Below are 56,505 nucleotides of genomic sequence, written 5' to 3' on the forward strand. Positions count from 1 at the left end.
GGTTCGCGTACCCGGATGGCACCGCGGCACTGCATGGGGTAGATCTCGAGGTCGCCCAAGGTGAACGTGTCGCGGTGCTCGGACCCAACGGTGCGGGGAAGTCGACGCTGATGCTGCACCTCAACGGCGTGCTCCTCGCGGCATCTGGTGAAGTTCACATCGGCGGAACACGTTTGGGCCGCGAGACCGTGCGCACCATCCGGGAACGGGTGGGCGTGGTCTTCCAGGATCCGGACGACCAGCTGTTCATGCCGACCGTCGCGCAGGATATCGCCTTCGGACCGGCCAATTTCGGCGTGCGCGGGGCGGCGCTCGCCGAGCGGGTCCGGGACGCGCTCGTGGCGGTCGGGATGACCGATCAGGCGCAGCGTTCACCGGCGCGGCTCTCCCTGGGCGAACGCCGTCGCGCCGCCTTGGCCACCGTATTGGCATGCCGTCCTGACGTTCTCGTCCTCGATGAGCCCGCCGCCAACCTCGACCCGGTCGCGCGCCGCGAACTCGCCGAGATCCTGCTCAACCTGCCCACCACGCTGCTCATGGTCACCCACGACCTGCCTTACGCCCACCGCGTCTGCGACCGCGCCGTGATCCTCGACGGGGGCCGGATCGTCGCCGACGGTCCGATCGACAGTGTTCTCGCCGACGCGGAACTCCTTGCCGCCCACCGCCTCAGCTGACGCGGACGGTGCCCGCGCCGCCGCGGTCAGGCTGTCTGTGGGGCGGCAGCCCGGCGGATGTGGTCGGCGAGTGCGGTCAGGGCGGGAGAGGAGGGGTCGGCCTTACTGCCCCAGGCGATCAAGTGGTGGCGGTGGGACCAGGCGTCGGACAGCTCGCACACGTCGAGGGTGCGGTCGGCGTGGATCGCGTTGCGCGGCACGATGGCCAGGCCGACGCCCGCGGCGACCAGCGTGATGACGGTGGTGAGGTTGGCGACGCGGGTGCGGTAGCGGGGCAGCGGACCGCCCTGCACCCCGACGTGCTGTTCGATCCACTGCTGCAGCGACGAGCCGGTATCCAGACCGACCAGGGGATGCTCGGCGACCTCCCGGAAAGTCAGCATCGTTCTGCCCGTGAGGATTCCGCCCGCCTGTCCGATCGCCACGAGCGAACCGTCGCAGAGCGGTTCGACCGTCAGCCCGCAATCGCCTGCCTCGTTGCCGATCACGATGCCGAGATCGGCCGCGCCGTCGGTGAGCATCCGGACCATCTGCGGGGTACGACGTTCCGCGACAACGACATCGATGCCGGGCTGCGCGCGCAGGAACGAGATCAAGGCCCGCGGCACGATCTGATGCATCGCGCCGCCGCCACTCAACAGGGTGAGCGCGACTTCGGGTGAACTCGTGTAACCGGCCAGAGCGCTGTCCAGCCGCGCGGTCTGCCGCAGCACCTCCCGCGCATGCCTTGCCAGCGTGCTACCCGCCGGAGTCGGGCGGACGCCGCGACGGCCACGGATCAGCAGCGGTAACCCGGCCTGATGTTCCAGCGCGCGGATCCGCGCGCTGGCCGATGGCAGGCTCAGATGCATCCGCTGCGCGCCCGCCGTGATGGACCCTTCCGAGACGACGTCGAGGAACAGCCGCAAATCGACCAGGTCGTAGTGCACCACTTCAGCCTAAGGCGCTGCCTGAGGCTGCATGCGTGGATTGCGCATTGTGGGTGATCAGCCCGGTGGGCGACGCTAGGTGTCTGGCGTGCTGATTTCACGCCGCAGACGGATGCGAGACGGAATCGAGTTGGCGTGGTGACTAAACCTGTTGCGAACCCTGGCGAACTGGGGCATGCGCCGGACGAGCTCGATACCGACGTCGTGCGACTACTCCGGGTCTTCGGCCGCCGTGCCTTGTTCTCGGCCGCGCTCGCATTGCTGGCTGGGCAGCAGCTGCTGGCGGTGTTGCTCTTGCTTGCCGGTCTCGGGCTCTTGGTGATACCTGGATCGGGCTGGTCGGAGGGTGAGTCGCCGGACCAGTAGACGCACGGGTCCGGCGACTCAGCTGCGGGCGAACCGATCAGGCGGCGGCGCCGAACCAGTGCGTCAACGCCTCGTGCAGGCTCGGTGCGGCGGTGTCGGCGGGTTCGCCAACCCCCGCGGCCCAGGCGATGTGGCCGTCCGGGCGGATCAGTAGCGCGTCGGCCGGCTGCCGGTCCGTTTTGGCGGCCTGAATCTCGATGCGGTGCAGCCACTTCCGGCCGATCTCGGCGAACTCGGGCCGCTCCGCCAGGACGAGCAGTACCGGCCGCCCGCCGGGCATCAGCCCGGCGACGCTCGTCGCGCCGCGGTCGGTGTGCAGGGCGAGATCGGGGACGAAGGTGCCGGTCAGGACATGGTCGCCGGGCATCGGGTAGCGAATGTCGGTGCCGCCGACCATGGCTCCGATGCGGCGCAGGGCCGGTTCGTCGCCGAGTATTTCCTGGAACACCGAGCGCAGCGCCTCTGCGGCCTCGTCCTGACCGCGGCGCAGCGCGACCTGTGCCCGGGTCTGCAACCGAGCCCGCGCCCCGGCGAAATGACGTTCCTCGTGGTAGGTGTCCAGCAGTCCGGCCGGCGCCCAGCCCTGCACGTCGGCGGCCAGTTTCCAGGCCAGGTTGACCGCGTCGATCATGCCGACGTTGAGCGCGGTGCCGGTGGCGGGCAGCAGGTGTGCCGCGTCACCGGCCAGCAGAACGCGCCCGGCACGGTAGGTTTCGGCCTGCCGATCCTTGAAGGTGAAGCGGGACAGGCGCTTCGGATCCGACATCGGCAGGTCGACGCCGAGCACCCGCCGCACACTGTCGGCGAGTTCGGCGAGGGTCAGCGGCTCGTCGTCGTCATAGTCGGTGGTGTCGTCCTCGACGGTCTGCAGGAACAGTCCGCCCGGATTGGGCGCGAACGCGAACATGCCGCGGTCGGTCCGGTTGAACCCGAAGGGCAACCGGCCGAGTCCGGGGACCTCGATATCGCCGTTGTCGTGCACCGTGACCGAATCCCCTACGGACACTTGGGCAACGCGATTCACCTCCGGGTAGGTGGTGCCGGGGAACCCGATACCGGCGAGCTCGCGGATGCCGCTGCGGCCGCCGTCGCAACCCACCAGGTATCGCGCGGTCAGCTCGTACGGCCCGTCCGGGCCACGCACTTCCACGGTGACCGCGGCCTCGTCCTGGCGCAGTCCGACCACCTGGTGGCCGCGACGGATCTCGGCGCCGAGCTCACCGGCGCGCTCGGCGAGCAGGCGCTCGATCTCCATCTGCGGCAGCGGCACCGCGCGCAGCGGTGGATCGGACAGCTCGGTGAAGTCCAAATGGGTTCCGCCGAAGGGGAACCGGGCGGCGATATGCGGGTTGCCGCTCGCGGCCTCGAAACGGTCGAGGATGCCGCGGTAGCGCAGCACGTCCAGGATCTGGCCGGCGATGCCGCTGGCCTTGGGGACGTCTCGGGGTGCCAGGTGCTTCTCCAGCACCAGCGGCCGGATACCGGCCAGGCTCGATTCGGCGGCCAGCGTCAGGCCGGTCGGCCCGGCGCCCACGATGATCACGTCGATGTCGGTCACGCATTACTCCCAAAAGTCCGCAGTTGATGATTGAGCTCGGCAATTCTGCGGCACACCCCGGGTCTTGCCGCAAGGGCCCCGGTGAGCTATATGTTGAGAAGGGAAGGGATCGACTACTCTCCGTTTTCCCGCAAAATCCTCCACACGGTACGCGAGGCCGCGTTGTGTCCCGTCCTGGCCCCCTGTTGTCCAGTGAGTAGCTGGCGGCATCCGTGGCCAGCGCTCGGTGCCAGATCTCGGCAGTGGGTTCCGGCGTGGAACCGTCGGGAAGTACCAGTATGAGCCGTAAAAAGCTATGATCGGCGTGGATACGGTGTTGTTTGCGACGGTAACGGGCGCGCGCGCCGTCGGTGGTTTCCAACATCGGAGTAGAAGCTCATGGCCGCAGAACCGATCCGCATCGGCGTCGATTCCAGTGTCGCCGAACGCGGTCCGACGGCTCTGCGGATCGCAGTGGGCGGTCAACTGCGCAAATTGCGCGAAGCCCGAGGCATCACGCCGCAGGTCGCGGCGGATCACATCCGTGGCTCGTACGCCAAGATCAGCCGGCTCGAGCTCGGCCGGACCGGCTTCAAAGAACGCGACATCGTCGACCTGCTGGGCCTGTACGGGGTCACCGACACCGAGCAGCGTGACAAGTTCGTCGATCTGGCGCGCAAAGCGAACCAGCCGGGCTGGTGGCACCGGTACAGCGATCTGCTGCCGCAATGGTTCGAGACCTACATCGGCCTCGAGGGCGCGGCTCGCACGATCAGAACCTTTGAGGGACAACTGGTTCCGGGCCTGCTGCAAACCGAGGACTACGCCGCGGCCGTCGTCGCGGTAGGCCACCAGAACAGCGAAGCCGTGCGGCGCGCCGAACGGCGCGGCTCTGGCCAGCGCATCGATGTACAGGCGGCGCGCCGGGTGGAGCTGCGCACGAAACGCCAGGAGATCCTCGACGTGCCCGGCGGGCCGATGCTGTGGGCGGTGCTGGACGAGGCCGTGCTGCACCGCCCGGTCGGCGGTAGGCACGTGCAGCGCGCGCAGCTCGAGCACCTCATCGAGATGTCGGCCAAGCCGAGTGTGACGATCCAGGTGCTGTCCTACCGGACCGGCGCGAACGCGGCGGCGGGCAGCTCGTTCACGATGCTGCGTTTCGCCGAGCGTGAGCTGCCCGACATCGTCTATCTGGAACAGCTCACCACCGCCCTCTATCTGGATCGCCCGGAAGAGGTCCGGCTCTACCGCGAAGTGATGGACCGGCTCGCCGTGCAAGCCGAAACCCCGCAGCGATCTCGGGACCTCATGATCGCCGCGGCGGCCGAACTCTGAGTCCTGTCCGCGGCTGCGCCGCCTAGGCGGCCTCGGCGAGGAAGGCGGGCTGACCATCCCTCCCGGGAACGTCCACAACGCGCGCCGGTGACCGGTGGGTGAAATTGTGGAGACGAGGTGGGGCGGGGGGTAGTGGTGGGGGTGCGGTGTGCGTCATCGTGGACTGCGGCGGCCCGGCTGACTGCTTGCTTGTGTAGGTGAGCGGTCAGATGTGCTGGGGCGCTGTGGGTTTGATGGTCGCAGCGTGGACGGGGCGGAGCGGGTCTGATGAGTTTGTATCTCCCGGAGGAACTCCGCTGGCTCGGCTGGATCGCCGGATCGAGCTGGCCCGACGGTGACGAGGATGCCATGTGGGCGATCGCCGCGGCCTGGAAAACCGCGAGCGAGGAACTACAGGCCCAACTTTCGCAGATCGATGCGGCCGAGAAGGACACGATGCTCGCCTATCCACAGGGCGCGGCGAGCGAGGCGATGGGGCGGCTCTTCGACGGGCTCCGCAGTGGCGACCAGTCCTTGGAGTCGCTGGCGCAACTGCTACAGCAGATCTCGGACTCGACCTTCGATCTGGGCACCCAGCTGCAGGCGACCAAATTGACCATCATCATCTCGCTGTGCTGGCTGGCCATGGAAATCCTGTGGGCCTGGCTGTTTCCGCCGACCGCGCCCGCGGTCGAGGCCGCGGCGGTCAGTTACACCCGCTCGTTCCTGCGGGTGTTCGAGGACATGGTGCAGAACGCGATCACCAGATTGGCGCGCAAATTGGGCGCCTCGGCCGAGAAGCGGTACTTCTGGAAGTCGTTGGCGGGTGGGCGTTTCGTGCTGCCGACCGCGAAGGGCTGGGGCGTCTACACGGTGAAGGTCGGCGAAAGCGCCCTCACTTCAGGGGGACTGAACGCGGCCGTACAGCTCGGTCAGATGGCGGACGGGAAGCGGCGGCACTTCGACGGCAAGGAATTCGGCGTATCGGTGTTCGCCTCGGTGGCGAGTACCCTGCCCTCGCGCGAGTTCGCGCGCTACCTCGGCCGGGGGATCGACAAGTTCGGGGCGCGCTCGCTGGACAACGTGTGGGGCCGCACCGGACGGGGTGCGTTCATCGGCGCGGCGTCCGGCGTGGTGGGCTCGGCGACGGGCAATCTCGCGGTGGGGGTGGCGACCGGGGACTGGTCGTCGTTCGCGTCCCCGAACGGGTGGGTCGGCGGTATCGCGCGTGGCGGGCTCGTCGGCGGTGCGCGCGGCGCTTTCGCCAAGTCGAGCCCGATCTCGTCGTCGGATGTGCGGTACCCGCTGTGGATGCACAAGCCCGGCGCTCCGCGCAGCCCGGCGTCCGACGCGGCGAGTCGCGGGGGTTCGTCGGTGCACGACGGCTCGAGCCGCGGGTCCGGCGGATCGTCCATTCCGTTGCGGTCCTTGAACGGAAACGGCGGTAGCCGTGCCGGTTCGACCACGGAGGGGTCGTCGGTGTCGGGCGGTCAAGGGACACACGGGGGTTCGCAGCGCAACGGTACCGGGGGGAGCCACGCCACATCGGTCACCGGTGGGCCGGTGGGCACCAGTGGTCAAGGGACACAAGGCGGTTCGCACAACGGTGGCAGCAGCGGCGGCTCGCGGGCGGCCGGTTCGTCCGGTGCCGGCGGCAGTTCGCACGGCACGGATCCGGCGCGCTCGGTGACCGAAAGCGCAGTCGGATCGCAGCATTCGCAGCCGTCGGTGCGCGGCTCGCAGGGCGGACCGCCCGCGGTCCATCCGGCCGACGGCACGTCGGTGCGGGGCGAGACGAACAGTCGCGCGAGCGCGGACGGTGACGGCCGGTCCGTGCACAGCGACGGCCGCGGCACCCTCGACAGCGACGGACGGCCTTTTCACACCGGTCACACCGGCCGGGCGACGGTCGACAGCGAAGGGCAGTCGTTCCACACCGCGCGGGATCCCATCCATTCGGCGCGGGAGTCCCTCGGCAGTGGCCCGGCATCCGTGCACGGGTCCACCGGTGGTGGTTCCGTGGTTTCTGGTGGCGGTAGTCAGGCGTCGGTGCACGGGTCCAACGGTGGCGGGTCCGTGGTCTCAGGCGGTAGCGGTCAGTCGTCCGTGCAGGGGTCAACAGGGGGTGGCTCTGCGGTCTCAGGTGGTAATGGTCAGCCGTCCGTGCACGGGTCTGCCGGTGGCGGTTCTGCGGGCACGGGCGGTGGCGGTCAGTCGTCGGTGCATGGATCCAACAGCACCGCAGGGTCTTCGGGGCGTAATGGTTTTGTGCCACCCACCTCGTGGCAGTCCTCGGTCGACGGCGGTTGGCGGCCGCCGAGCAGTCACGGCTCGGTAGTGGACGGGAGTGCACCGGCGTCACCCGGGCGCGCCGCCACGGCGGGCACCGGATCGCCTGCGGGCAGCCCTGTTCCGGGCGGTTCGGTGCAGGGCGGATCCGTGCAGGGTGGTTCGGTGCAGGGCGGATCGGCCGGTCAGCATTCGAACGGTTCCGATGGGTCGTCCAATGCGGGCTCCTCGATCACCGGCCCGCCGTCCGGCCGGAGTGGTGCCACGCCGGGTGGTGGCACGAACAACCCCGGCACGCAGGGCAACCCGGGCAGTGCAGCACAGGAGCCGTTCCTCGGACCCGGCAAGGACATGAAGAGCAAGACCCGGCCGAAACAGCTGCCGCATTGGGCTCCGCTGCCGCGGCCGTTCCACGGCCCCGAGGCGCCGGACAGCTCGGTGTGGGTGCTCGAACAGACCGCGCCCGACGACGCAGTACCCGGCACAGACGACGAAAAACCGCCGGTGGACGTGCCTTTCAAGCTCTGAACGAACTCGTGATCACATGGAGAGGGATCAATGGTGGCCGACAAGGTCGAGGTCGACACGAACCAGTTGCGCCGGGCCGCAGGCGACTGCGATCGGATCCACGACAGCATCTCGCGGACGCTGGGCACCCTTCGCGCCACGGTGGCCGGTTCCGGTACCCCGTGGGGCAAGGACAGTTTCGGCAACAAGTTCGCCCAGGGGGACAAGGGCTACCTCGCCGCCAGAGCGAACCTGCTCGCGGCGATCGATCAGATGTCCACCACCTTCGCCGATTACGCCACCGGCCAGCGGAACGCCGCCGACCAGATGGACGCGATGGACGCGGCGAACGCGGGCCGCTGACCGGGCCGGAACGCACAGTGCATCGGTAGGCGCTGTTCTCCGGGCGGACCGATGTCATTGCGGCGGCGTGGTATCCGCGCTGCAGCTAGGGTGACGGTGTGGAGCAGGACGTGCGGAGGGTGCATGCCTCGTCGTTCGGCGCGGCCGCGCAGGCGTACGCGGCGCACCGCCCGGACTACGCGCCCGCCGCGGTGCGTTGGGCGCTGGAACACGCGCCCGGGCTGCGGGTGCTGGACCTCGGAGCCGGAACCGGCAAGCTGACCGGCACTTTGACAACCTTGGACGCCGATGTCGTCGCGGTGGAACCCGATCCGGCGATGCTGGCCGAATTGCGCCGTGCCCTGCCCTCCGTCCGTGCGCTGCCGGGCAGCGCCGAGTCGATTCCGCTGCCGGACTCCTCCGTCGACGCGGTGCTGGCCGGTAATGCCATGCATTGGTTCGATATGGGTGTCGCGGGTCCCGAAATAGCCAGGGTCCTCGTGCCCGGCGGCATTCTGGCCGGACTGTGGAACGTCATGGACGACCGGGTCGATTGGGTGGCCGGACTCGAAAAGGTCGGTGGCGCCGCCGCGATCGGCCCGCGGGACACCCGCACCAGCTGGCGGGCCGCCACCGCGACCTTGCATCTGCCCGGCCCGGCCCTGCCCGCGCGATTCGGTGCGCCGGAGCAGTCCGAGTTTCCGCACGGCCAGCGGCGCACGGCCGACGCCCTCGTCGCGACGCTGGCGACGCGCGCGGGCATGCTCGTCATGCCGGAACCGGAACGCGCGGACGCCCTCGGCCGCATCCGCGCGTTCCTCGCGAGCACACCGGAGACGAGCAGTGCCGAGTTCGTCCTTCCGCTGCTGACGGGCGTGCTACGCGTCCGGCAGCTGTGCACGTGACCGAGACCGCTCCGGAAAGCGGATCCTGAACGAGCGCAGAGCGTTTCACCGAACCAGTGCGATGTTGCTCATATGTCGCAACACCCGTCCCAGCACCGCGGGAGCGAGGAGCGTGTCCGGGGTTGCGGTCAGTTGGAGCACGCTGACGACGGCCGCTGCCACCAGGTCGTCGGTCGCGGCCGCCCGCGCCATGCGTGCGATATAACGGTCGAGCACTCTGCTCTCGAGGGTCGGTGCGACACCCGACGCCGGGAACCGCGAATCCATCCTGGTCGCGAATGTCCAAGCGGCCTCGACGGGGTCGGCGACCGCGCGAAAGAACTGCTGTGCCAGATCGTTCGGGCCCGCTTCGAGTAGCTCACGCAGGATCACGGCCGACCTGGCGGCCATCGACATGCCTTGCCCGTGCACCGGATTGAAGCTGCACACCGCGTCGCCGAGGACCAGATATCCGGCCGGGAACTCGTCGAGTTCTTCGTAGTGGCGGCGGACACTGGCCGGGTAACGCATCTTGACCGGATCGCTGATACGCGTCGCGGTGCGCAGGAAGTCCGCGAAATCGTCGGTGGGCAGCGACTGCGCGAAAGCCAGGAGGGCGTCGTCGTCCAGCGGCGGTTGTGCGCCGAAGAGGCCGCCGATGGTGAAGATGAATTCGTCGTTCTCCTGGGCGAGCAGGAACACGCCGCGTGGTGACCCGGGAAACGGGCTGACAATGGTGCCGGGCCGGCCGTTCAAGTGCTGTGGCTCGCGTCGGTACGAGCGTGTCACATAGGTCGTGTCGACGGTCATCTTGGATTCCCGCGGCGGCTGGAAGCCGAGCTCCGCCAACCAGATGGCGGACCGACCGCCCCGGCCGCTCGCGTCCACCACGAGATCGGCCGGCAGCAGGGTGGGCGTGCCGCCGCGTGCCTGCGATGCCAGCAGCACACCGGTCACGCGGCGTCGGTCCGTCGTCGTGACCGGATTCAGCACGGCACAGTTGTCCACGAACGTGACGTTCGGCAGGACGGCAACCCGGTCGCGCACGATCGATTCGAGCAGGGCACGGCTCGACACCACACCACGTCCACGTTGCGGTGGCGCCTGGATGCGGTGTCCGTCGAGGTACCAGTGGACACCGGACCAGAACGGAACGGCGCCGGCGCGCACCATATCGTCGCCGAAGCCGGGAAACAGGTGCTCGAGGGCGATCGCGCCGCCGGCGAGCAGGGAATGGACGTGCTTGTCCTGCGGCACGGCCCGCCGGTGCCCGGCACCGGCTGGGAGCACATCCCGCTCTACGACCGTGACTTCCGCGAAGGTGTCCGAAAGTGCCTGCGCGGCAGCCAGTCCGGCGATGCTCGCGCCGATCACCACGGCGCGGTCGGTGTTTTCGATCGTTGCTGTCGCACTGCTCATTCGAGCTGGTTTCCGTTCCGTTCGTCTCGGCGGCCAGCAGCCTGTCGATAAGGGCGTCTGGCGTGACGCCGGGGTCTCGTGTGCCGGGGGATGGCCGCACGAAACCCGCTGGTCGTAGGCAACGGTATTGCGGGACAAGGGGTTCGGGGCCGGGCCGAGCGGCTGAATGAGTCATCCGATCGGCCGGAACATCCCGGCGGGTGGTGCGCGTGCCACTGATGCGGCCGGGTGCCGGAGGTGTCCGGACGGGGTGGGGGATGGACCGGTGGGTTGATGCGTGCGGCGGGCACCGGTGCCCGGTGGGCTCCGCGGCGACATGGCGTCGGCTAGATTCTCTCCGGGGTCGTGGCACGGATTCGGGTGCCCGGTCCGTCAGGTGTCCGGGGAGGAACGTCGTGGTTTTGCAGCCGGGAACTCGGTTCGCCGGGTTCACCATCGAGCGGGTGCTCGGTGCGGGCGGAATGGGCACCGTGTATCTGGCCCGGCACCCGCGGATGCCGCGGCGGGTGGCGCTGAAGGTGCTCACCGACAGTCTCCACGCCGACCGGAAGACGCGCTCGGCCTTCGATCGGGAGGCGCGCCTGGCCGCGGGGCTGGAGCACCCCAACATCGTCTCGGTCTACGACCGCAGTGCCGCCGACGATCCGGCGCTGTGGCTGGCGATGCGCTACATCGACGGCGGCGACGCGGCGGGCCTGCTCGGCGGTCATCCGGACGGGCTCGCGCCGGAGCGAGTCGTGCGGTTGCTCACCGACGCCGCGCACGCGCTGGACTACGCGCACGCACAAGGGGTCCTGCACCGCGACGTGAAGCCGGCCAACCTGCTCATCGAGCACGACGCCCGGCACGGGGAACGGGCGGTGCTCACCGATTTCGGGATCGCACGCACGCTCGACGACACGGTGACGTTGTCCGGCATCGCCGCCACCTTCGCGTACGCGGCGCCGGAACGTTTCAGTGACGCGGTCGCCGATCATCGCGCCGACGTGTATTCGCTGGGTTGCACCCTCTTTCAGCTGTTGACCGGACAGCATCCGTTCCCGCGCAAGGACCAGGCGGCCGTGATCGGCGCGCACCTGGCCGCCCCACCGCCCACCCCGCGCGAGCGCCGGCCCGAACTTCCCGCCGCTCTCGACACCGTCATCGCCACGGCCATGGCGAAGTCCCCTCGGGACCGCTACGACAGCTGCACCGCTCTCGCCGAAGCAACCGCCCAAGCCCTCGCCCCGACCTCGCAGCCCGTGGAAACCCCACGGCCGGGGCCTTTTTCCGGCAGCGCTCGCCACGAACCGGCACCGGCAACCTTCGTGTCCGGCTCGAATGCGGTCCCTCTCGCAGCGGGCGACGGCGCGCAGGTTACGCGCCCCGCGAACGCGGAGCCGCGAACCGGCGACAACGGATCGGCTCGATCGACCCCGACGGTCGCCAACCGCTTCGGCGGGGCGGCCGCCGATGACGGCCTGGCTCGGACTACCCCGACCGTGATCGGAAACGCGGCGGTGGCGCCTCCGCTGGACGGAACCGATGCGCTGGTGGCGGAGCCCGTCGATCACGGTGCCGCAGCGTCGGTTTCACCCGACCGCGATGGTGCGGCGCGGTCGGCACCGACTGTTGCCAATGGCGCCGCCCAGGTGGTATCCGCGCCGAGCGGTGAGGTGGTGACGTCTGTTCGGCATGGGGCCGGTCGAGCGGCAGCGGCTCAGCTGCCGGAGGGGACACGCTCCGCGACGCCCGGAGGTGCGAAATCCCTGTCGGGGGAGCGGGGTTCGGGGAAGCGGCGGCGGATCGCGGTGGGGCCGGGGTGCTGGTGACCGGGGTGGGCGTGGTCGTCGGGGCGGTGTTCGCGGTGCGCGGCGACGACGCCTCACCTGGACAGGGGGCGACGACCTCTGTTGTGCGGCAACAGGCTACGTCGAACCCGCCCACTCCGGCAACAACGCTCACACCGACTACCGTCGCTGTGACATCGGCACCGTTGCCCGCGGATGCCCCGCCGCCGGACGATGTCGCGCCGTCCGGCGACACTCTGTCACCCGCGCAACCGGCGCCGCCGGTGCTGGCGCCGCCGGTCCAGCAGCGGCCGCAGCCGCAGCAACAGCAGGCGCCGCCGGTGGTGCCGCAGACCCGAGTTCACCAGTGGCCCGGGTGAACTCGGGGCGGCGTCAGCCCGCGTTCGAGGTGCAGATGGTGTCGAGAATGAAGGCGGGTTTCACGATTTCCAGCAACGGCGTGCCGACGTTCGGGCCGGCGAGCCGTAGCGCGTTACCCTCCGCCTCGGCCGCCGTGCGGCCCGTGCCCGCGAAGTACATGGGCGAGGTGCCGAGCGGGGTGCGCCCGTCGACTTCGGCGACCGCGCCGCATTCGTTGTGGATCCGGGCCACGATGTGGCACACCCCGTCACCGCAGGCCGCCAGGGCCGCCTGGTCCGCCTCGAATTGGGTCGGATAGTCGGTGGCCTCACCGACTTTCATGGGTGCGACGGCGATGGATCCGTACAGATCTCCGGCCGCGGTAGCGGTGCCCGCACCGCTGCCGAGGATGGCCCAGGTGACGGCGGACACGGCCATGACCGCGGCGAATTTGCTCGAGACCGTCATGCGCTCGCCCTCATCCCGCGTTCGACGTACAGACGGTGGCCCGGATGAACGGGTCCAGGTGCATCGAACTACCCAGGGCCAGGCCCATCATGGTGCCGAACGGGGTATGGGGCACCTGCGCGAGGGCCATGCGCTCGGCATCGGCGGCCGTCGCGCCCGTGCCGTAGTAAAACGTGGTCACCGGCCCCCACAGCCCGCGTGAATCGAATTGGGCCGCAGCGCCGCAACTGTTCTTGATCTGCAATTTGATCGTGCAGTACGCGACACCGCAGGCGTCCTTGGCGGCCTGGTCCGCGGCCGCCTGGGTCGGATAGTCGGTGACGTAGCCGATCTGATGTGTGCCGACGGCGATCGCGCCGTAGAGATTTCCCGCCGCGTGCGCGGGCCCGGCCGCGGCGCCGGCGATCGCGCCAGCCATCGGAATCACCATGGCCAGCGCGGATTTTCGTATCGAAGACATGCAAACAACCCCCGAGGTCGGACAGCAAGTACCGAGCGATCATTGCGGTAATCGCGCCGACTGTCCAGCCCGAGCGCGTGCATCGAATCGCAGGCCCCGCACCGGAGCCTGCGATTCGACCGGTGTCACATCGGATACACGGCGTGCTTGCGAGGGTTGAATTCCGGCTTGACCGTGGGCTTTTCGCGCAACAGGCGCAGTGCGTGCCGGATTTCCAGGCGGGTGCGGGAAGGTTCGATGACGGCGTCGATGTACCCGCGTTCGGCGGCGATCCACGGTGTCGCGATCGTCTCGTTGTAGTGGTTGACCATGAATTCGCGCGCGGCGGCCCGCTGTTCTTCCGGCACCGCCGCCAGTTGCCGCTTGCCGATGAGATCGACCGCGCTCTCCGCGCCGATCACGGCGATCCGGGCCGTCGGCCAGGCGAAGCTGATATCGGCGCCCACCTGCCGGGCCGCCATCATGCCGTAGGCCCCGCCGTAGGACTTGCGCACCACGAGATTGATGATCGGCACCGTGGCCTCGATGATCGCGCGCGGGACGCGTCCGCCGCGGATGATCACGCCGTTGGCCTCCTGTTCGAGGCCGGGCAGCACGCCGGGAGTGTCGACGACGAACACCAGCGGAATGTTGAACGCGTCGCACAGCCGGATGAAGTAGGTCGACTTGTCCGAGCAGGCGGCATCGATCGAACCACCCAGTACCAGAGGCTGATTGGCGATCACGCCGACCGGCACGCCGTCGACCCGGGCGAAGCCGGTGATCAGGTTCGGCGCGAACGCCGCACGGATCTCGTGGAATTCGCCGTCGTCGAAGATCCGCAGCAGGATCTCGTGCATGTCGTACCCGGTCCGGTCGGAGTCGGGGATGATCGTGTCGAGTTCCCGGTCGGTGGCGGTGATCTCGGGCTCCAGGCCGGGATTCACGATCAGCGGCTGTTCGAGGCAACTCGTCGGCATATAGCTCAGGTACTGCCGGGCCCACTCGTAGGCCTGCTCTTCGGTTTCGGTCACGTGATGCAGGGTGCCGCGTTCGGCCTGCACCTTCGCCCCGCCGAGCGCTTCGGCGGTGATGTCCTCGCCGTTGACGGCTTTGATCACCTCCGGGCCGGTGACGAACATGTAGGAATCCTGGGTGCCGATCAGTACGTCGGTGTTGATCGGCCCGTACACCGAGCCTGCCGCGCACTTGCCGAGGATGATCGAGACCTGCGGGACATAGCCGGACAGTTTCTCCAGCACCCGGGAGATGTCGCCGAACGAGGCGATCGAGCCCACCGCGTCCTGGATCCGCGCGCCGCCGGAGTCGTTGATGGTCACCACCGGGCAGGCGTTGTCGAACGCGAACTGCAACGCACGCATGAACTTTCGCGCGGAGGTGATGCCGACCGAGCCGCCGTATACGGTCTGGTCGTGCGCGATCACCACCACCGGCCGCCCGCCGATCAACCCCCGTCCGGTGACCAATCCGTCGCCGTAGAGCGCGTCCTTCTGATCGGGTTGCCGAGCCAAGGCGCTGGTCTCGATGAACGTTCCGGGGTCGAGCAGCATGTGCACTCGCTGCCGGACGCTGGGAATACTTTTCTTCTCCCGCTTGGCGATACCGGCCTCGCCCGCCGGCTCCGCAGCGATCGCCAGGATCTTGACCAACTCATCCAGCTTCGCCTGGGTATCCACCACGCTCGCCGCCACCTTCCTCACCAACTGTCGTGCTGTCGTGCAGACGCGACGTTAAGCGGTGTGGACACCGGCACGGACCATCGGCCCCCATATGCGGGACAGGTCACAGTCGCGACCCGATTCCTATGGCCTCGCGAACAGTCGGAACGCGGTGTTGTCGGTGGTTATGGGTAGCGTCTGGTGCTGTGGAAACTGGGGAACGTATCCAAGAGCTCGCGGACCGCATCGTGGCGCTGCGCGACGCTTATTACCAAGGCGCGCCGCTGGTCGCGGATGCCGACTACGACGCGATCGAGGACGAGTTGCGGGCGCTGCTCGAGGCGCACCCCGACCTGGCTCCCGATCCGAACCCGCTGGAGCAGGTCGGCGCACCCGCGGTGCTGCACGCCCCGATCCGGCATGCGCGGCCGATGCTCTCACTGGAGAAGGCGACCAAACCCGAACAGGTCGCGGCGTTCTTCAACCGGTTCCCCGGCCAAGCGGTGGTGGTGATGCCGAAGCTCGACGGGTTGTCCCTGTCGCTGGTCTATACGGACGGGCGGCTGCAGCGTGCCGTGACCCGCGGCGACGGCACCACCGGTGACGACGTGACGATGCTGGTGCGCGCGCTGGTCGACGGCGTGCCCGAGCGGATCGAGGTGCCCGGGCGGGTGGAGGTGCGTGGCGAGGCGGTGATGCTGCGCTCGACCTTCCTCGCCTACAACACGGCCCATCCGGACAAGCCACTGATCAATCCGCGCAACGCGGCGGCGGGCACGCTGCGGGCCAAGGATCCGGCCACCGTCGCCGAACGACGCTTGCAATTCTTCGGATTCGATCTGGACACCTCCGAGGGCGGCGCCGCGGACGATCTGGGGGAGGGCCTGCGCGCGCTGGGCGTCGCCGGAGCGCAGATGCGCCTGTGCGCCGACGCCGAGCAGGCGCAGGCCGCGATCACCGCGATCGAACAGGGCCGCAACGAACTGGACTACGACCTCGACGGCGCGGTGCTGCGACTGGCCGATCGCGAGGCCTACGCGGCGGCCGGTACCCGGTCCAACTCGCCGCGCGGCGCGCTGGCGTTCAAGTTCGCCGCGGAGGAGAAGACCACGTTGCTGCGCGAGGTGATCTGGGACGTCGGCAAGACGGGCAAGATCGTCCCGGTCGCGTGGCTGGAGCCGGTGTTCGTCGGCGGCACCACGGTCACCAAGGCCACGCTGGCCAACCAGGAGGTGATCCGGGCCCGCGACATCAAGGTCGGCGACACCGTGCTGGTGCGGCGCGCCGGCGATGTGATCCCGTTCGTCGCGGGCGTGCTCGACGCCGCGGCACGCACGGGCGAGGAGCTCGAGATCGTGCCGCCCACCCGCTGCCCGTCCTGCGGGCAGCCGGTGACCGAGCAGGGCAACAGCCGGGAGTTGTTCTGCACCAACGTTTCCTGTCCGGCACAGACGGTGCGCAGGCTGATCCACTGGGCCTCGCGGGCGGCTGCCGACATCGACGCGATCGGGCAGGTGTGGATCGAGCGTCTCGCCGAGGCGGGCATGCTGGAGAATCCGTCGGATTTCTACACCCTCACCAAGGAGCGGCTGCTCGAATTCGATCGCGTCGGCGAGGTCTCGGCCCAGCGCATGATCGACTCGATCGAGACCAGCAGACAGGTCGGCCTGCGCCGTGCGCTCATCGGGCTGGCCATCCCGATGGCGTCCGACGGCACCGCCGCGCGGTTGGCGCGCGCGGGATTCGGTTCGCTGGAAGAGGTGGCCGACGCGGGCGAGGAACGCCTCGTCGCGGTGGAGGACATCGGGCCGAAGGTCGCCGCGTCGCTGGTCGCGCACCTGACCCGGCTGCGGCCCGAACTGGAGCGGTTGCGCGCGGCGGGCGTCTCCCTGGACGTGCGCGCCGAGGACCTGCCGCCGGTGATCGCGGCGGGCGCACCGCTGGCGGGCAAGACCGTGGTGATCACCGGCGCGATCAGCGACCCGCGCTCGGGGGAGAAGGTCGCCCGGCCGACGTTCCAACGCCTATGTGAACAGGCGGGCGCGACGGCGGCCTCCTCGGTCTCGGCGAACACGGACCTGCTGATCACGGGGGCCGGCGTGGGCGACAGCAAACTGACCAAGGCGGAGAAGCTCGGGGTCGAGGTGGTCGATCAGGGGAAGATTTGGACCCTGCTGATCGACGCCAAGATCGTCTGACGCCGCGCCCGGCGGCGGTCCCCGGGCGCGAATGTTCCATCCATCCGGGGTCGTGCTACCCGGCCCGTCGAGCCGAGCTCATTGGCGCCGGTCGGCAGCTTCATCTCCAATGGGCACGCGCGGTTACCGGTCGCCCTCGGCTCCGCAGCGATCCGGTTCATCGGCTCGGATAGTGTTGTGACGCATTCGGATTGAGCGCGTCACTGCGGGAATTCACCGGCTCGCGCCCATACTCGGTGCTCCGGCAAGAGTCCGGTGAGCGCGTCGAAGGCCGAGCCGATGGTGTCCGCCGCCGCCACACCGGCTGAATCCTCGGCGATGCCCGCCGAGCGGATCGCGTCGGTGCCCGCCGAGGTGTAGGCGATGGCCTTCAGGTGGCGGTGTGCTTCTTGCAGCAGCAGCGGCAAGCGCAGATCCGCGGCGGTGCCCGCGATGAGGAGGGCGTCGAATTCGATGGACCGTGCGGTATCCAGGGTGCGTGAAATGGGGACCTGCCGTGCGCCCTTGCCGAGTTCGCCGCCGTGCGGGGCGATGACCAAGGGCGTCATCGACTGGTCCGCGATCGCGGCGACGGTGCGGGCGAGCTCCGCCGGGTCGGTCGTGTCGTCGGCGAAGACGCCGATGATCCGCCCGTCCGTCGGCCACTTGCCGCCGAGTTGTGAGAGTGCGGGCGACACAGCGACTTTGACCTTCTTGCTCGGTTTGCCGTCCAGCGGCAGGCCGAGTCCCTGCGCAACCGTCGCGGCCAACTGCTCGTCGATCTGGCGCAGCACCGTCACGGCGCGCTGTTTGATCGCCTTCTCGTAGCATTTGCCGAGTTCGAAGGTGTAGGCCTTGGCGACGTGCGCCTGCTCGATCGGGGTGAGACTGGCGTAGAAGAGCCGAGCCGAGCTGAAGTGATCGTCGAAGCTCCGGGGTGCCTCCCGGACCTTCTTTCCCGCAACGGCTTCGGGATATTCGATCAAGGCGGCGTCCTTGTTCCCGGCGAGGAACGGGCAGCCACCGTCGAGACTGTTGGGCCGGTACGGCGCGACCCCGGAATGTATTGCGGTCTGGTGCATTCCGTCGCGGAACATATCGTTCGTGCCGACATGCGGCCGATTGATCGGCAGCTGCGCGAAATTGGGACCGCCGAGGCGGGAGATCTGGGTGTCCAGATACGAGAACAGGCGGCCCTGCAGCAGCGGGTCGTCGGTGTGGTCGATACCGCGCACGAGGTGGCCCGGGTGGAACGCGACCTGCTCGGTCTGCGCGAAGTAGTTGGTCGGGTTGGCAGTGAGCGTCATCGTGCCGATGATCTGCACCGGCGCCAGCTCTTCGGGCACCAGCTTGGTGGGGTCGAGCAGATCGATGCCCTCGAAGGTCTGTTCCTCGGTGTCCGGAAAGACCTGCACCCCGAGATCCCAGCGCGGGTAGGCGCCGGACTCGATGGCGTCGGCGAGATCGCGCCGGTGCATGTCCGGATCGACACCGGCGGCGATCTGGGCTTCTTCCCAGAGCAGCGAGTGCACGCCGAGTGCGGGCTTCCAGTGGAACTTCACCAGCACCGTCTTGCCGCGCGCGTTGACGAGCCGGAACGTGTGGACGCCGAAGCCCTCCATCATCCGGTACGAACGAGGGATGCCACGGTCGGACATGTTCCAGAGGGTGTGCGCGGTGGCTTCGGTGTGCAGGGTGACGAAGTCCCAGAAGGTGTCGTGGGCGCTCTGCGCCTGCGGGATCTCCCGGTCCGGATGCGGTTTGCCCGCGTGGATGATGTCGGGGAACTTGATGCCGTCCTGGATGAAGAACACCGGGATGTTGTTGCCGACCAGGTCGAACACGCCCTCGTCGGTGTAGAACTTGGTGGCGAAACCGCGGGTGTCGCGCACCGTGTCGGCCGAGCCGCGCGAGCCGAGCACCGTCGAGAAACGCACGAAAACCGGTGTCTGCTTGTCCTTTTCGAAAACCGACGCACTGCAGATCTTGGTGGCGGCGCCGTTGGCGGTGAACACACCGTGCGCGGCCGCGCCCCGGGCGTGCACAACCCGCTCCGGAATCCGCTCGTGGTCGAAATGGGTGATCTTCTCGCGCAGATGGTGGTCTTGCAGGAGTACGGGTCCGCGGGGTCCCGCCTTCAGGGAGTGGTCCGTGTCGGTGAGCCGGGCGCCCTGCGCGGTGGTCAGGAAGGCGCCCTGCTGGCCCGCGGCGCGGACCGGCTCGTCGACCGCCGCTCCGGTCGGCGTGCTGGGCCGCGGCGCCGCCTGGTCGGGCTTCGGCGGGAGCGGCTCGCGGGGCTGGGTGGGTTCGGCCACCGTGGGGGCGGCACTGGCCGGCGCGCCCGGTACGACAGGCTGCGATTTCGGCTTCGAACGTCGGGTGGATCCGGGCATTCGTGGACACCTCCTACAGTCGGGCGGGCAAGATCTCTCGCGACCGCTATGCCCGGCTGATGAGGAAGCAAACAGTCTCGTTGCGGTGGGGAAGATCGCGCTGGTTTGTCGGTCGGCGGCGCTAACCTGGTCTCATGACCGGAATCGGCCGATTCCGCATCCCCGCACGTGATCTCGCGGCCGAGACGGCACGGCGGACATCGATACCATCCAGGACACGACGACATGAGCCAGTGCCATTCCACCGCGGTGATCGCCCTGCAGGCGGCGATCATCGGGTACGACACCGACCGAACTCCGACGAGCCTGTACGAGCTGAAGCGCGCGGTCGCGGGGGCCCGGGCGGCGGGCGTCGACGTGTCGGCGGTGCTGGCGGCCACGGTCACCGTGCTGTGCACCGAGGAGGAGCTGCGCCGGATCGCCGACGCGGCGTGAGCGTGGCCGCGCGGCGTCACTCGCGCGCAGCCAGCGGCTGGGTCGCGGGTCCTTCGAGCACCCTTCCGTCCGGGGCGAATCGGGAGCCGTGCAGCGGGCAGTCCCAAGACTTTTCGGCGTCGTTCCACTGCACGATCCCGTACAGGTGCGGGCAGACCGCCGAGACCGCGGTGGTCTTGCCGTCCACCGTGCAGGTGCCCACCGGCCGCAGACCCGCGCGGCGTACCTGACCGTGGCCCTCGGCGGGTTTCTCGCCGTCGCCGTGCAACTCCGCGCGGGCCCAGCCGCTCGTCATGGCCAGGCCGACGCCGCCGTTGGTCTTGAGCGCCGTGGCCAGCCCGTTGAGTTCCCGCGGCCGCCACGCTTCGAGGGTGCGCGCCCACTCCGGCGGCGTGCCCGACGCCCGGCCGGCGATCGCGAGCGCCGCGGCCACGCCGTTGGTCATGCCCCACTTCGAGTAACCGGTGGCCACGAGAATGTGCTCGTTGCCCGGCACCAGGGGGCCGACGTAGGGCAGCCCGTCCATCGGCGAGTAGTCCTGCGCCGACCAGCTGTGCGTCAATTCCGCTGCAGGCCAATAGGTTCGCGTCCATTCGACGAGATCGTCGACCTGGGCCCGGGTGTGCTTCTCCCGCCCGACGACGTGCCCGTTGCCGCCGACCAGCAGCAGCTCGCCCTCGGGGCGCGGCGCGTAGCGCAGCGAACGGGTCGGTGCGTCCGCGGACAGATACATGCCGTGCGGGATCGGCTCCGGCACCCGGAAGGCCAACGCGTAGGACCGATTCGGTTCCAGCCGGGCGAAGAACCCGCCGCGGTCGAGGATCGGGGTACCGGTCGCGAGAACGATTGTCCCGGCACGGATCTCACCGTGCTCGGTCCGGACGGTGTCGCCGTTGACGGTCAGCACCCGGGTGTTCTCCACGATCACCGCGCCCTGCCGCTCGGCCTCGTCGGCCAGTCCGCGCAGCACCGCCATCGGATCGAACTGGGCTTGGTCGTCCACGCGGACCGCGCCGTAGGTAGGGAACGGCAAATCCAGTTCCTCGGCCCAGTGTGCGTCGAGTCCCGCGGTGCGGCACGCCGCGAGCTCCGCCTCGATCTGCGCGGTGCTCGCGCGGGTGCTCGCATAGGTGAAAGCGGGCGCATGCTGGGTGGCTATGCCATGGTCGGCGCAGAAATCCAGCAGCCAGCGCTGGCCCTGCCGATTGGCCTCGACGTAGGCGCGCAGCGTGTCGGCGGCATGCTTCTTCGCGATGCTGGAGAGGTGGGTGCCCTGCAGCAGACTCAGTTTGGCGGTGGTGTTGCCGGTCGCGGCCGCACCGAGCGTGCGGGCCTCCAGCAAGGCGACCGAGTCACCGCCGCGAGCGAGCAGCAGTGCGGTGCTGACGCCGGTGAGACCGCCACCGACCACCACATGATCGAACCACCGTCCCGGTTCGAACGGCGCATACGTTCTGGCGGGCACGTTGTCTAGCCATAAGGAGGTCACGACGGCCGATTGCCCGGACCACGCCCGTCGAAACGCCCGCCCGCGGACCGGTGTTCATGAGGTGCCGCGCAACCGTTTACGGTGGCTGGTATCGCAGAGCGGGTAGTTCTTCGAGCGCTTGCACAGACACAGGGCGACCTGGAAGCGGTCGCACTCGATGCGGGTGCCGTCGGTCGTGACGATCTCCACCGGGCCCTCGATCAATGCCGGGCCGTCGTCGGTGAAAGTTATTCGCCGCCGGTCACTTTCGGGTCTTGTCGGCACGGATCACCACCAATTCCTCGTCCTGCTGTCCCGGCTGGATCATGCCCTGCTCGACGAGGTGTCCGGCGCATCGGTGCATCACCGGTCCGAACGGGATCGTCGTGCGGGCGACCACGGCCGCCTTCAGGCCGCCGTGGCGCAATTGGGTGATGGTCAGGTCCGGGTCGGCGACCACCGAGTGCACGATCAACGCGGTGCCGTGCAAGGCGAGCAGGTCCGGGGCGCGGGCGCAGAGCCGGTCGAGGAACGAACGACCGTCCGTGCCAGCGTTCCAGGCCCGCGCCCGGCCGCGGACCGGCCGCTCGCACGGGGCCGGGACATACGGGGGATTGGCCAGCAGCAGATCGAATTCCCGGTTCGCCAAGGCGGTCTCGAAATCGCCGCGCAGTATCTCGACGTCGATACCGTGCAACCGGCAATTGAGCCAGGTGGACATGCTCGCCGCGCGGGAGATATCGATAGCGGTGACCGCGGCCGCGCCGGCCAGACCCGCGCGGACGGCCAGCGCGCCGGTGCCGCTACAGACGTCCACCACCCGGCCGCCCGGTGGCAGCGCGGCATCGGCCAGCGCGGTGGCGAGAAGCCAGGTATCGGTCTGTGGCCGGTAGACACCGGGGGTGCGTATCAACATCACCTGTAGGCGATGCCCGCTCGTCGGCGAGTCAATCATGATCACCGCGAGGAAAGCGGCTCACGTAACGAAGTGCGGTCCTGCCGCCACGCGCCGAGCACGTGCTCGCCGAAGCGATCCTCGAGCAAGTTGGTCACCTGGATGCCGAGGACCACCGATTCCCGAAGCTCCGGTTCCTGGGCGAGCAGGTCGGTGATCGCCTCGCGCATCACCTGCTCGTGCACGGCGTCGGCTTCGACGTGCTCGTTGTAGAACAGCGCGCAGGCGGGATCGGAATCCCAGCGGCCCAGCGCCTGCGCCATGCGCCGGGCGCCGGGCGGGGAAGTGATCTCGACGGTGGCGAAGTGCCCCATCAGCGCGCCGCGCCAGGCGCGATGCAGACCGAACAGCGACATCATGTCGACCAGTGCGAGCATCGGGGCAGGCACGATGTCGAAGTAGTGCAGGTAGCGCGGATCGAGTCCGGCGCCGGCCAGCAGGTCGGCGTAGAGCTGGGCGTGCACCCGTTCGCCGCGACCGCCGCCGAATTCGTCGAACTCCACCGCGACCAGCGACGCTTTGGCTTGACCACGCAGCCGGGGGATCGCCCACGCGTACGGGTCGGCCTCTTTGTGGTGGTAGATCGAGCGATGCACGAAGTATTCGCGCAACTGCCACGGTTCGCCTTCGTCCCGCAGGAACGCGCTGACACCGGTCTCCTCGGCCGGGACGGCCAGCAAGTTCTCCAGCTCGGCCGCCAGATCGGTGCCGCCGGGTACATCGTCGCGCAGCGCATGCAGATACCGCTGTTCCAGCGCCGCGCGCAGCGTGAGCAGCCCGGGGTCCCATTCCCACCCGGTGTCGACCGCGCCGAAGCCCTGGTAGTGCAGCTCGTAGCAGGTGTGCAGGGCCAGCTGGAAGTCCTCGCCGTACGGATCGAGATCGGGCACGGCGGGGACAGCGCTGCCCGGTTCCCGCGACAACGTCTCGATGACGGCGGCGGACAACTCGCCCCTGGGTGCGGGCAGCGCGCTGACCTCGGTGACAGAAGAGGAAGTCATGCGCTGGACGTACCCAGGATCCGGTTTCCGACGCACGCAACATCCCGGCGAACCCTTGCCCCCCGGCAGTCGTGCCGGGTGTAAGGAGGTTCGGACCCGGTCGACGCCCGAGGGGCGAGGGCTAGTCGCCGGCCGATTCGTCGGGGGTCGCTTCGTGGGCCGCCTGCCCGTCGGTGCGGCGCTGTCGTTTGAGTTCGGCCTCGTGCAGGTGGCGCTGCCCGCCGGTGAAGCGACGCGCTTGTTCTTCCCAATCACGGAAGTGGTGGTAGCAGGTTTCGTCGTACTCCTCGACCACCTGGAAGGTCCAGCGGCCGGGAATCACGTTGCGGCCCACCAGATCACGCAGGAGACGGTCGGCGAAGTCCGCGTGGCCCGCTCGCGCAACATCGTCGCGGCGCTCTCGACGGCGAAATCGGCGGTGCCGGTGAGGCGGTGGAAGCTGTAGAGATGGCCGCGCGCGACCGTGCCGCTGCTACGGCAGCGCCTTGCGAAGCCACTGCAGCGCGGTGTCGGCGACGGTGTGCCAGCCGCTGTCGACTACCAGGGAGTGGCCGCGGTCGTCGAAGCGCTGGTAGTCGGTGACCGCCCCGGCGTGCCGGTAACGCTTGAAGGTGGCGCGGGTGAGGACGTCGGGGATGGTGTGGTCGAGTTTGCCGGAGAGCAACAGCAACGGTCCGCGGGTGTTGTTACGGACATCCACGGCGGCGGGGGAGTTCGGGACGAAGTTCGCGTAGGCGAGCTGGAACAGCGGCCGGGCCGGGCTGGGAATGGACCACTTCTCGTGCAGGGCGTCCGACTCCGCCGCAGACACGGCGTTGCCGAAGCAGAAGCGGAACTGCTTGACGGACAAGGAGACCGCACGCTTGACGTTGTCCGGGTTGCCCAGAACCGGCAGCACGGCCCGGCCCTGAGTAAGGCTGACGGCTTTGACGCCGCGGATCTGCCCGGGCGAGATGGCGACTGCCGCGGCCCCCAAGCCCTGGCTCAGCAGATGCTGCACGACCCAGCCGCCCATCGAATGGCCGACGAGGACGGGCGGGCGCGGCAACCCGCGAATGACCTCGGCGTAGGCCGCGGAGATCTCGGCGACGCCGACGCCGGCCTGGCGTTCGGGTACCGCGCGGGCCGCCGAGACGGTATCGGGCACACCCGGCCACTCCGGCATGATCGGGTCGAAGCCGGCGTCGGCGAAGCATTGCGCCCAGTCCTGCCAGCTCGTCGCGTGCAGCCACAACCCGTGCACGAAAACGACCGGTGTGTGCTCTGTCATCTCGTCTACCTCCGTCGATTCGGGATCCGGCCCCATCGAGCCAATCTGGTAATTCAGATATTCCAATTACAGCAAACATTTGGTAAATCGGCCAGTGCGGTGTGTTTCAGGGTTGTCCCGGATGGCAGGGGCTACCGGGCGCGACATACTCGATTAGTCGATATCGACTATATGAGTAAGCGGAGACGCCCTATGTCAGTCCGAACATCTTCCAAACCCGCGCTTGCCCAGCGGCATTCGCTGCGACCCGCGCGAAACATGCTGGTGGCCTTCCTGATCGTCGCGTTCGCCGCAATGGTGTTACCCCCGGTCTTTCCCGCGACGCTGACGGCGGCACGCGTCCCGATGTGGTGGCTGCTCATCGCGGTGGCCGGTGGTCTCGTCGGGCTGGTGACCGTGGGACGTGCCGTGCCGCGCCGCATCCTGCTCGGCGGCGGCTGGCTGCTGGTCGTCGCCGTGGTACTGCAAGCCTTTGTCGTCGGCGACCTGGTCGCGATGTTCGCCACCTGGCTCGCGGTGCCGATCCTGGCCGCGCTGGCCGGGCAACTGCGCCCGAAACCGCGCAAAGCCCTGGTCGCGGCGCATATCGTCGCGGCGTGCTGCTGGGTCGGCATCGCGGTGACCATCTCCGCCATGGCGGTGGTCGCGATGACGACGCGCGACATCCACACCAGCCGGGTCACCTATGAACTGATGGCCGTCTTCGACCTGACCCTGCTGCCGTGGGCGAATTTCGCCACCTTTCTCACCGGCCTGGCGGTGGGCCTGACGACGAGCTGGGGCCTGTTCCGGTACTACTGGGTGGCGGCCAAACTGGCCATCGCGGTGGGAATCCTGTTCGTGGCGTTCGGGTTTCTGCACGATGCGCTGGAACACGCGGCGGCCCGCGCGGCTCAGCTGGCCGAAACCGGCGGCAGCTCGGCGGAACTCGGTGCGGCTGCAATGGTGGCGTTCTGGGGATTCGGTGGTTCGACGCTGAGTCTGATTGCGGCAGTGCTGCTGTCGCTGTACAAGCCCGGCGGCAAGACCCGCCGCGGCCGCCGGGTCCTGACCGAGCGCACGCAGCCGACAACTCCGGCGGTGCTCGCCGACCGACGCGAAATCGCCGACGGCACAATCGCGCTGACGGTAACCGGCGAGGGGCAGATACTGCCGAAGTGGGCACCGGGCGCGCACATCGATCTCGTGTTGCCGTCCGGCCGGGTCCGCCAATACTCGCTCTACGGCGATCCGGCCGATTCGGCCGGTTACCGAGTAGCCGTCTTGCGTGAGCCCGGCGGGCGCGGCGGATCGGTGGAGATCCACGACCTCCCGGTGGGCGCGCGCATCGGTATTCGCGGACCGCGCAACAACTTTGCGCTGATCGACGCGCCCGCGTATCTGTTCGTCGCCGGTGGTATCGGCATCACGCCGTTGCTGCCGATGATCCGGCAGCTGCACGGAGCCCAATGCGAATGGCGACTGGTCTATCGCGGACGATCAGCCCCGACGATGGCGTTCGGCAACGCGCTGCTGCGCCAGTACCCCGACCGGGTGACGCTCTTGCCCGCCGATACGCACGCTCGCCCGGATCTCGACGAGCTGCTCCGGCGTACGCCCGCGGGGGCCGCGGTCTACTGCTGTGGTCCCGAAGAGCTGCTCGCCGCAATGGAATCCGCCGCTGCCCGGCAACCGCACATCACGCTGCATACCGAGCGCTTCGCCGCGAGCAATCGAGGCGACGACCGGACGAACACGGCGTTCGAGGCCGAGCTGCGCCGCTCGGGCGTGGTGGTGCCGGTGCCTGCCGACCGCACCCTGCTCGCGGCGATCCAGGCCGTCGATCCCACCGTCGATCTGTCCTGTGCGGAGGGTGTGTGTGGCAGCTGCGCGACGCGGGTACTGGCCGGTGTCCCCGACCATCGCGACGACGTCCTGCAAGCCGAGGAGCGCGACCGGGTCGATATCATCTACCCGTGCGTGTCCCGCGCGCGAGGGGATCGACTCGTGCTCGACGTCTAGGAGGAGGGTCCCGTGGCAATCCGGCGGGACCCACTGCACAACCCGCTCGCGCTGGTCGTGCTCGCCTACCTGATGGAACGGCCGATGCACCCTTACGAGGTCGGCAAACTGCTGAAGGGGCGCAACGCGGACCGCAGCATCGACTTCAAGCACGCCTCGCTGTACATGGTGTTCGACCAGCTCACCCGGGCCGGTTACCTGACCGCCGAGCACACCGAGCGGGCCGGGCAGCGCCCCGAACGCACGATCTACCGGCCCACCGAGGCCGGGCAGGAGCGCCTGCACGCGCGGATGCGGGAGATGGTCTCGGTGCCCGCCAAGGAGTTCCGGCAGTTCGAGGCGACCCTGTCGCTGATCGTGGTGCTGCCCCCGGCCGACGTCGCCGCCCTGCTGGACCAACGGGAGCGCGCGCTGGCGGAACAGGCGGAGCAGCAACGGGCGGTCTTGGCCTCGGCCGGCGACGTCGACCAAGTTTTCGTGATCGAGTACCACTACCGGCTCGAGCAGATCGAAGCCGAACAGCGCTTCGTGGCACGCTTTCGCGCTCTCATCGAGCACGACCCCGCCGCGCTGGGCGAATTCTGGCCGCGGCTGCACGCCCGGTAACGACATGACCGTGGCCGAGGCTGCGGTTACTGTCGGGGGATGAGTCCGCAGCCGCTTGCCCTGCCGTCCGCCGAATGGTCCGAGTGGCTCGCCGACTACGTCGACGACGGCCTCACGACGGTGGCGCAGACGCTGACACGCTTGAAGGACGGGGCCTCGCGTGACACCGCCGAGGTGCTCGGCCTGTGGAACGACGCGGATATCGCCCTGCGTGGTGTCGACGCGGCCGCCGGTTTATTCGTCGAAATCCATCCCGAGCGCGAAGTGCGCGGTCTCGCCGAGGAACTCGTGCAGCGGATCGACCGTGCCCGGACCGATCGCGGGCTGGATCGCGCGCTCTACGACGTCGTCGCGGCCACCGACGCGGCGGGGCTGGACGCGGTCGCGCGTCGCATGCGCGAACACGTGCTGCGCGACTTCCGCCGCACCGGCGTGGACCGGGACGAGCCGACGCGGGCACGGCTGCGCGCCATCGCCGAGCGGCTCACCGTGCTCACGCAGGACTTCGGGCGGGCGATCCGCGACGACGTCCGCTCGATCCGGCTGACGCCCGAGCGGCTCCACGGCCTGCCCGCCGATTTCGTCGCCGCGCATCCGGTCGACGCGGACGGACTGGTCACCGTCACCACCGACTACCCGGACTATCGGCCGTTCCGGTCGTTCGCCGGCGACGCCGCCGCGCGGCGCGAGCTGACGGTCGAATTCGAAAGCCGCGGTTGGCCGGTCAACGACGAGGTGCTGCACGAGATGCTCGAGCTGCGCGACGAACAGGCCCGCCTGCTCGGCTTCGACAGCTGGCCCGATTACGACGCCGACGTCAAGATGATCGGCACCGGCGCGGCCATCGCGGATTTCATCGAGCGGATCTCCGCGGCGGCCGCGGCCGCGGGCCGGCGCGACCTCGCGACGTTGCTGGCGCGCCGCCGCCAGGACGATCCGGCGGCGACCATCGACCGGTCCGAGGTCGGTTACTACACCGAGTTGATCCGTCGCGAGCAGTACGACGTGGACGCCCGCGAGGTCCGCCGCTACTTCGATTTCACCCGGGTGCGCGACGGTCTGCTCGACGTCACCGGTCAGCTGTTCGGCCTGGAGTATCGGCCGGTCGACGTAGCGTCCTGGCACGCGGACGTCACCGCGTACGACGTCTACTCCGACGGTGCGCGCTGCGGACGGATCTACCTCGACCTGCACCCGCGCGCCGGAAAGTACAAGCACGCGGCGCAATTCGAGCTCGTCGGCGGCATCGCCGGCCGGCTGCTGCCCGAAGGCGTGCTGGTGTGCAACTTCTCCCGCGGGTTGATGGAACACCACGAGGTTGTCACGCTGTTCCACGAATTCGGGCACCTCCTGCATCATGTGCTTGCCGGACAACAGGATTGGGCGCGGTTCGCCGGCGTGGCCACCGAGTGGGACTTCGTCGAGGCGCCGTCCCAGATGCTCGAGGAATGGGCTTGGGACCCAACGATTCTGGGCCGGTTCGCGGTCGACGAGGACGGGGCCGCGATCCCCGCCGAGCTGGTGCGGCGGATGCGCGCCGCGACCGATTTCGGCAAGGGCATCCAGATCCAGACCCAGGTCGGCTACACCGCGGTGTCGTATCTGCTGCACCGCGATCGGCCCGCCGACCACACCGCGGCGGTCCGGAACGCGATGGAACGCCACGGCCTGATCGCCGTGCTGCCCGGTACCCACTTCCAAGCGTCGTTCGGTCATCTCGCGGGTTACACGTCCGCGTATTACACCTATCTCTGGAGCCTGGTCATCGCCAAGGACCTGTTCTCCGAATTCGACCCCGCCGACTTACTCGATCCCGCGGTGGCTCGCCGCTACCGCGACCGCGTACTCGCCCCCGGCGGGTCGAAGGACGCCGCCGATCTGGTCGCCGACTTCCTCGGCCGCCCCTTCACCTTCGACGCCTTCGCGGCCTGGCTCGACCACGTCCCCGACACGCCCCCGCCCGCCCCCCGAGTCACCTAGTCTCTGGAAGGTGGCCACCGCGGACTGAAGGTGGTGTTCAGAGCGAGTCGAGCGCGGTGGCGGGGACGCCGTAGGGCAGGAAGCGGACGCGGCGGCGTTCGTCGGTGTTGTCGCGGTGGGCGCGCAAAGCCTCGAGTTCACTCGGGAACACCTGCTCGACCCGGGCCTCGCCCGCGTCGTTGATGCTGTAGATGACCCAGACGCCGCTGCCGGTCTCGCCGGTGGTCTCGCTCTCCGGCTTCGCCGCGCGCGGGCGCTCCGGCTGGACGAACTGACCGAGCAGCGACGCCAGCGTGTTCACTCCGGCGCGGTCGACGTAGTTGCCTGCCTTGCCGAGTAGGTCGCGGATCTCGATCCCGGCCTCCCGCAGCGCGCGTTCGAAATCTTCCGGATCGATCCCAAAAGGCCTCTCGGCTGCCATCACATCGCTCCTCGGGACGAATACGGTATCGGTCTCCAGTGTCCTCGCGGAACCGGGACTGCGCCACGTCGCCCCATTCGACCGCGCGGATCAGGCGCTCAGCGGGGCGGCGGTGACGGCGTAGCCCAGGTTGGTCAGCACCTCGGTGGTCGCCTTGGCGAAGTTCAACGTGATGAAGTGCAGGCAGGGTGCGCCCTCATCGATGAGACGCTGGGCGAGTTCGGTGGCGAGTTCGATCCCGACTTCACGGACCGCGGCACGGTTCTCCTCCGGCCCGGTGCCCGCCGCCCGGAGCAGGCGCGCCATGATCGGCGCGGGCAGCGCGCGGCCACTGAGTTCCTCCGCCCGCGCCACGGTGCGCAGCGACGTGACGGGCATCAGCTCCGGAATGATCGGCTTGGCCCCCTGCTCGGGGTCGGCGGCCGCGAGCCGGTCGCGCAGGCGCAGGTAATGGTCGACCTCGAAGAACATCTGGGTGATCGAATAGTCCGCTCCGGCACGGAGTTTCGCGGCCAGGAACGCGGTGTCGGTGTCCAGGTCGGGGGAGCGGTGGTGCAGCTGCGGGAACGAGGCGACCCCGACGTTGAAATCGCCGAGATCCCGCACGATCCGCACCAGTTCCTCGGCGTACTCGACTCCCTCGGGATGTTTGTGCCAGTCGCCGAGCGGATCACCCGGCGGGTCGCCCCGCAGCACCAAGATGTTGCGGATGCCGTAGTCGGCATAGGAGCCGACCAGCGCGCGCAGTTCGGCGATGCTGTGCCCGACCGCCGTCAAATGTGCCACCGGCAGCAAGGTGGTCTCCTGCGCCAGCGCGCCGGTGATCCGCGCGGTCCGGTCCTTGGTCGAACCGCCCGCGCCGTAGGTCATCGAGACGAACGCCGGATGCATGCGCTCGAATTCGCGCACCGTGCGCCACAGTCGCGCTTCGCCCGCGGCGTCGCGCGGCGGGTTGAATTCCACCGAGAACGGCACCCGCTGCCGCGAGTGCAGGCGCAGGCTCTGCACGACCGACGGCACGCCGCGCACCGCGGGTGCGATGCGAGCGGGAAAACTCTTGTGAGGGTTCAGCATTGACGAACTCCGTGGTAGCGCCCTGTGGCCACCGCCCATAACGAGCGAAACGCTGACGGAGCCCTCGAAGCATCAATCCCGTGCCCGGGTCCACTCGGCGTTACGCCCGATCCACGAGGCGACGACCGCCGGATACGGCGTACCCGGCACAACCGGCAGGTCTTCGGACTCATGGGCGCGCCCATTCACCGTTGCGGGACAGTCCCGGATTCGCACCGGGTTCCCTCTCGTCCGAGCGCGCGCGAACGCGGCCCGAACTCGACGCCGGCCGGTGGATCAGGGGCTCCTCGACTCCACCTCCGGCGAACCAGTTGTGCTCGCGAATATAAGCGACGACCTGGAGGCGCGCCAAGCGCGCCCAGCCCCGCGAACACCGATTTCCGCTTTCGCGACCCCGGTGACCTGGGAGGTCTACCGTAGAGACCAGCATTATTGATCTCTCAGGAGGCTCGTCCCATGACGAGAAAAGTAGCCGACTGCCGCAGGTTCCCCAGCGAAACGAATTGCACGCTCACCATCTCCGGCGAGGAAGACGAAGTCGTGCGAGCCGCCAGCGAGCACGCGATCTCCGTGCATCAGCACGAAGACGGACCGGAGCTGCGCGCACAGATCCGTGCGTCGCTCGAAGACGAGAAGGTCAGCACCTAGATCGTCCGCCGCGGCGTCACCGTCCGGCATCTGCCCCCTCGCGCGCGGGTTCCAGTGCGCCCTTCTGTCGAGAGAGTCCCGAACGCGTGCGGTTACGCTTCGCCGATGCTGTTTCGGGTGGAAAAGGCCGGGTAGATCGCTCGTGCACTGCGCCGACAGGTGCGCTCCGTGGGGAACGTGCCGGGCGCTCGGCCGTTCACCGCTGAATGTGGCCGTCGGACCGGGTGTGGTGTGCGGAGCCACCGTGCCCCGGAATACGAAAGAGATGGCATCACTATGACTTACAGTCAACAACCCGCCGCCCATACGGGCCCGCGGGCACGCACGCTGGTCCAGCTCGGCTCGCTGGTCGTCGGCGCGGTGTTCCTGCTGGTCGGCGTGCTCGGATTCATTCCCGGCATCACCACCGGCTTCGACACACTGACCTTCGCCGGACATCACACCGACGCGAAACTGCTCGGGCTGTTCCAGGTGTCGGTGCTGCACAACATCGTGCACCTGCTCTTCGGCGTCGCCGGCCTCGCGGCGGCGCGGACCGCCGCCGCATCGCGCGGGTTCCTGATCGGTGGTGGCGTGATCTATCTGGTGCTCTGGTTGTACGGCTTGATCATCGACGAAACCAGTAGCGCGAACTTCGTTCCCGTCAACAACGCCGACAACTGGCTGCACTTCGGTCTCGGCGTCGGCATGGTCGCGCTCGGCCTGCTGCTGCCGCGGGTCGCGGCGAACCAGGCGAGCGGTTCGTTCGGTACCAGCCCGTCATTCGGCCGGCACTGAGCGCAGCGGCACGACGCACGACGGTGAACCCCGCGACAGGTGCATGCCGCGGGGTTCACCGTTGCGGTGCCGAGGGTTTCAGTCGTGGCCGGGGTTTCAGTCGTCGCGGAACTGTTCGATACGGTGCGACAGCTGCTCTGCGAAGCACTCCTCCCACACCGTCGACTCGGGCTGATCGAGCACGGGACGTGCGCGCCGGCGCGGCGCGGGACGCGCGGTGGACGTCTGGTGCGGGTCGCCGCCAGGCCTGGATTGCAGCGCCAACAGCTTTACACTCCAGCGGATATAGTCCTCGACGCTCATGCCCGCGCAGTCGGCCGCCGCGCTGATGGCGCGCCACTGGCCCTTTTTCACCCGCACGGTGATCTCTTTGTTCTTCATACCCGCCGTCCCGATCGTCTTTCTCACCGTAAGCCCCGTCGCGCGATGTTCAAACGCGCTGTGGCCGCGACCATTCGGTGCCGCGCGGCATCAATCGTCATCCGGCAGTACGCCTTCGCGTAGCTGGGTGAGCGTTTTGGTGAGGATGCGCGAGATCTGCATCTGGGAGACGCCGAGCCGTTCGGCGATCTGGATCTGAGTCTGTCCGCGGAAGAACCGCAGATGCAGGACCAGGCGCTCGCGGGCCGAAAGTTCGTCCAGCAGCGGTGTGACGGCGAGCGCTTCGTCGGTCAGCTGATAGCCCGGATCCTCCCCGCCGAGCAGGTCGGCCGCGCTCGGCGCGTAGTCGTTGTCGTTGTCGTGCGCCGAAGTGTCGAGCGGATCGCTGGTGTAGGCATTGGCGGCGAGCATCGCCTGGGTCACCTCGAGCAGATCGACGTCGAGTTCGACGGCGATCTCCAGCGCGGTGGGCATCCGGGACAGCCGGTGACAGAGCCGTTCCACGGCGGGCGCGAGCATCAGCTGAATTTCCTTGGTGCGCCGCGGAACTCGCACCGACCAGCCGAAATCACGGAAGTGGCGGCGGACTTCGCCCATGATCGTCGGGACGGCGAAGGCCAGGAACGGTGTCGCACGCGCCGGGTCGTAACGGTCGACGGCGGCGACGAGCCCGAGGCTCGCGACTTGGAACAGGTCGTCGTAGTTCTCACCGCGGCCGGTGTAGCGCCGGGCGATGTGCTCGGCCAGCGGTAGACACCGCCGCAGGATCTCGGCGCGCAGCCGTTCGTACTCGAGCGAGCCGCCGCGCAAGTTCGCCAGTTCTGCCAACACTGGCTCGATCCCGTCGTAGGAATCGTTGCCGCGACCGCGACGTGGGCGAATCCGACGGGCGGCAGGGGACTGGATGGTCATGAGGAACCTTCCGTGCGCGACGCATTCGCCGTGAGGCACTGCTCTCGGGTTGAACGCCCTCATTCGACACGTCGCTCGGTTCAGCCTCCCAGCCGCCGAGCGGTGGCGTCTGTCCCGATAACGAAGTCTTGCGCTGACTCCAGCCGGAAAACGAAAACCAGACGCGTTGCGTTCCATGGATCGTGCACCGGACACCGGCCCGCAACGTCACGTAACACGTTGCTCGCCATCGCGATTCAGTACATACAGGCGAGGGCAGGACTGTGCGATGCGGGAACTTGTACTGATCTGGTGGTGGTCGCGATCGCACCGTCGCCACGTGCGGCAGTTGGCTGCGCCGCCCAGGTTCCGGTTGATCCGCCCGCTCTTGGGTGCGGCGGCGGCCCTGGCGCTGGTCTTCGGCGGTGCTGCCGCGTTCAGTTACCAGGCCGATCCGCCCTACGATCCGGGACAGCGACAGTGGACGATCTGTATGCCCGTCGTCGTGCAGCCGTTGCCGCCGGCGACGGGACAAACCAAGCCGTGTGCCGGTGCCGGTGCTCGCCCGCGGTAATTCGGTTGCCGGGGATCGATGGCCGTGGGTGAAATATCCGGCATGGTCACCCAGGTGCGCCCGGTACAGCGATCCGTCCGGATCGGCGCTCTCGTTCCCCGCACCCGGCCCGGCTGGGTCGAAGCCGGTGCGCACCTGCTCGCCGGTCTCGAGCTGGCGGTCGAGGACATCAATACCGCGGGCGGGGTCCTCGGACGACCGCTCGAACTGGTGGTCCGCGATACCGCGGCAGATCCGCAGCGGGCCGTCGCGGCCGTCGACGAACTCGCTCGCCTCGGCGTGGCGGCCCTGGCCGGGGAGTATCACAGCGTGGTCGCGCGTACCGCTGCCGCCCGCGCCGACGCGCTCGGCCTGCCGTTTCTGTGCTCGTCCGCGGTCCTCGACGAACTCGTCGAGCAGCCGACGGACCGGGTCGCACGGCTGGCCCCACCACAATCGCGTGGCTGGCAGACCTACGCGGACTTCCTGCTCCGCGCGGGCCGCGACCGCATCGCGGTAGCCACCCAGCCGAGCGTCTACTGGGCTGCGGGGACGCGCATCCTGCGGGAGTACGTCGCCTCCCGCGGCGGTAGCGTGCGCGAACTCGATACCCGAGTGCTCGCCCCGGCGGCGCTGTGCGACGCGCTGGTCGAGCAGGGCGCGACCGCTCTGCTCCTGTTGGTCGGCCACCCGGACCCGGCCGTGCCGATCGTCGAAGCCGTCCGGCGTGATCCGCGGCTGCACGAGATTCTGCTCGGTGCCCCGGCCGGGCAGCCGGAGTTCCCCGGATGGACGAAGGCCCTGGGTGACGGCGGAGCCGGAATCCCGTTCCTGCGCTACCTGCCGGAGCGGCTCAGCGCCCTCGGCGACCGAGTCGAGCCCCGGCTGCGTGCGCGGTTGGGGACGGCGCCCTCGTTCGTCGCATTCGAGGGCTACGACACGATCACTGTTCTCGCCGAGGCGCTGCGTAAGCCCGGTGTGGGCATAGCCGAGTCGTGGGCTCGGGTAGCCGTGGAAGGCACCCGCGGATCGATCGGCTTCGCCCGGGTATCCGGCCTGAATATTTGGCAATGGGCGGGTGCGCCGATCCAGATCGTCGATCGGGACCCGGCCGAACCCGAGCGCTTCCGCGTCCTGCACACCCGTCCGGCCGAGTAGCCGCGCCCGTCCCGAAGCAGCGCACCCCTTCCGTGTTCCCGCACGCGCTGTGCCACGCCGGAACGGGTGCAGTGCATCGGAAGGGGTGCGCCGAGTCAGCGGCTGGCGGCGACCTCGTTCCGCCTCGATGCGTGCCGAGGTCGGCGGTGCCGACCGGTTCAGCACCCACAGCGCCACCGCGCAGGCGGCGCCGATCACTGTGAGGACGGCCCAGATCAACGCCGGGCGACCGGATTCGGTGAGCGCGTCGAAGAGAGCGCCGGTGCTGAGATTGCCGAGCAGGATGCCGGTGCCGACGATCGTGTTGTAGAAGCCGTAGTGGGTGGCCACGATCCGGCCGCCCGCGAGCGTGACGACAGTGTCCATCTCGCAAGGGAATACGGCCGCGGTGGCGAGGGCGAGCAGTGCCGCGCAGAGCAGGAGGGCGGCCACGGCGACCGGTTTGCCGCCGAGGACTCCCGCGTTCGGTGCACACAGCAGTGGCACGAAAGCGGCCGCCATGATCGCCATCCCGACCACCAGCCCGCGACCGGAGCCGCCGCGCCGCGCGAGCCAGCTGGTCACCGGCAGTTGCCCGGCGAGGGCGACGACGCCGCTGACCGCGAAGATCGCCGCGATCAGCCCGGTGCCGGATTGCGCTGAGCCGCTGACGATTCCGGCTTGCAACGGCAGCGCCAGATACACCTGGAAGGACAGCACGTAACAGCCGACCATGACGATCGAGAACAACAGGAACGGCCGATTGCGCAGCACCGTACGCCAATCGGCGAGCACCGAGGCACCTTCGCGCGCCCGGTCGAGGTCGCGGGTGGGCAGCCGGCGCAGCTGAACGGCGGTGAGTGCGGCGAACACGACCGCGGCCACCCCGGCGGTGGCGCGAAAATCCCACGCGGTCAGGGCCAACCCCACCAGCGGCCCCGCGAGTATCCCCGCCTGATAGAAGATGTTGAACATCGCGAAGGCCGCCACCCGGCGTTCGGCGCCGGCGTCCGCGGCGAGGTAGGCGCGCACAGCCGGGTTGAACAGCGCGCCGGCGAAACCGGTCGCCGCCACGGCGATCAACACGGCGGGCAAGGTGTTCGCCAGCGCCAGCAGCGCGAAACTCGCGGTGCGCAAAGCACACCCGGCGACAATGAGCGGTTTGTAGCCGAACCTGTCGGCAAGGGTGCCGCCCACCAGGAACATGCCCTGCTGGGCGAAATTCCGCACGCCGAGCACGAGGCCGACCGTCCACGCTGCCATGCCGAGCCCGCTCGACAGGTGCGCGGCGAGGTAGGGCATCAACATGTAGAAACCCAGATTGATGCCGAACTGGTTGACCATCAGCACCTGACTCGGCCGGTCGAAAGCGGTCCAGCGGCGCCACCATCCGCTCATCGGGCGAGCGCCGTGCTCGGCGCGACGACGGTGGTGCAGCGCGTCCAGTGCCGCACCACCTGCGCGTGCGGGTCGTCGACCAGGTCGGGTTCGGCCGGCACCGGCTGATCGAAAAGCCCGTGCTCGGCGCAATAGTCGTTGTTGTAGACGGTGTCGGTGTAGCGGTGCGGCCCGTCGGGGAACACCGCGGCGATCCGGGTGCCGGCCGGTTGGGTGCGTGCCAGCCAGCCCGCGACCAGCGTCACCGCGCCGACGCTCCAGCCGCCGCTGCAATAGTGGGTCGAGGCCAATGTTCTTGCCGCCCAGACCGCTTCGTGCGGGGCGACCCAGTGCACCTCGCTGAAGGCCGGATAGTCGACATTGGCCGGATGGATGCTCGAGCCGAGCCCGCGCATCAGCCTGCTCGCGGCGGGTTGCCCGAAGATGGTCGACCCGATCGTGTCCACGCCGACCAGGCGCAGGTCCGGTTGGAAGCGGCGCAGCACCCGCGCGACCCCGGCCGAATGGCCGCCGGTGCCGACCGAGCACACCAGGACGTCGATGTGCCCGAGCTGGGCGAGCAGTTCCAAGGCCAGCGACTGGTAGCCGTCGACGTTGTCGGGGTTGTTGTACTGGTCGGGGCACCATGAATCGGGTTGTGCGGCAAGCAGTTGCGCGACCCGATCGCGCCGGGCCTGCTGCCAGCCGCCGACCGGGCTCGGCTCGGTGACCAGGTCGATGGTGGCGCCGTAGGCGGCCAGCATGCGCCGTAGCATCGGTTCCATCCCGGGATCGGTGACCAGCGTGACCGGATGGCGATGCACGATTCCCGCCAGCGCCAGCCCCAAACCCAGGGTGCCGCTGGTCGATTCGACGATCCCGGCGCCCGGCCGCAGCGCGCCGCGCGCGATGGCGCGTTCGACCATGTGCAGCGCGGGGCGGTCCTTCATCCCGCCGGGGTTGTGGGCTTCGAGTTTGGCCCAGAATCCGCGGCCCGCGGTGGCGAACGGTTCCCCGATCCAGAGCACCGGGGTGTCCCCGACGAGGGTCGCCGGTCGGCGGCTCTGCTCCTGGGGATGAAGATGGTTGGCGGACAAGACGACACGATCGACAACGGCACTGCACATGAGCGAACTCCTAGCGTCGAAGCGGCATCCGAGATGCCGTGCTGTATCGGACGAACCCGCGGGCCGGCGCGCCGAGATCCGGCGGCCGGCGGGGGTAGCCGTCAGCAGCGATCGATACAGAGATTTCGCAGAATGCCGCGTCCGTCGGGGGCGGCGATCCGCCACGTCCCCCAGCCGGCGAGCCACGGCCGGCTCGGATTCGCTTGTGCGTCAGCGTGGTCGAGATCGACGGCGGTGGTCGTGGCGGTGGGCTCGGCGGCGCGCTGCGGGATGCTCATGAGGCAGCCCTGATCGTGCGCGTCGGTGGGAGACTGGGCGTGGTGGGGCGTCCCGAGGGTCTTCTCCGCGGCCACCAGGGCTTGCGCGGTACCGGAGACGCCCGGCAGGCCGAGCACGCACATGAACAGTGCGTGGGCGAGCAACAGCGCGGACGCCGCGAACACGACGGCGATGCCTCGCCTGTGTGGTGCCTCGACTCGCACGGTCACAAGCGCCAACCATAGCCGAATCCGACCCCGTGTCGGGATACGCGGCTCCCCAGTGCCGGTCGCCGGTCTAGCCGCTGCCGCCGCGGTAGATCGTCGGCATGGAGCCGAGATCGGCGAAGTTGAGCTTGTTCTGCCCGTCGGTGCCGAACCAGGCCACGTAGGTGACGCCGTTGACGGTCGCGACCGCGGGCGGCCAGGGGCTGGTGTCGGCGAACTTCCACCGTTCGGTCTGCCCCTCGTTCAGGTTGTCGACGCCGAAGAGGAAGTAGAGATTGGTGTTCTTGCCGGTGTAGCCCGCCACGTAGCGGCCGCCGAGCGGGAACAGATTCGGGCCGCCGATGAGCCGGTCGCTGAAGGTGGCGCGACCGGGCGGCACGTTGACGCCGATATAGCGCGCGTTCAGATTGTTCGCGCTGTCCATGCCCGTCCACGCCAGCAGCACGCCCTTGTCGGGCCGGATCACCAGGCCTGGTGTGTCCACGCTCTGCTCGGCGGGTTCGGGGCTGCGTCCGTAGTGGCTGAACGGTGGATTCTGTGATTGCACCGCGTTGACCCGCAGATCGCGCTGGGCGGTGTAGGTCAACCACATCGAAACGTTGTCGGACTGCATGGCGGGCCCGCCGATCGGTGGTTCCAGCCACTGCCGGCGATCGTGATAGTCGACGCCGTTGTGCGACCACGCGAGCCACATGTTGCCGTCGGTGCGGGTATAGCCGAGGTACAGCAGGCCGGTTTGCGCATGGGCGGCCAAGGCCGGGCGCTGCAGACTGAAATCCGCAGGCAGAGGTTTCGCGTCGACGACTCCGTCGGCTTCCATTCCCGACGCCGCATACATGGTGCCGCTCTGCGTCGACCAGACCAGCACCAGCCGGTTGCCGAACACCGTCAAGGCAGGCGCGGCGATCGGCTGATTCGACGGCCAGAGTGTGCGTCCGGTGAACATATGCTCCCCCGATCCCTTTCGATTCCGAGCTACTCGAGGGCGAGCGTAGGTACCGCGCGGCGCGAAGTCAGGGCTTTGTGTCGGCCAGCGGACCGATCCTCGGGCGCCGCCGGATATTTCCCCCTGGAACAACCCCCGGTCCTCGGCTACGCTCCAGCAATTGAGCTGACGTCCGCCGGGGAGGCGGCTCGTGCGCGACGACGGGAGCGACGATGGTGGTGTGGACGCGTGCCGCGGCATTACGCGGCTACCAGGCTCTCGTCGACGATCTCGGTGGCGCAGGCGCGGCGCTGCTCGAACGCTTCGATATCGCTGCCGAAGCGGTCGAGAGCCACGACGCCATGGTGTCGAGCGAGGCGGTGGGGTGGGCGCTCGAGATCGCGGCGGCCGAACTCGGCTGCCCGGATTTCGGCTTGCGGCTGGCGGGACGGCAGCTCGACACGACCTCCGGACCGCTGGCCGTCGCGATCGCGCACGCCACGACGGTGGGTGCGGCGGTAACGTGCGCGTCCCGTTTTCTGTTCAGCCACTCCGTCGGTGTCTCGCTCGCGGTGGTCCCGGATCCACAGGGGCAGCCGGGTACGATCGCGATCAACTACCGTGACCCCGCCGAGTCGAACGGCTTCGCCCAGAGCATCGACCTGGCTGCCGGGACCATCCACCGCACCTTGCGGCAGGCCGTCGGAGGTGACTACGGCCTGCGGTCGGTCCACCTGCCGCATCCGCCGCTGGCGCCCGCGGCCCGCTACGCCGAATTCTTCGGTGCCGAAGTACGATTCGACGCGACGACCACCGTGCTGCGGGTGCCCGAGGAACTGCTGACCCGGCCGACCCTGGCGGGCGACGCCACGAAGTACGCGGTGGCCTTGGACTTCCTGACCGACACGTACTCCGAACGGGACAAGACGACGGCCGTCCGGGTGCGCTGCGCGATCGACGGATTGATCACCCACGCCAAACCCGATATGGCGGCGGTGTCCCGGGTCTTGTCCGTGCACGAACGCACGCTGCAGCGGGCGCTGGCCGCCGAAGGCACCACGTTCACCGCGGTCCTCGACGCGGCGCGCCGCGACATCACGTATCGGCTGCTGTGCGAGACCGAGCGGCCCATCTCGGAGATCACCAGTTTGATCGGCCTGGGCGAACAATCAGCGCTCACCCGGGCGACGCGTCGCTGGTTCGGCGCGACGCCGCTGCAGATCCGCCGGGCCGCGCAGGCCCGGCGCGGCGGCCCGGCACCAGCCAGATTCGAGCGGCGCAGCGCTGTCTCGATCGTCGGCAAGCCGGCTTGAACCTCGCGCCCGGTGTTGTGCGGGCGTCGCGGTCGATTGCGCGCTTCGACGCCGCGGCCTACGTTCGAGAGGTGCGAAAGATCCTGCCCGCCATGGAAATCCGGAAGGCGGTCGCTTGAGTCACGAGTCGAAGCAGATCATCGAGGAGTCGCTGACCGCCATCGGCGCCCCGCGCAGCGTGCTGGCGGCCGCGTACACCACAGAATTCGACGACGCGGTCCGCCGCAGTCACCGCCAGGCGGTGGCCGCGGTGGGACCCGACGTGGGCACGCCGATCATCGAGATCGATGGCGCGGCGGTGTTCGGGCCGGTGTTGTCGGCGGTGCCGCGGGGCCGGCGCGCCGTCCAACTGTTCGATGCCGTAACGGTATTGGCGGCGTGCCCCGCCTTCGCCGAGTTGAAGCGCGCCCGTACCGACGAATCCGAGCTGGGCTAGGCCGCCCGTCAGGCGATCTCGTAGATGGCGTAGGCGGCCCGCAGTACCGGTTGGGCCACATTGCGCACCCTGATCCCGCCGGGGGTGGTACCGCGTTCGGTGCCTGCGTGGGCATGGCCGTGTAAGGCCAGGTCGGCGGCGTGCGCATCAATGGCTTCGCCGAGCAGGTACGAGCCGAGGAACGGGTAGATCTCCCGCGGTTCGCCGTGCAGGGTGTCGCTGACGGGGGAGTAGTGGGTGAGCGCGACCGTGACATCGGTGTCGAGCTCGGCCAGCGCCGCGGCGAGCGAATCGGCCAGTGCGACTGTGTGACAGGAGAAATCGCGCATCTGCCGCTCACCGAAGATGCTCGCGCACTTTCCGGCGAAACCGCCGCCGAAGCCTTTCGTGCCCGCGACGCCGAGGGTCCGGCCGTGCACGTCGAAGGTGACGGAACTGCCTTCGAGCACGGTGATCCCGTGCTCGACCAGGAGCGTGGTGATCTCGTCTTCGGCGTCGCTGTGATAGTCGTGGTTGCCGAGCACCGCGACGACGGGCACGCCGAGTTCGGCGAATTCGGTCGCGACCACCTTGGCTTCCTCGACGGTCCCGTGGCGGGTGAGATCGCCGGCGAGCAAGAGGATATCGGCGTGCTCGGGCAACTCGCGCAGCGTCGGGCGCCACAGTCCGTGCGAGTCGACGCCGAGGTGTACATCGCCGACGGCGGCTATCCGCATGCGGCTCAACTCCTTCCGGTGTCGACGGAGCCCAGCGCCTCACTGACGCCGGGGCCGCCCGGCAGGGTGACCCGGACGTCGTTGTGGATGCGGGCCTGTGGCAGCTCTTCGCGCACCACGGTTTCCAGCTGTCGTTTGCGTTCCTCGGTGGCGACTTCGCCGTCGAGGGCCACCACGTCGCCGCGGATCGTCACGTGCACACCGAGTTCCGCGGTGCGCGGGTCCTCGGCGAGGGCGCGGCGCAGGTGCGCCACCAGGTATTGCGGCTGCTCCATCTATTCCACCTTTCCGGTGTCGGTGATGCCGAGATCGTCGATCAGGCCGAGGAATGCCCTTGCGTAGGGCGAGCTTTCGGTCTGCTCGCGGGTCGCCGGCCAATCGATCTGCTCGCGCAGGTCACGCGCGATGTGCAGCAGCGGGGCGAAGTCGAGCCGGTGCGCATCGAAGACCAGCAGTTTGTCCACCATCAGATCGGTGCCGCTGACCACGGGCGCGGAGGTCGGGCCGATCCGCATCGGGGTCGCGCGGTCGAGCAGCTCGTCGGTGACGTCGCGGTAGTTCGGCCGGTAGATCACGTCGATCAGGACGTCGCCCGCGTAGACCTTGCGTAGCCAGTCCTCGGGCGGGTCGCACACCCGCAGGCCGGCTTCGGCCAGGATACGTACCGCTTTGTCGCAGTCCTGTGGTTTGACGAAGATGTCCACATCGTGCTGCGAGGCCGGTCCGCCGCGCGCGTAGACCGCGCAGCCACCGGCCACCGCGAACTTGACCTCCGCCGCGGCCAGCGCATTGACGGCTCGGGTCAGTGCGTGCAGCAGCTCATCGATCGTGGCGACCATGGTGGGGCGATACCCGGTAGGCGGTCGACTATGCGGACCACCGGCGTGGTCGCCTCCCCGCCGCGCGGCGCCGGGTTTTCCGGCGGCGGGACGGGGTATCGCCCCGCCATGACCTCTGAAAGGGACGGCCGGGGTAGCCGCCTGGGTTTGCCCGATGTGATCTCGGTGGCGCTGTTCGACCTCGACGGGGTCCTGACCGACACCGCGGCGGTGCACCAGCGAGCCTGGCGAGAGGTGTTCGACGACTATCTCCGGCAACGCTGCGGGCCGGATTTCGTGCCGTTCTCCAGCGACGACTATCTGCGCTTCGTCGACGGCCGACCGCGGGCCGACGGGGTGCGGGAGTTCCTGCGGTCCCGCGATATCACGCTGCCGGAGGGGGAGCCGGACGCCGAGCCAGGTATGGACAGCGTGCACGCTCTGGGCAACCGGAAGAACAGTCTGCTGCTTTCGCTCATCGAGCGCGAAGGTGTCGAGGTCTATCCCAGCTCGGTCGACTATCTGGCGGCGGTCCGCGCCGCGGGGCTGCGGGTGGCCGTGGTGACGGCCTCGGCCAATGCCGCTGCGGTGCTACAGGTCACGGGGATCGCCGACAGTATCGACGTCCGGGTCGACGGCAACGATGTGGTCCGGCTCGGCCTGCACGGCAAGCCCGCGCCGGACGGCTTTCTGGAGGCCGCCCGGCGCCTGGACGTGCAGCCGGACGCGGCAGCGGTTTTCGAGGATGCGGTGGCCGGGGTGACAGCGGGTCACACAGGTGGTTTCGGGTTCGTCGTCGGTGTCGATCGAGTCGGTGACGGCAGGCATCGGCAGGATTTGACCGCGGCGGGCGCGGATGTCGTCGTGGCCGACCTGTCGGAGTTGAAGGAGCAGCGGTGACAGCGGACTGTCGTGGCTTCGAGGCGGATCCGTGGCAATTGCGGTGGTGTGGACTGGATCTGGCCGCGCTGAAACGCACGGAATCGATCTTCGCGCTGGCCAACGGGCACCTCGGCCTGCGCGGCGGCTTGGACGAGGGCGAGCCGGTCGGCGAGCCGGGCACCTATCTCAACGGCTTCTACGAGAAGCGCCGATTGCCTTATGCCGAAGTAGGTTACGGCTATCCGGAGCAGGGACAGACCGTCGTGAACGTCACCGACGGCAAGATCATCCGCCTGCTCGTCGGCGACGAGCCGATGGATCTGCGCTACGGCCACACCGAGGCCCACGAACGCGTGCTCGACTTCCGTTCCGGCACACTGCGGCGCAGCACGGTGTGGACCTCGCCCACGGGCCGGTCTGTGCGGATCCGCTCGCAGCGCCTCGTCTCGTTCACCGAGCGGGCCCTCGCGGCGATCCGGTACGAGGTCGAGCCGCTCGACGACGATCTGGATCTGGTGATCCAATCGGATCTGCTCGCCAACGAACCGCTGGCGGCGCAGCACGGCGATCCGCGGGCCGCGGCAAGGCTGGACCGGCCGCTGGTGTCCGATTTCGCCGCGGCCCGGGACTTCCAGGCGGTGCTCGCCCACCACACCGCCCGATCGGAGTTGCGGATGGCGGCCGCGATGGACCACGAGCTGACCGCGACGGCCACGCCGCGATGCGCGATCCACGCGGAAGCCGACCTGGCCCGGTTGACGATCGCGGTCGATGTGGCCCGGGGCGATACGGTGTGCTTGACGAAATACCTCGCGTACGGCTGGTCCAGTCAGCGCTCGACCCCCGCGTTGCGCGCGCAGGTCGAGGCCGCGCTGGCCGCCGGTATGGAGACCGGATGGGACGAGCTGCTCCAGCGTCAGCGCGCCTACCTGGACGACTTCTGGTCGAGCGCGGATGTCGAGATCGACGGCGATCCCGAGATGCAGCAGGCCGTGCGCTTCGCGCTGTTCCACGTGCTGCAGGCGGGGGCGCGCGGCGAGACCAGGGCGATCCCGTCGAAGGGGCTGACCGGGCCGGGCTACGACGGGCATTCGTTCTGGGACACCGAGACTTTCGTGCTTCCCGTACTCATCCACACGGTGCCCGCCGCCGCCGCGGACGCGTTGCGCTGGCGGCACACCACGCTCGACCTGGCCCGGCAGCGGGCCCGTGAACTCGGGCAGCCCGGCGCGATGTTCCCGTGGCGTTCGATCAACGGCGAGGAGGGCTCCGGCTACTGGCCGACCGGCACCGCGGCGGTGCACGTGAATGCCGATATCGCGGATGCCGCCATCCGGTACGTCACCGCGACCGGCGACGAGCGCTTCGAGCGGGAGTGCGGGGTGGAATTGCTGGTGGAGACCGCCCGCATGTGGACCGGTCTCGGCCACCGGGATTCGGGCGGAACCTTCCGGATCGACGGTGTCACCGGCCCGGACGAGTATTCGGCGCTGGCCGACAACAACATCTACACGAACCTGATGGCGCAGCGGAATCTGCGCGGGGCTGCTGCGGCGTGCGCGCGGCACCCCGACGTTGCGCGGCGTCTCGAGGTCTCCCCGGCCGAGATCGAGCGCTGGCGTGCCGATGCCGAGCAGACGGCGATGCCGTACAACGATGAGCTCGGGGTCCACGAGCAGTCGGAGGGGTTCACCCGCTACATGCGCTGGGATTTCGCCGCGACCCCGGCCGATCGCTACCCCTTGCTGCTGCACTACCCGTACTTCGACCTGAATCGCAAGCAGGTGATCAAGCAGGCGGACCTGACGCTCGCGATGTACCTGTGCCCCAACGCTTTCACGCCGGAGCAGAAGGTACGGAACTTCGACTACTACGAGGCGTTGACCGTCCGGGATTCTTCGCTGTCGGCCTGCGCCCAATCGATCCTTGCGGCGGAGGTCGGTAATCTGTCGCTGGCCTTCGACTACTTCGTCGAGTCCGCGCTCACCGATCTGCACGATCTGCACCAGAACGTCGCGAGCGGACTGCACATCGCCTCGCTCGCGGGCGCATGGAGCTGCTGCGTAGCCGGTTTCGGCGGCATGCGCGAGTGCGACGGCGAATTGCGTTTCGCGCCAAGGCTACCCGAGCAGCTGAATCGGCTCGCTTTCCGAATTCTCTGGCGCGGCAGTCGTTTGGCGGTCGAGATCACGCGGGACGCCGTCACCTACCGGCTGCTGTCCGGGGAGTCCTGCACCTTTCGCCATCACGGCGATGCGCACACCGTCGGGCAGGAACCACTGCTCCTGCCGCTCCCGGATACACCGAGCGAGTCCAAAGCCGAACCGCCGGATGGGCGCGCCCCGTATCGTCGCGCCTGAAATGCCGTCGGCTACGGCAGATCCTGGAGCGCGGCGCGGATGACGTCGAGGAACCAGGTCTGGGCGGGGCTGCGGCCGGGCGGTCGACGGGTGTACGCGGCTACTTCGGCGGGGTCGATCTGCCAGGGGAGTGCGAAGGTGCGCACGGGGTGGGTCCGGGCGAGCGCGCGGGCCACCCGCTGCGGGACGATCGCGACGAGTTCGCTGTCCTGCACGACATAGGGCAGGGTGGCGAAACGGGTTACCCGGACCGCGATTCGACGCTCCAGGCCGTGTGCGCGCAGGGCGTGCCTGGGGGCGGGGTGGCCGGTGGCGCCGTCCACGACGATATGCCGTTCGGCGCGCAGTTCGGCGTCGGTGGGGGCCTGGCTCTGTAGCCGCGGATGGTCGGCCGCGACCATGCCCGCGTAGCCCTCGGTGAACAGCGGCAGCCTGCTGAGCCGGGCCGAATCCAGGATCGGGGTGGCCACGATCGCGTCCACCCGGCCGCGGGTGAGTTCGTCGGTCGCGGTGGCGATGTCGAACGCGCGCACCTGCAGGCTCGCGGCGGGCGCGCGGGCGGTGAGTTCCGCGAGCACCCGCGGCAACGAATTGACCTCGCCGAGGTCGGTGAGCCCGATGGCGAAGCTGATCGGCCCGGAAAGATCGAATTCCTTTGTCGCGCCGATGGTTGCGTCCATCTGCTCGATGGCGGTGCGCAGCGGCGGATAGAGCCGCTCGGCCTCCGAGCTCGGGACCAGGCCGCCGGGGCCCCGCACGAACAGCTCGTCGCCGAGGCGGCGGCGCAGCTTGCCCAGTCCGTAGCTGACCGTGGGCTGGGTGACGCCGAGGACGTCGGCCGCCGCGGTCACGCTGCGGGTTTCGTACAGCAGGACGAAGGTTCGGACGAGGTTGAGATCGAACTCCGCGCCCATAGATCTCCTCTATGCAAGTGGGGAAAAACATCTATTGGATTTCTGATGAGGCCGATCGTAGCGTGATGGCACTCACAACTGCACACCAGAAACGAACTCCCTATGAAGAAGTTGTTGTCCTGGCCGGCGGTGCTCTGCTGGCTGACCGTGCTGCTGGAGGGCTACGACCTCGTCGTGCTCGGCGCCGTCATTCCCACCCTGATCGACCAGCGCCATCTCGGATTCACCGCGGCGAGTGCCACTTTCGCCGCCACCATCTCCCTGGTCGGCGTTGCCATCGGCGCGACGGCCTCCGGCCCGATAGCGGACCGCTATGGCAGGCGCGGCATGCTGCTCTGCTCGATCGCGGTGTTCTCGCTGTGCACCGCCGCGATACCACTGGCCGGTTCGGTGGGCGTCTTCGCCGTGTTCCGGCTGATCGCGGGCATCGGTCTGGGCGCCTGCCTGCCGACCGCCTTGACGCTCATGGCCGAGCACATGCCGCCGGCGCGGCGCGCGTTCGCGAGCACCATCACCATGACCGGCTACCACACCGGCGCGGTGCTGACCGCGCTGCTCGCGCTGCGGGTGATCCCGCACTGGGAGCCGCTGTTCTACGCGGGTGGCGCGGCCGGTTTCCTGCTGCTGCCGGTGCTGTGGGCCAAGCTGCCGGAGTCGGAGGCATACCTGGCGGCCAAGGGGGCGCCCAACCGGCTGCGACCGACCGTGCTGCTGCGTCCGCTGTATGTGCGTGCGACGCTGGGGGTTTGGGTCGGGTCGTTCATGGGCCTGCTGCTCGTGTACGGCTTGAACACCTGGTTGCCCAAACTGATGCGCGACGCCGGATACAACATGTCGACCTCATTGACCGTGCTGCTCATGCTGAACATCGGCGCGGTGATCGGCCTGCTCACTGCCGGGACACTCGCCGACCGGCGCGGGATCAAACCGACGGTCCTGGTATGGTTCGCCGCCGCGGCGCTGTTCCTGGCGGCGCTCAGCGTGCGGATCTCCAGCACCGCGCTGCTCAATACGCTGGTGCTCGTCACGGGCGTGTTCGTCTTCTCCGCGCAGGTGCTCATCTACGCGTACGTGACGCAGGCCTATCCCGCCGAGATACGTGCGACCGCAATGGGTTTCGCTGCCGGAGTCGGCAGGCTGGGGGCCATCTCCGGCCCGACGATCACCGGCTGGCTCATCGTCGCCGGCTCGGCGAACCCGTGGGGCTTCTATCTCTTCGCTGCGGTCGCGGGCATCGGCCTGCTCGCCATGGCCGCGGTGCCGCGGACCACCGTGCACGGACTCGCCCCGGTCGAGCCCGAGCCGCAGCTCGCGCGAAAAGTGCGACCGGCGTGAGGGATATCCGCACCCAGGTGGCGATCGTCGGTGCGGGGCCGGCCGGTCTGCTGCTCTCGCATCTGCTGTACCGCGCCGGGATCGACAGCGTGGTCGTCGACCACCGCGGGTACGACGACATCGCGAGCACCATCCGGGCGGGGATCCTCGAGGCGGGTTCGGTTCGGCTGCTGGTGGATTCGGGGGTCTCGGACCGGGTGCGCACGGCGGGTGACCGGCACGACGGCGTCGTGCTGCGGTTCGACGGCACGAACCATCGCATCGACTTCCAGGAGTCGGTCGGCGAATCCGTGTGGCTCTACCCGCAAACCGAGGTGTTCCTGGACCTGTCGCGGCGGCGCAGCGCCGACGGCGGCGACGTGCGCTACGGCGTGACCGGCACTGCCGTCGACAGCTCCGGCGACCGTCCGACCGTCACGTTCACCGAATCATGCGGCAGTCCGGTGCGCGTCGAGGCGGATCTGCTCGTCGGGGCGGACGGCTCGCACTCGATCTGCCGGCACGCTTACCCGCCGGGCGCCCGCAGGGAGTGGTTCCGTGAGTATCCCTTCGCCTGGTTCGGCGTGCTCGTCGAAGCGCCGCCCTCGCACGACGAATTGATCTACGCCCATTCGGAATTCGGCTTCGCGCTGATCAGCCGGCGCACCGAGGCGTTGCAGCGGATGTATTTCCAGTGCCCGCCCAGGACGCGGCTCGAGGAATGGGACGAGGATCGGATCTGGTCGCAGCTGCGCCGCCGGGTCGACGGCAACGGGTTCGCCCTGCGGGAGGGTCCGATCGTCGCCAAGACGGTGCTGCCGTTCCGCTCGTTCGTCACCGCGCCGATGCGCCACGGGAATCTGCTGCTGGCCGGCGATGCGGCGCATACGGTGCCGCCCACCGGTGCGAAAGGACTGAACCTCGCCCTCGCCGATGTCGCGGTGCTGGCGGAGGAGATCGCCGAGTTCTATACCCGGCGTGACCCGGATGTGCTGGACCGGTACACCGAGCGAGCCCTGGACCGGGTGTGGCGCGCCCAGCACTTCTCCTACTGGGCGACCACCATGCTGCACAGCATCGACGGCGCGTCGCCCTTCGATATCGAACGCCAGCGCGGCGAACTTGCGCTGATCACCGGATCACGTTACGGCGCGGCCTATTTCGCGGAGGGCTACACCGGCTGGGCGCACCGGAAACCGACCGAACGACGAAAGGAGTGAGCGTGGCCAGGATTTCGACCTTGGCGACCGCCGTGGCCGAGCTCGTGCACGATGGCGACATTGTCGCCCTGGAGGGTTTCACGCACCTGATCCCCGTGGCCGCCGGGCAGGAGATCATCCGGCAGCGCGTGCGCGGGCTGACCCTGGTGCGGATGACCCCGGACATCGTGTACGACCAGCTGATCGGCGCGGGCTGCGCGGCCAAGCTGGTGTTCTCGTGGGGCGGCAATCCGGGTGTCGGCTCGCTGCACCGCTTCCGGGACGCGGTGGAGCACGCCTGGCCGCACGCGCTGGAGCTCGAGGAGCACAGCCACGCGGGCATGGCGAACCGCTATGTCGCGGGAGCGTCCGGTCTGCCGTTCGCGGTGCTGCGGGGTTACGTCGGCACCGACCTGCCGTCCGTCACCGCGACGATCAAGCCGATCAGCTGCCCGTTCACCGGCGAACAGCTCACCGCGGTGCCCGCGCTGCGGCCGGATGTCACCGTGATCCACGCCCAGCGGGCGGACCGGGCCGGGAACGTGCAGCTGTGGGGTCTGCTCGGGGTGCAGAAGGAGGCCGTGCTGGCCGCGCGGCAGAGCCTGGTCACCGTCGAGGAGATCGTGGACGAACTCACCCCGGTGCCCGGCGCGATCGTGTTGCCCGCGTGGGCGATCACCGCGATCGCCGCGGTGCCCGGCGGCGCGCATCCGTCCTACGCGCAAAGGTATTCCGAGCGCGACAACGCCTTCTACGCGGCTTGGGACCCGATCAGCCGGGACCGTGGCCGTTTCACCGAATGGCTCGACGAGCACGTCTTCGCGGGGAGTGACGCATGAACCGGATTCCGGCCGAAACGGACACCGCGCCGGTGCGAGCCACCGCCGACGAGGTGATGACGGTCGCCGCCGCGCGGGCGCTCACCGGCGGCAAACGGTGTTTCGTCGGCATCGGATTGCCTTCCACCGCAGCGAACTTGGCGCGCACGACGCACGCGCCGGACCTGGTGCTGATCTATGAGTCCGGCACGCTGGGTTCCAAGCCGGGCAGGCTGCCTGCCTCGATCGGGGACGGGATCCTCGCGGAGACCGCGGACGCGGTGATCGGCGTGCCGGAGGTGTTCAACTATTGGCTGCAACCGGGACGCATCGATATCGGTTTTCTCGGTGCCGCGCAACTGGATCGGTTCGGCAATATCAACACCACCGTCATCGGTGACTATCGCCGGCCGAAGGTGCGCCTGCCGGGCGCGGGTGGCGCGCCCGAGATCGCCGCGTCCTGCGGCGAGGTGTTCGTGGTGGTCCGCCAATCGCGGCAATCCTTCGTCGAGCGCGTCGATTTCGTCACCTCGTTCGGCCACGGCCGCGGCGGCGGGGAGCGGGCCCGGCTCGGCCTGCGCGGGGCGGGTCCCACGCGGATCATCACCGATCTCGGGGTCATGCGCCCCGATACCACCGGTGAACTGGTGCTGGTCGCGGTGCATCCCGGGGTGAGCGTCGAGCAGGTGCGGGCAGCGACCGGCTGGGAGCTGAAAGTCGCTGCGGAACTGCAGGTTACGGAAGCGCCCTCGGCCGCCGAACTCGCCGCGCTACACGCCTTGCGGGAGGCGTCGTGAACAGCGCGTTCCTCTACGACGGTGTGCGCACGCCGTTCGGCCGTTACGGCGGCGCACTGGCGGGCGTACGCCCGGACGATCTCGGCGCGCATGTGTTGCGCACCCTCGCCGAACGGACGGAATTCGACCCCGCGACGGTGGACGACGTGGTCTTCGGCGCGGCCAACCAGGCCGGAGAGGACAATCGCAACCTCGCCCGGATGGCCGCGTTGCTCGCGGGCTGGCCGACCTCGGTGCCCGGGACGACCGTGAACCGATTGTGCGGGTCGAGTCTGGACGCGACGCTGCACGCGTCCCGGGCGATCGAGACCGGTGACGCGACGCTCGTCGTGGCGGGCGGGGTCGAATCGATGAGCCGGGCGCCGTGGGTGCTGACCAAGCCGCCCAAGGGTTTTCCCGCCGGTGACGCGACGATGCACTCGACCACGCTGGGCTGGCGGATGGTCAACCCGGCGCTGCCCGCGGCCTGGACGGTCTCGCTGGGCGAGAGCACCGAAGCGCTGGCCGAACGGGTCGGCATCGATCGGGCGGCACAGGACGAGTTCGCCGCGCGCAGTCACCGATCGGCGGCGCGGGCCTGGGCCGCCGGCTTCTACGACGATCACGTTGTCGCGGTACCGGATACCGGTCTCGACCGGGACGAGCCGATCCGACCCGGCACCACCGTGGCCACGCTGGCGGGGTTGCGGCCCGCGTTCCGGGCGAACGGGACGGTGACGGCCGGAAACGCCTCGCCGCTGAGCGACGGGGCGTGCGCGCTGCTGCTCGGCGACGAGTCCGTGGCCGACCGGATCGGTCGCGCGCCACTGGCCAGGATCGCCGGGCGCGGAGCGGCGGGGGTGGACCCCGACGTGTTCGGTATAGGCCCGGTGCGGGCGGCTCGAAACGCGTTGGCGCGCGCCGGAATCGGGTGGGGGGAGATCGGCGTGGTGGAGTTGAACGAGGCGTTCGCCGCGCAATCGGTCGCGTGTCTGGCCGGCTGGCCCGAGTTGGACCCCGAGATCGTCAACGTCAACGGGGGCGCGATCGCGCTCGGTCATCCGCTGGGCGCGTCCGGCGGCCGGATAGTCGTGCAGTTGGCCGGGGAAATGCGGCGGCGCGGCATCCGGTGGGGGCTCGCCGCGCTCTGCATCGGCGTCGGTCAGGGACTTGCGGTCGTTCTGGAGGCAGCATCATGAGCGCACGGCATTGCGCGACACCCTCTCCGGCCGGATTCCGGCGCGATCCGGACGGCAGCCATCCGCCGCTGGACTACGCGGAGTACGCGTCCACGGTGCAGCGGCATCCGCGCGAATCGCTGATCGTGTTGCCGCAGCGGCTGACCGAGCTGACCGGACCGGTCTTCGGTTCGGACCGGGTAGGTCCCACCGACCACGACCTGACCGCGCAGCACGCGGGCGAGCCGATCGGCCAGCGGATCATCGTGCACGGGCGGCTGCTCGACGGTGACGGCAAGCCGATCCCGCACTCGCTCATCGAGATCTGGCAGGCGAACGCGGGCGGTCGCTACCGGCACGACCGCGACCGCTGGAACTGCGCACTGGACCCCAACTTCGACGGCGCCGGACGCACCTACACCGACAGCGCCGGGCGATACGAGTTCACCACGGTCAAACCCGGTGCGTACCCGTGGCGTAACCATCACAACGCGTGGCGGCCCGCGCACATCCACTTCTCGTTGTTCGGGCAGGCGTTCACTCAGCGCCTGGTGACGCAGATGTACTTCCCCGGCGATCCGCTGTTCTTCCAGGACCCGGTCTACAACTCGGTGCCCGCGCACGCGCGCGAATTGCTGGTCAGCCGTTTCGATCACGCGCGCACCGAGCCGGAGCGAGCCCTGGCCTTCGAGTTCGACATCGTGCTGCGCGGGCGGGGCGCGACCCCGTTCGAAGACGAGGAGGCCGACGATGACTAGGCTGCCCAGCACGCCCTCCCAGACCGTCGGTCCCTACCTGCATCTCGGATTGACCTGGGCGGACGGGCAATTCGCGGTCCCGCCCGGCGCGCCGGGTGCGGTGTGGCTCACCGGCCGGGTGTGCGACGGCGCGGGCACCGCCATCGACGACGCTCTGGTGGAGACCTGGCAGCTGGTCGGCGACGCGCACCGTGGCGAGCGAAACGGTTTCGCGCGCAGCGATACCCGGCGCGGCGAATACGCGCTGCACATCCTGGTCCCGGCAGCGGTGTGTGACGGCGCGGGCGGGCTGCAGGCCCCGCACCTGGACATGTCGGTGTTCGCCCGGGGACTGCTGCACCGTGTCGTCACCCGGGTGTACTTTCCGGAGCACGCCGACCGGCACGCGGTCGACCCCGTGCTGGCGGCGGTGCCGCCGGAACGCAGGCACACACTGATCGCCGCACGCGCCGGAGACGGTTACGTTTTCGACGTCCACCTGCAGGGGCCGGACGAGACGGTGTTCTTCGATGTCTGAGCTCTTCGGTGGGGTGCTCGCGGCGGGCCCGGTCGCGGAGTCGGTCGGCGATCGGGCGTGGGTGCAGGCGATGCTCGATTTCGAGGCGGCGCTCGCCCGTGCTGCGGCGGCGGCCGGCGTGGTTCCGGCGACCGCCGCGGACGAGATCGAAAAGCACTGCCGTGCCGAGAAGTACGACGCCGCTGCGTTGGGTGCGGCCGCGGTGCGGATCGGCAACCCGGCGGGTCCGCTGGTACGCGCGCTGACCGCGCGGGTCGGCCCTGCGGCGGCGGCCTACGTGCATCTCGGTGCGACCAGTCAGGATGTCCTCGACACCGCCGCGATGCTGGTCACCGCCCGAGCACTGGCCGCGCTGCGTGCCGATTTGGTGGCGTGCGCCGAGTTGCTCGCGCGTTCGGCCGAGGAGCACGCGGATACCGTGCTGGCCGGGCGCAGCCTGTTGCAACAGGCACCCCCGGTGACGTTCGGGCTCACGGCCGCCGGATGGCTGGGCGGTGTGGTCGCGGCGTTGCGGCAGCTCGATCGCGTTCGGGATCACCGCCTGGCGGTGCAGTTCGGCGGTGCTGTCGGGACGGCGGCGGCGCTGGGCGAGCACGGAGTTCCTGTGCTGACTGAGCTGGCGCGTCAGCTACGCCTCGCGGAGCCGACCGTGCCCTGGCACACCGAACGCAGCCGAATCGCGGAAATCGCGGGCGCTTTGGGCCAGACCTGCGGTGCGGTCTCGAAGATCGCCCGCGACGTCACCTTGCTCGCGCAGACCGAAGTCGCCGAGGTGTCCGAGCAGGGCCCATCCGGTAGCGGTGGATCATCGACCATGCCGCACAAGCGAAATCCCGTCGCGGCGGTGCTTGCCGCCGGTGCGGCCGCGCAGGCGCCCGGCCTGGTCGCGACCGTGCTGGGTTCGGCTGCCCACGAATATCAACGCGCCGCCGGGTCGTGGCATGCGGAGTGGCGCCCGCTGGTCGAACTGCTGCGCAGCACCGGTTCGGCGGTGCACTGGCTGCGGGTTTGCCTGTTGCGCCTGCACATTGATCCCGCGCGGATGCGCGCGAATCTGGTAGGTTCCGGTGGTTTGCTCGTGGCCGAACACGTCGCCGTCGAGTTGGTGTCGGCGAGCGGGGGTGCGGTGGGTCGACAGGAGGCCGGTGATCTCGTGGCGGCCTGCTGTGCCGACGCCATGCGGGGCGACCTTGCCGAGTTGCTCGCGGCCGATCCGGTGATCGGGAAGTATCTGGACCGCAGGCGAATCGATGGGCTGCTCGATCCGTCCGGGTATCTGGGTTCGGCGAACGAATTCCGGCTGCGCGCGCTGGTCGAATGGCAGGGAGTCGAGCGATGAGTTCGGTTGCGGTGCATGCCCACGTCGACGGACCGTCGGCGGGGGACATGGTGGTGCTGAGCGGGTCGCTCGGCAGCGATATGCGAATGTGGGAGCCACAGGTGGCGGCGCTCACCGCCGCGGGCTACCGGGTGGTGCGCTACGACCAACGCGGCCACGGGAATTCGCCGGTGCCGGCCGGACCGTATACCCTGGCCGATCTCGGTTCCGACGTGCTCGCGCTGCTCGACCGGCTGGCTGCTCGCCGCGTGCACTTCGTGGGATTGTCGCTGGGCGGCATGATCGGCATGTGGCTCGGTGCGCATGCCCCGCACCGGCTGCGCACGTTGACGCTGTGCTGCACCAGCGCCGAACTCGGCCCGCCCTCCGGCTGGGCCGAGCGCGCCGCCACGGTCCGCGCCGCAGGGACCGCGGCGGTGGCGGGCGCGGTCGTGCGCCGGTGGTTCACCCCGCAGTGGTGCGCTGCCCACCCGGAACGAATCCGCTGCTACGAGAACATGATCGCCGCCACGCCCGCCGAGGGCTACGCCGCGTGCTGCGCGGCGATCGAAACGATGGACATCGCGGCGGGTCTGACCAGAATCAACGCACCCACGCTGGTCGTCGCGGGTGCGGACGATCCTGCGACGCCGCCCGCGCACGGTCGCCGCATCGCCGCGGCCATCCCGCTGGCCCGGCTCGAAATCATCGAGTCCGCCGCACATCTGGCGAACGTCGAACGACCGGACGTCATCGACCAGCTGATCCTCGGACACCTGAAGGAGAACTCGTGAACGAACGTGCCGAGCGAGGCGCTCAGGTCCGGCGCGAGGTGCTCGGCGCCGCGCACGTCGACCGTGCCGCGGCCGCGACAACCGAATTCACCCGCCCGTTCCAGGAATACATTACCGAGTCGGTGTGGGGATCGATCTGGGCCCGGCCCGGTCTCGACCGCCGCACCCGCAGCTGCATCACCCTCGCCGTGCTCACCGCGCTGGGCCGCCACGACGAGATCGCGATGCACGTACGCGCGGCCCGCCGCCACGGTCTCACCCCCGCCGAGATCGCCGAGGTCCTCCTGCACACCGGCGCCTACGCGGGCGTTCCGGCCGCCAACGCCGCCTTCACGATCGGCCAGGCCGTGCTGGACGAACCCGGCGAGTCCTAGGTTTCTGCTCCGGTTCGGCTCATGGGTCGAGCACCTTGCCCGGGTTGAAGAGGTTCAGCGGGTCGAGGGTGCGTTTGATCGCGAGCATCAGATCGACTGCCGCGCCGTGTTCTTCGCGCAGGTACTTCTTCTTGGTGAGGCCGATGCCGTGCTCCCCCGTCGCGGTGCCGCCCACGGCCAGGGCATGGCGCACCAACTGGTCGGAGTACTGTTGCACCACCTCGTCGTCGTGCTCGTCGTAGGGCACGATGGTGTGCACGTTGCCGTCACCGATGTGCCCGCAGACGCTGACCGCCAGCCCGAGGTCCTTGCCGAGGCGCAGCGCGGTATCGACGGCGTCCGCGAGCCGGGAGTACGGGACGGCGGTGTCGGTCACCATGAACCGGCGTCCGGGGTGCAGCGATTTCAACGCGAAGAAGAGATTGTGCCGGTCCTCCCACAGGGCGTAGCGCTCGGTGTGGGTGCGTGCCGCGGCGACGTCGAGGGCCTTGTGGCCCTGGACGATTCGGGTGATCTCTTGTTCCTCGGCGATCGCGGCCGGCTCCGACGACGACTCCACGTCGATGAACAGCGCCGGGGTCTCGGCATAGTCGGTGCCCCGATAGGCGTTGGTCGCGACCATGCTGACCGCGTCGACGAGTTCCAGCCTGCTCACCGGCAGTGCGGCACCGAGCATCTCGACGGCGGCGTCCACCGCATCCGCCACCGTGGGAAACGAAATCCGCAGCGAGCGAAGATATTCCGGGATGGGGTGCAGGCGCACGGTGAGTTCGGTGATGATGCCGAGGGTGCCCGCGGAGCCGATCAGCAGATCTTTGAGGTCGTAGCCGCTGGAGGATTTGCGGACCGCGCGGCCGAAGCGCGCCACCGTCGCGTCGGGGAGCACCGCCTGCAGCGCAAGCACGTTCGCCCGCATCCCGCCGTAGCGGACGGTGGTGGTGCCGCTGGCATTGGTCGCG

56 protein-coding genes, 1 pseudogene and 1 riboswitch (1 of these 58 only partly in view) are annotated in these 56,505 nt (G+C 69.1%); of the genes and pseudogenes, 31 read left to right on the forward strand and 26 right to left on the reverse strand.

From position 1 onward, the window contains the following. A partial coding sequence (locus tag TY25_RS34770) for an energy-coupling factor ABC transporter ATP-binding protein (RefSeq protein ID WP_042263582.1) occupies positions 1-677 on the forward strand: 677 nt, incomplete at its 5' end. A gap of 26 nt (positions 678-703) precedes the next feature. On the opposite strand, the gene TY25_RS34775 is transcribed toward TY25_RS34770, so the two are convergent. Next, a complete protein-coding gene (locus TY25_RS34775; RefSeq protein ID WP_042263760.1) occupies positions 704-1,606 on the reverse strand; it encodes a LysR family transcriptional regulator in 903 nt (300 codons plus the stop codon). A 138-nt stretch (positions 1,607-1,744) separates the two neighbouring features. Between TY25_RS34775 and TY25_RS34780 the strand changes: the two genes are divergently transcribed. Further along, positions 1,745-1,972 carry a hypothetical protein gene (locus TY25_RS34780; RefSeq protein WP_146153968.1) on the forward strand — a complete coding sequence of 76 codons (228 nt, stop codon included), beginning with the start codon at positions 1,745-1,747 and terminating at the stop codon, positions 1,970-1,972. A 37-nt stretch (positions 1,973-2,009) separates the two neighbouring features. Here TY25_RS34780 and TY25_RS34785 read toward each other — a convergent pair whose 3' ends face one another. Further along, positions 2,010-3,530, reverse strand: a complete 1,521-nt coding sequence (locus TY25_RS34785; protein ID WP_042263587.1) for an FAD-dependent monooxygenase — start codon at positions 3,528-3,530, stop codon at positions 2,010-2,012. A gap of 378 nt (positions 3,531-3,908) precedes the next feature. On the opposite strand from TY25_RS34785, the gene TY25_RS34790 reads away from it, so the two are divergent. The 4 genes from TY25_RS34790 to TY25_RS34805 all read left to right on the forward strand — a co-directional run bounded on the left by TY25_RS34790 (position 3,909) and on the right by TY25_RS34805 (position 8,866). Then, a complete protein-coding gene (locus TY25_RS34790; protein WP_042263589.1) occupies positions 3,909-4,844 on the forward strand; it encodes a Sco1979 family transcriptional regulator in 936 nt (311 codons plus the stop codon). Positions 4,845-5,111: 267 nt separating this feature from the next. After that, a complete protein-coding gene (locus tag TY25_RS34795; RefSeq protein WP_042263591.1) occupies positions 5,112-7,640 on the forward strand; it encodes a WXG100-like domain-containing protein in 2,529 nt (842 codons plus the stop codon). Positions 7,641-7,670: 30 nt separating this feature from the next. After that, positions 7,671-7,982 carry a type VII secretion target gene (locus tag TY25_RS34800; protein WP_042263593.1) on the forward strand — a complete coding sequence of 104 codons (312 nt, stop codon included), beginning with the start codon at positions 7,671-7,673 and terminating at the stop codon, positions 7,980-7,982. A gap of 110 nt (positions 7,983-8,092) precedes the next feature. Continuing rightward, complete coding sequence (locus TY25_RS34805; RefSeq protein ID WP_226887320.1) at positions 8,093-8,866, forward strand: class I SAM-dependent methyltransferase; 774 nt, start codon at positions 8,093-8,095, stop codon at positions 8,864-8,866. Between the two features lie 45 nt (positions 8,867-8,911). On the opposite strand, the gene TY25_RS34810 is transcribed toward TY25_RS34805, so the two are convergent. After that, positions 8,912-10,264 (reverse strand): NAD(P)/FAD-dependent oxidoreductase, encoded by a 1,353-nt coding sequence (locus TY25_RS34810; RefSeq protein WP_042263597.1) that lies wholly within the window; start codon positions 10,262-10,264, stop codon positions 8,912-8,914. Positions 10,265-10,659: 395 nt separating this feature from the next. Between TY25_RS34810 and TY25_RS40985 the strand changes: the two genes are divergently transcribed. After that, the gene (locus tag TY25_RS40985) at positions 10,660-12,075 is read left to right on the forward strand and encodes a serine/threonine-protein kinase (protein ID WP_052383394.1); all 1,416 of its coding nucleotides are present in this window, start codon (positions 10,660-10,662) and stop codon (positions 12,073-12,075) included. 149 nt (positions 12,076-12,224) lie between these two features. After that, positions 12,225-12,413 (forward strand): hypothetical protein, encoded by a 189-nt coding sequence (locus TY25_RS42995; RefSeq protein WP_156055170.1) that lies wholly within the window; start codon positions 12,225-12,227, stop codon positions 12,411-12,413. 13 nt (positions 12,414-12,426) lie between these two features. On the opposite strand, the gene TY25_RS40990 is transcribed toward TY25_RS42995, so the two are convergent. The 3 genes from TY25_RS40990 to TY25_RS34830 form a co-directional block, all read right to left on the reverse strand. Next, a complete protein-coding gene (locus TY25_RS40990) occupies positions 12,427-12,861 on the reverse strand; it encodes a DUF4189 domain-containing protein (protein ID WP_052383395.1) in 435 nt (144 codons plus the stop codon). Positions 12,862-12,871: 10 nt separating this feature from the next. Then, a complete protein-coding gene (locus tag TY25_RS40995; RefSeq protein ID WP_081869296.1) occupies positions 12,872-13,321 on the reverse strand; it encodes a DUF4189 domain-containing protein in 450 nt (149 codons plus the stop codon). Positions 13,322-13,446: 125 nt separating this feature from the next. Beyond that, on the reverse strand, positions 13,447-15,000 hold the full coding sequence (locus tag TY25_RS34830; protein ID WP_169744369.1) for an acyl-CoA carboxylase subunit beta: 1,554 nt from the start codon (positions 14,998-15,000) through the stop codon (positions 13,447-13,449). A 185-nt stretch (positions 15,001-15,185) separates the two neighbouring features. Between TY25_RS34830 and ligA the strand changes: the two genes are divergently transcribed. Further along, positions 15,186-17,177: an NAD-dependent DNA ligase LigA gene (ligA, locus tag TY25_RS34835; protein ID WP_042263599.1), complete on the forward strand. Its 1,992-nt coding sequence runs from the start codon at positions 15,186-15,188 to the stop codon at positions 17,175-17,177. Between the two features lie 200 nt (positions 17,178-17,377). On the opposite strand, the gene TY25_RS34840 is transcribed toward ligA, so the two are convergent. Then, entirely contained in the window at positions 17,378-19,549 is a 2,172-nt protein-coding gene (locus tag TY25_RS34840; RefSeq protein ID WP_042263601.1) for a catalase, read from the reverse strand. A 225-nt stretch (positions 19,550-19,774) separates the two neighbouring features. Between TY25_RS34840 and TY25_RS34845 the strand changes: the two genes are divergently transcribed. Continuing rightward, positions 19,775-19,984: a hypothetical protein gene (locus tag TY25_RS34845; protein WP_042263603.1), complete on the forward strand. Its 210-nt coding sequence runs from the start codon at positions 19,775-19,777 to the stop codon at positions 19,982-19,984. 16 nt (positions 19,985-20,000) lie between these two features. Here TY25_RS34845 and TY25_RS34850 read toward each other — a convergent pair whose 3' ends face one another. The 6 genes from TY25_RS34850 to TY25_RS34875 form a co-directional block, all read right to left on the reverse strand. Beyond that, entirely contained in the window at positions 20,001-21,449 is a 1,449-nt protein-coding gene (locus TY25_RS34850) for an FAD-dependent oxidoreductase (RefSeq protein WP_081869297.1), read from the reverse strand. Between the two features lie 78 nt (positions 21,450-21,527). Further along, positions 21,528-21,737, reverse strand: a complete 210-nt coding sequence (locus TY25_RS34855; RefSeq protein WP_081869298.1) for a CDGSH iron-sulfur domain-containing protein — start codon at positions 21,735-21,737, stop codon at positions 21,528-21,530. Further along, positions 21,715-22,368, reverse strand: coding sequence for a HemK2/MTQ2 family protein methyltransferase (locus TY25_RS34860; protein WP_042263767.1), 654 nt, complete (start codon positions 22,366-22,368; stop codon positions 21,715-21,717). Before TY25_RS34860 ends, TY25_RS34855 begins: the two co-directional genes overlap by 23 nt. A 41-nt stretch (positions 22,369-22,409) precedes the next feature. Next, positions 22,410-23,408 carry an iron-containing redox enzyme family protein gene (locus tag TY25_RS34865; protein WP_042263606.1) on the reverse strand — a complete coding sequence of 333 codons (999 nt, stop codon included), beginning with the start codon at positions 23,406-23,408 and terminating at the stop codon, positions 22,410-22,412. A gap of 121 nt (positions 23,409-23,529) precedes the next feature. Next, the gene (locus tag TY25_RS43510; RefSeq protein ID WP_052383397.1) at positions 23,530-23,742 is read right to left on the reverse strand and encodes a hypothetical protein; all 213 of its coding nucleotides are present in this window, start codon (positions 23,740-23,742) and stop codon (positions 23,530-23,532) included. A 138-nt stretch (positions 23,743-23,880) separates the two neighbouring features. Beyond that, the gene (locus tag TY25_RS34875) at positions 23,881-24,678 is read right to left on the reverse strand and encodes an alpha/beta hydrolase (protein WP_042263770.1); all 798 of its coding nucleotides are present in this window, start codon (positions 24,676-24,678) and stop codon (positions 23,881-23,883) included. Between the two features lie 192 nt (positions 24,679-24,870). On the opposite strand from TY25_RS34875, the gene TY25_RS44315 reads away from it, so the two are divergent. From TY25_RS44315 to TY25_RS34890, 3 genes are read left to right on the forward strand one after another with little or no spacing between them, the layout of a single operon-like run. After that, on the forward strand, positions 24,871-26,679 hold the full coding sequence (locus TY25_RS44315; protein ID WP_226887321.1) for a PDR/VanB family oxidoreductase: 1,809 nt from the start codon (positions 24,871-24,873) through the stop codon (positions 26,677-26,679). A gap of 12 nt (positions 26,680-26,691) precedes the next feature. Next, positions 26,692-27,285 (forward strand): PadR family transcriptional regulator, encoded by a 594-nt coding sequence (locus TY25_RS34885; protein ID WP_052383398.1) that lies wholly within the window; start codon positions 26,692-26,694, stop codon positions 27,283-27,285. A gap of 39 nt (positions 27,286-27,324) precedes the next feature. Continuing rightward, complete coding sequence (locus TY25_RS34890) at positions 27,325-29,265, forward strand: M3 family metallopeptidase (protein ID WP_042263608.1); 1,941 nt, start codon at positions 27,325-27,327, stop codon at positions 29,263-29,265. A gap of 37 nt (positions 29,266-29,302) precedes the next feature. Here TY25_RS34890 and TY25_RS34895 read toward each other — a convergent pair whose 3' ends face one another. Further along, the gene (locus TY25_RS34895; protein WP_042263610.1) at positions 29,303-29,686 is read right to left on the reverse strand and encodes an Rv0313 family protein; all 384 of its coding nucleotides are present in this window, start codon (positions 29,684-29,686) and stop codon (positions 29,303-29,305) included. Positions 29,687-29,776: 90 nt separating this feature from the next. After that, a complete protein-coding gene (locus tag TY25_RS34900) occupies positions 29,777-30,760 on the reverse strand; it encodes a methylenetetrahydrofolate reductase (protein ID WP_226887322.1) in 984 nt (327 codons plus the stop codon). Between the two features lie 137 nt (positions 30,761-30,897). After that, positions 30,898-31,039: riboswitch (cobalamin riboswitch) on the reverse strand. A 177-nt stretch (positions 31,040-31,216) separates the two neighbouring features. Here TY25_RS34900 and TY25_RS34905 point away from each other — a divergent pair. Next, the gene (locus TY25_RS34905; protein WP_042263612.1) at positions 31,217-31,408 is read left to right on the forward strand and encodes a DUF1059 domain-containing protein; all 192 of its coding nucleotides are present in this window, start codon (positions 31,217-31,219) and stop codon (positions 31,406-31,408) included. 276 nt (positions 31,409-31,684) lie between these two features. Next, entirely contained in the window at positions 31,685-32,185 is a 501-nt protein-coding gene (locus TY25_RS34910; protein ID WP_042263614.1) for a DUF4383 domain-containing protein, read from the forward strand. Positions 32,186-32,281: 96 nt separating this feature from the next. On the opposite strand, the gene TY25_RS34915 is transcribed toward TY25_RS34910, so the two are convergent. Further along, the gene (locus tag TY25_RS34915) at positions 32,282-32,566 is read right to left on the reverse strand and encodes a hypothetical protein (protein WP_042263616.1); all 285 of its coding nucleotides are present in this window, start codon (positions 32,564-32,566) and stop codon (positions 32,282-32,284) included. Positions 32,567-32,656: 90 nt separating this feature from the next. Continuing rightward, positions 32,657-33,397, reverse strand: coding sequence for a SigB/SigF/SigG family RNA polymerase sigma factor (locus TY25_RS34920; RefSeq protein ID WP_081869301.1), 741 nt, complete (start codon positions 33,395-33,397; stop codon positions 32,657-32,659). 400 nt (positions 33,398-33,797) lie between these two features. Between TY25_RS34920 and TY25_RS44320 the strand changes: the two genes are divergently transcribed. Both TY25_RS44320 and TY25_RS42185 read left to right on the forward strand, forming a co-directional pair. Next, positions 33,798-34,031, forward strand: coding sequence for a hypothetical protein (locus TY25_RS44320; protein WP_081869302.1), 234 nt, complete (start codon positions 33,798-33,800; stop codon positions 34,029-34,031). A gap of 42 nt (positions 34,032-34,073) precedes the next feature. Next, a complete protein-coding gene (locus TY25_RS42185; RefSeq protein WP_081869303.1) occupies positions 34,074-35,168 on the forward strand; it encodes an ABC transporter substrate-binding protein in 1,095 nt (364 codons plus the stop codon). 108 nt (positions 35,169-35,276) lie between these two features. Here TY25_RS42185 and TY25_RS34925 read toward each other — a convergent pair. From TY25_RS34925 to TY25_RS34940, 4 genes and pseudogenes are all read right to left on the reverse strand, one after another. Next, positions 35,277-36,545 (reverse strand): annotated as a pseudogene (locus TY25_RS34925) (MFS transporter); the annotation flags it as partial. After that, entirely contained in the window at positions 36,542-37,651 is a 1,110-nt protein-coding gene (locus TY25_RS34930; RefSeq protein WP_042263620.1) for a PLP-dependent cysteine synthase family protein, read from the reverse strand. The gene TY25_RS34930 and the pseudogene TY25_RS34925, both read right to left, overlap by 4 nt. Positions 37,652-37,752: 101 nt before the next feature. Next, complete coding sequence (locus TY25_RS34935; protein ID WP_042263622.1) at positions 37,753-38,139, reverse strand: hypothetical protein; 387 nt, start codon at positions 38,137-38,139, stop codon at positions 37,753-37,755. Positions 38,140-38,206: 67 nt separating this feature from the next. Next, the gene (locus TY25_RS34940) at positions 38,207-39,082 is read right to left on the reverse strand and encodes a hypothetical protein (protein ID WP_042263624.1); all 876 of its coding nucleotides are present in this window, start codon (positions 39,080-39,082) and stop codon (positions 38,207-38,209) included. A 212-nt stretch (positions 39,083-39,294) separates the two neighbouring features. Here TY25_RS34940 and TY25_RS34945 point away from each other — a divergent pair, with 212 nt between their 5' ends. Together TY25_RS34945 and TY25_RS34950 are read left to right on the forward strand one after the other, a co-directional pair. After that, entirely contained in the window at positions 39,295-40,374 is a 1,080-nt protein-coding gene (locus TY25_RS34945; protein ID WP_042263626.1) for an AraC family transcriptional regulator, read from the forward strand. 115 nt (positions 40,375-40,489) lie between these two features. Next, entirely contained in the window at positions 40,490-40,810 is a 321-nt protein-coding gene (locus TY25_RS34950; RefSeq protein WP_174484645.1) for a mycothiol-dependent nitroreductase Rv2466c family protein, read from the forward strand. An 8-nt stretch (positions 40,811-40,818) separates the two neighbouring features. Here the strand turns inward: TY25_RS34950 and TY25_RS34955 are convergent, their stop codons facing one another. Genes TY25_RS34955 through TY25_RS34965 form a run of 3 tightly spaced genes read right to left on the reverse strand, consistent with a single transcriptional unit; the run spans position 40,819 to position 42,365 of the window. After that, entirely contained in the window at positions 40,819-41,526 is a 708-nt protein-coding gene (locus TY25_RS34955) for a metallophosphoesterase family protein (RefSeq protein WP_042263628.1), read from the reverse strand. Between the two features lie 5 nt (positions 41,527-41,531). Beyond that, positions 41,532-41,801 carry a BON domain-containing protein gene (locus tag TY25_RS44325; RefSeq protein ID WP_042263630.1) on the reverse strand — a complete coding sequence of 90 codons (270 nt, stop codon included), beginning with the start codon at positions 41,799-41,801 and terminating at the stop codon, positions 41,532-41,534. After that, positions 41,802-42,365 (reverse strand): nucleotidyltransferase family protein, encoded by a 564-nt coding sequence (locus TY25_RS34965; RefSeq protein ID WP_042263632.1) that lies wholly within the window; start codon positions 42,363-42,365, stop codon positions 41,802-41,804. It abuts the gene before it with no gap. Between the two features lie 108 nt (positions 42,366-42,473). On the opposite strand from TY25_RS34965, the gene TY25_RS34970 reads away from it, so the two are divergent. Together TY25_RS34970 and TY25_RS34975 are read left to right on the forward strand one after the other, a co-directional pair. Next, on the forward strand, positions 42,474-43,244 hold the full coding sequence (locus TY25_RS34970; protein ID WP_169744370.1) for an HAD family hydrolase: 771 nt from the start codon (positions 42,474-42,476) through the stop codon (positions 43,242-43,244). Continuing rightward, entirely contained in the window at positions 43,241-45,586 is a 2,346-nt protein-coding gene (locus tag TY25_RS34975; protein WP_042263634.1) for a glycoside hydrolase family 65 protein, read from the forward strand. The genes TY25_RS34970 and TY25_RS34975 overlap by 4 nt, the downstream gene beginning before the upstream one ends. Positions 45,587-45,597: 11 nt before the next feature. Here the strand turns inward: TY25_RS34975 and TY25_RS34980 are convergent, their stop codons facing one another. Further along, positions 45,598-46,500, reverse strand: a complete 903-nt coding sequence (locus tag TY25_RS34980) for a LysR family transcriptional regulator (protein ID WP_042263635.1) — start codon at positions 46,498-46,500, stop codon at positions 45,598-45,600. Positions 46,501-46,602: 102 nt separating this feature from the next. On the opposite strand from TY25_RS34980, the gene TY25_RS34985 reads away from it, so the two are divergent. From TY25_RS34985 to pcaC, 10 genes are read left to right on the forward strand one after another with little or no spacing between them, the layout of a single operon-like run. After that, on the forward strand, positions 46,603-47,835 hold the full coding sequence (locus TY25_RS34985) for an MFS transporter (RefSeq protein WP_042263637.1): 1,233 nt from the start codon (positions 46,603-46,605) through the stop codon (positions 47,833-47,835). After that, positions 47,832-49,034 (forward strand): 4-hydroxybenzoate 3-monooxygenase, encoded by a 1,203-nt coding sequence (locus TY25_RS34990; protein WP_042263639.1) that lies wholly within the window; start codon positions 47,832-47,834, stop codon positions 49,032-49,034. Before TY25_RS34985 ends, TY25_RS34990 begins: the two co-directional genes overlap by 4 nt. Positions 49,035-49,036: 2 nt before the next feature. After that, positions 49,037-49,852, forward strand: coding sequence for a CoA transferase subunit A (locus TY25_RS34995; RefSeq protein ID WP_042263641.1), 816 nt, complete (start codon positions 49,037-49,039; stop codon positions 49,850-49,852). After that, on the forward strand, positions 49,849-50,628 hold the full coding sequence (locus TY25_RS35000) for a CoA-transferase subunit beta (protein ID WP_042263643.1): 780 nt from the start codon (positions 49,849-49,851) through the stop codon (positions 50,626-50,628). The genes TY25_RS34995 and TY25_RS35000 overlap by 4 nt, the downstream gene beginning before the upstream one ends. Further along, positions 50,625-51,806: a thiolase family protein gene (locus TY25_RS35005; RefSeq protein ID WP_042263645.1), complete on the forward strand. Its 1,182-nt coding sequence runs from the start codon at positions 50,625-50,627 to the stop codon at positions 51,804-51,806. Before TY25_RS35000 ends, TY25_RS35005 begins: the two co-directional genes overlap by 4 nt. After that, on the forward strand, positions 51,803-52,543 hold the full coding sequence (gene pcaH, locus TY25_RS35010) for a protocatechuate 3,4-dioxygenase subunit beta (RefSeq protein WP_042263647.1): 741 nt from the start codon (positions 51,803-51,805) through the stop codon (positions 52,541-52,543). Before TY25_RS35005 ends, pcaH begins: the two co-directional genes overlap by 4 nt. After that, positions 52,536-53,060 carry a protocatechuate 3,4-dioxygenase subunit alpha gene (gene pcaG / locus TY25_RS35015; RefSeq protein WP_042263648.1) on the forward strand — a complete coding sequence of 175 codons (525 nt, stop codon included), beginning with the start codon at positions 52,536-52,538 and terminating at the stop codon, positions 53,058-53,060. The genes pcaH and pcaG overlap by 8 nt, the downstream gene beginning before the upstream one ends. Continuing rightward, positions 53,053-54,399, forward strand: a complete 1,347-nt coding sequence (pcaB, locus tag TY25_RS35020) for a 3-carboxy-cis,cis-muconate cycloisomerase (RefSeq protein WP_042263650.1) — start codon at positions 53,053-53,055, stop codon at positions 54,397-54,399. Before pcaG ends, pcaB begins: the two co-directional genes overlap by 8 nt. After that, positions 54,396-55,172, forward strand: coding sequence for a 3-oxoadipate enol-lactonase (gene pcaD / locus TY25_RS35025; RefSeq protein ID WP_042263652.1), 777 nt, complete (start codon positions 54,396-54,398; stop codon positions 55,170-55,172). Before pcaB ends, pcaD begins: the two co-directional genes overlap by 4 nt. Continuing rightward, entirely contained in the window at positions 55,169-55,546 is a 378-nt protein-coding gene (gene pcaC, locus TY25_RS35030) for a 4-carboxymuconolactone decarboxylase (RefSeq protein WP_042263654.1), read from the forward strand. The genes pcaD and pcaC overlap by 4 nt, the downstream gene beginning before the upstream one ends. Before the next feature lie 19 nt (positions 55,547-55,565). Here the strand turns inward: pcaC and TY25_RS35035 are convergent, their stop codons facing one another. Then, positions 55,566-56,505, reverse strand: partial view of an FAD-binding oxidoreductase gene (locus TY25_RS35035; RefSeq protein ID WP_042263656.1) — the 3' portion only. 407 nt of this gene lie beyond the right edge of the window; only the last 940 of its 1,347 coding nucleotides appear in the window; its start codon lies off the right edge, out of view; the stop codon is at positions 55,566-55,568.

This window comes from Nocardia brasiliensis NBRC 14402 (assembly GCF_000308475.2).
In the GTDB taxonomy this organism is placed as follows: domain Bacteria; phylum Actinomycetota; class Actinomycetes; order Mycobacteriales; family Mycobacteriaceae; genus Nocardia; species Nocardia brasiliensis.

Excerpts from the sequence above, each read along its gene's own strand:
- TY25_RS34895 (WP_042263610.1), bottom strand. The coding sequence starts at position 29,686 with ATGGCAGCCGAGAGGCCTTTTGGGATCGATCCGGAAGATTTCGAACGC.
- TY25_RS34905 (WP_042263612.1), top strand. The coding sequence starts at position 31,217 with ATGACGAGAAAAGTAGCCGACTGCCGCAGGTTCCCCAGCGAAACGAAT.
- TY25_RS34865 (WP_042263606.1), bottom strand. The coding sequence starts at position 23,408 with ATGACTTCCTCTTCTGTCACCGAGGTCAGCGCGCTGCCCGCACCCAGG.
- pcaB (WP_042263650.1), top strand. The coding sequence starts at position 53,053 with ATGTCTGAGCTCTTCGGTGGGGTGCTCGCGGCGGGCCCGGTCGCGGAG.
- TY25_RS34930 (WP_042263620.1), bottom strand. The coding sequence starts at position 37,651 with ATGTGCAGTGCCGTTGTCGATCGTGTCGTCTTGTCCGCCAACCATCTT.
- TY25_RS34795 (WP_042263591.1), top strand. The coding sequence starts at position 5,112 with ATGAGTTTGTATCTCCCGGAGGAACTCCGCTGGCTCGGCTGGATCGCC.
- TY25_RS34980 (WP_042263635.1), bottom strand. The coding sequence starts at position 46,500 with ATGGGCGCGGAGTTCGATCTCAACCTCGTCCGAACCTTCGTCCTGCTG.
- TY25_RS44315 (WP_226887321.1), top strand. The coding sequence starts at position 24,871 with ATGTCAGTCCGAACATCTTCCAAACCCGCGCTTGCCCAGCGGCATTCG.
- TY25_RS34840 (WP_042263601.1), bottom strand. The coding sequence starts at position 19,549 with ATGCCCGGATCCACCCGACGTTCGAAGCCGAAATCGCAGCCTGTCGTA.
- TY25_RS34860 (WP_042263767.1), bottom strand. The coding sequence starts at position 22,368 with ATGTTGATACGCACCCCCGGTGTCTACCGGCCACAGACCGATACCTGG.
- TY25_RS34945 (WP_042263626.1), top strand. The coding sequence starts at position 39,295 with ATGGTGGTGTGGACGCGTGCCGCGGCATTACGCGGCTACCAGGCTCTC.
- TY25_RS40995 (WP_081869296.1), bottom strand. The coding sequence starts at position 13,321 with ATGTCTTCGATACGAAAATCCGCGCTGGCCATGGTGATTCCGATGGCT.
- TY25_RS34970 (WP_169744370.1), top strand. The coding sequence starts at position 42,474 with ATGACCTCTGAAAGGGACGGCCGGGGTAGCCGCCTGGGTTTGCCCGAT.
- TY25_RS34955 (WP_042263628.1), bottom strand. The coding sequence starts at position 41,526 with ATGCGGATAGCCGCCGTCGGCGATGTACACCTCGGCGTCGACTCGCAC.
- TY25_RS34810 (WP_042263597.1), bottom strand. The coding sequence starts at position 10,264 with ATGAGCAGTGCGACAGCAACGATCGAAAACACCGACCGCGCCGTGGTG.
- TY25_RS34985 (WP_042263637.1), top strand. The coding sequence starts at position 46,603 with ATGAAGAAGTTGTTGTCCTGGCCGGCGGTGCTCTGCTGGCTGACCGTG.
- pcaH (WP_042263647.1), top strand. The coding sequence starts at position 51,803 with ATGAGCGCACGGCATTGCGCGACACCCTCTCCGGCCGGATTCCGGCGC.
- TY25_RS34915 (WP_042263616.1), bottom strand. The coding sequence starts at position 32,566 with ATGAAGAACAAAGAGATCACCGTGCGGGTGAAAAAGGGCCAGTGGCGC.
- TY25_RS40990 (WP_052383395.1), bottom strand. The coding sequence starts at position 12,861 with ATGACGGTCTCGAGCAAATTCGCCGCGGTCATGGCCGTGTCCGCCGTC.
- TY25_RS34910 (WP_042263614.1), top strand. The coding sequence starts at position 31,685 with ATGACTTACAGTCAACAACCCGCCGCCCATACGGGCCCGCGGGCACGC.
- TY25_RS34940 (WP_042263624.1), bottom strand. The coding sequence starts at position 39,082 with ATGTTCACCGGACGCACACTCTGGCCGTCGAATCAGCCGATCGCCGCG.
- TY25_RS34965 (WP_042263632.1), bottom strand. The coding sequence starts at position 42,365 with ATGGTCGCCACGATCGATGAGCTGCTGCACGCACTGACCCGAGCCGTC.
- TY25_RS42185 (WP_081869303.1), top strand. The coding sequence starts at position 34,074 with ATGGTCACCCAGGTGCGCCCGGTACAGCGATCCGTCCGGATCGGCGCT.
- TY25_RS44325 (WP_042263630.1), bottom strand. The coding sequence starts at position 41,801 with ATGGAGCAGCCGCAATACCTGGTGGCGCACCTGCGCCGCGCCCTCGCC.
- TY25_RS34900 (WP_226887322.1), bottom strand. The coding sequence starts at position 30,760 with ATGCTGAACCCTCACAAGAGTTTTCCCGCTCGCATCGCACCCGCGGTG.
- TY25_RS34890 (WP_042263608.1), top strand. The coding sequence starts at position 27,325 with ATGAGTCCGCAGCCGCTTGCCCTGCCGTCCGCCGAATGGTCCGAGTGG.
- TY25_RS34790 (WP_042263589.1), top strand. The coding sequence starts at position 3,909 with ATGGCCGCAGAACCGATCCGCATCGGCGTCGATTCCAGTGTCGCCGAA.
- TY25_RS34875 (WP_042263770.1), bottom strand. The coding sequence starts at position 24,678 with ATGACAGAGCACACACCGGTCGTTTTCGTGCACGGGTTGTGGCTGCAC.
- pcaG (WP_042263648.1), top strand. The coding sequence starts at position 52,536 with ATGACTAGGCTGCCCAGCACGCCCTCCCAGACCGTCGGTCCCTACCTG.
- pcaD (WP_042263652.1), top strand. The coding sequence starts at position 54,396 with ATGAGTTCGGTTGCGGTGCATGCCCACGTCGACGGACCGTCGGCGGGG.
- TY25_RS35000 (WP_042263643.1), top strand. The coding sequence starts at position 49,849 with ATGAACCGGATTCCGGCCGAAACGGACACCGCGCCGGTGCGAGCCACC.
- TY25_RS34800 (WP_042263593.1), top strand. The coding sequence starts at position 7,671 with ATGGTGGCCGACAAGGTCGAGGTCGACACGAACCAGTTGCGCCGGGCC.
- TY25_RS34845 (WP_042263603.1), top strand. The coding sequence starts at position 19,775 with ATGAGCCAGTGCCATTCCACCGCGGTGATCGCCCTGCAGGCGGCGATC.